The 57,183-nt window shown below is 70.4% G+C and carries 54 protein-coding genes (2 of these 54 cut by a window edge); 37 read left to right on the top strand and 17 right to left on the bottom strand.

Annotated elements, in window-relative coordinates; translation table 11 throughout:
* The 3 genes from ABD798_RS28645 to ABD798_RS28635 form a co-directional block, all read left to right on the top strand.
* Nucleotides 1–1,625 carry the 3' portion of an ArnT family glycosyltransferase gene (locus tag ABD798_RS28645; RefSeq protein WP_344881425.1) on the top strand. It extends 145 nt beyond the left edge of the window, so the window shows 1,625 of its 1,770 coding nt (coding positions 146–1,770); its start codon lies beyond the left edge, outside the window; the stop codon is at nt 1,623–1,625.
* The gene (locus ABD798_RS28640; protein WP_344881421.1) at nt 1,622–2,851 is read left to right on the top strand and encodes a glycosyltransferase 87 family protein; all 1,230 of its coding nucleotides are present in this window, start codon (nt 1,622–1,624) and stop codon (nt 2,849–2,851) included. The genes ABD798_RS28645 and ABD798_RS28640 overlap by 4 nt, the downstream gene beginning before the upstream one ends.
* Before the next feature lie 111 nt (nt 2,852–2,962).
* Complete coding sequence (locus ABD798_RS28635) at nt 2,963–3,850, top strand: lysophospholipid acyltransferase family protein (RefSeq protein WP_344881418.1); 888 nt, start codon at nt 2,963–2,965, stop codon at nt 3,848–3,850.
* 272 nt (nt 3,851–4,122) lie between these two features.
* Here the strand turns inward: ABD798_RS28635 and ABD798_RS28630 are convergent, their stop codons facing one another.
* Together ABD798_RS28630 and ABD798_RS28625 are read right to left on the bottom strand one after the other, a co-directional pair.
* A complete protein-coding gene (locus ABD798_RS28630; protein ID WP_344881415.1) occupies nt 4,123–4,407 on the bottom strand; it encodes a MoaD/ThiS family protein in 285 nt (94 codons plus the stop codon).
* A gap of 10 nt (nt 4,408–4,417) precedes the next feature.
* Nucleotides 4,418–5,500, bottom strand: coding sequence for a WD40/YVTN/BNR-like repeat-containing protein (locus ABD798_RS28625; RefSeq protein ID WP_344881411.1), 1,083 nt, complete (start codon nt 5,498–5,500; stop codon nt 4,418–4,420).
* Between the two features lie 85 nt (nt 5,501–5,585).
* Between ABD798_RS28625 and ABD798_RS28620 the strand changes: the two genes are divergently transcribed.
* A complete protein-coding gene (locus ABD798_RS28620) occupies nt 5,586–6,236 on the top strand; it encodes a DUF2461 domain-containing protein (protein WP_344881409.1) in 651 nt (216 codons plus the stop codon).
* Nucleotides 6,237–6,624: 388 nt separating this feature from the next.
* Here the strand turns inward: ABD798_RS28620 and ABD798_RS28615 are convergent, their stop codons facing one another.
* A complete protein-coding gene (locus ABD798_RS28615; protein WP_344881406.1) occupies nt 6,625–7,005 on the bottom strand; it encodes a VanZ family protein in 381 nt (126 codons plus the stop codon).
* A 61-nt stretch (nt 7,006–7,066) separates the two neighbouring features.
* Here ABD798_RS28615 and pyk point away from each other — a divergent pair, with 61 nt between their 5' ends.
* Complete coding sequence (pyk, locus tag ABD798_RS28610) at nt 7,067–8,500, top strand: pyruvate kinase (protein WP_344881404.1); 1,434 nt, start codon at nt 7,067–7,069, stop codon at nt 8,498–8,500.
* A gap of 18 nt (nt 8,501–8,518) precedes the next feature.
* Complete coding sequence (tesB, locus tag ABD798_RS28605; RefSeq protein ID WP_425549282.1) at nt 8,519–9,454, top strand: acyl-CoA thioesterase II; 936 nt, start codon at nt 8,519–8,521, stop codon at nt 9,452–9,454.
* On the opposite strand, the gene ABD798_RS28600 is transcribed toward tesB, so the two are convergent.
* Entirely contained in the window at nt 9,455–9,682 is a 228-nt protein-coding gene (locus tag ABD798_RS28600; RefSeq protein ID WP_344883609.1) for an alpha/beta hydrolase, read from the bottom strand. It abuts the gene before it with no gap.
* A gap of 177 nt (nt 9,683–9,859) precedes the next feature.
* Here ABD798_RS28600 and ABD798_RS28595 point away from each other — a divergent pair, with 177 nt between their 5' ends.
* The 3 genes from ABD798_RS28595 to dacB all read left to right on the top strand — a co-directional run bounded on the left by ABD798_RS28595 (nt 9,860) and on the right by dacB (nt 14,913).
* Nucleotides 9,860–10,888: a GlxA family transcriptional regulator gene (locus ABD798_RS28595; RefSeq protein ID WP_344881401.1), complete on the top strand. Its 1,029-nt coding sequence runs from the start codon at nt 9,860–9,862 to the stop codon at nt 10,886–10,888.
* A gap of 75 nt (nt 10,889–10,963) precedes the next feature.
* A complete protein-coding gene (locus ABD798_RS28590; protein WP_344881398.1) occupies nt 10,964–13,270 on the top strand; it encodes a chitinase C-terminal domain-containing protein in 2,307 nt (768 codons plus the stop codon).
* Nucleotides 13,271–13,365: 95 nt separating this feature from the next.
* Nucleotides 13,366–14,913, top strand: coding sequence for a D-alanyl-D-alanine carboxypeptidase/D-alanyl-D-alanine endopeptidase (gene dacB / locus ABD798_RS28585; protein WP_344881393.1), 1,548 nt, complete (start codon nt 13,366–13,368; stop codon nt 14,911–14,913).
* A 249-nt stretch (nt 14,914–15,162) separates the two neighbouring features.
* Here the strand turns inward: dacB and ABD798_RS28580 are convergent, their stop codons facing one another.
* Complete coding sequence (locus ABD798_RS28580; protein ID WP_344881390.1) at nt 15,163–15,945, bottom strand: SigB/SigF/SigG family RNA polymerase sigma factor; 783 nt, start codon at nt 15,943–15,945, stop codon at nt 15,163–15,165.
* Nucleotides 15,946–16,015: 70 nt separating this feature from the next.
* Nucleotides 16,016–16,456 carry an ATP-binding protein gene (locus tag ABD798_RS28575; protein WP_344881387.1) on the bottom strand — a complete coding sequence of 147 codons (441 nt, stop codon included), beginning with the start codon at nt 16,454–16,456 and terminating at the stop codon, nt 16,016–16,018.
* Between the two features lie 232 nt (nt 16,457–16,688).
* On the opposite strand from ABD798_RS28575, the gene ABD798_RS28570 reads away from it, so the two are divergent.
* Together ABD798_RS28570 and ABD798_RS28565 are read left to right on the top strand one after the other, a co-directional pair.
* Nucleotides 16,689–18,119 carry an ATP-binding protein gene (locus ABD798_RS28570; RefSeq protein WP_344881384.1) on the top strand — a complete coding sequence of 477 codons (1,431 nt, stop codon included), beginning with the start codon at nt 16,689–16,691 and terminating at the stop codon, nt 18,117–18,119.
* Nucleotides 18,116–19,327, top strand: coding sequence for a glycosyltransferase (locus ABD798_RS28565; RefSeq protein ID WP_344881381.1), 1,212 nt, complete (start codon nt 18,116–18,118; stop codon nt 19,325–19,327). The genes ABD798_RS28570 and ABD798_RS28565 overlap by 4 nt, the downstream gene beginning before the upstream one ends.
* Nucleotides 19,328–19,491: 164 nt before the next feature.
* On the opposite strand, the gene ABD798_RS28560 is transcribed toward ABD798_RS28565, so the two are convergent.
* A complete protein-coding gene (locus ABD798_RS28560) occupies nt 19,492–19,920 on the bottom strand; it encodes an STAS domain-containing protein (protein WP_344881378.1) in 429 nt (142 codons plus the stop codon).
* 278 nt (nt 19,921–20,198) lie between these two features.
* On the opposite strand from ABD798_RS28560, the gene ABD798_RS28555 reads away from it, so the two are divergent.
* Nucleotides 20,199–21,299: a glycosyltransferase family 9 protein gene (locus tag ABD798_RS28555; RefSeq protein WP_344881375.1), complete on the top strand. Its 1,101-nt coding sequence runs from the start codon at nt 20,199–20,201 to the stop codon at nt 21,297–21,299.
* On the opposite strand, the gene ABD798_RS28550 is transcribed toward ABD798_RS28555, so the two are convergent.
* Nucleotides 21,296–22,393 (bottom strand): YihY/virulence factor BrkB family protein, encoded by a 1,098-nt coding sequence (locus ABD798_RS28550; protein WP_344881372.1) that lies wholly within the window; start codon nt 22,391–22,393, stop codon nt 21,296–21,298. The two genes, ABD798_RS28555 and ABD798_RS28550, sit on opposite strands and share 4 nt — an antisense overlap.
* A gap of 155 nt (nt 22,394–22,548) precedes the next feature.
* On the opposite strand from ABD798_RS28550, the gene ABD798_RS28545 reads away from it, so the two are divergent.
* The 6 genes from ABD798_RS28545 to ABD798_RS28520 all read left to right on the top strand — a co-directional run bounded on the left by ABD798_RS28545 (nt 22,549) and on the right by ABD798_RS28520 (nt 30,237).
* Nucleotides 22,549–24,360 carry a DEAD/DEAH box helicase gene (locus tag ABD798_RS28545; RefSeq protein ID WP_425549281.1) on the top strand — a complete coding sequence of 604 codons (1,812 nt, stop codon included), beginning with the start codon at nt 22,549–22,551 and terminating at the stop codon, nt 24,358–24,360.
* Between the two features lie 86 nt (nt 24,361–24,446).
* The gene (locus tag ABD798_RS28540) at nt 24,447–25,088 is read left to right on the top strand and encodes a hypothetical protein (protein WP_344881366.1); all 642 of its coding nucleotides are present in this window, start codon (nt 24,447–24,449) and stop codon (nt 25,086–25,088) included.
* Nucleotides 25,089–25,351: 263 nt separating this feature from the next.
* Entirely contained in the window at nt 25,352–26,485 is a 1,134-nt protein-coding gene (locus ABD798_RS28535; protein ID WP_344881363.1) for a sugar ABC transporter substrate-binding protein, read from the top strand.
* Between the two features lie 106 nt (nt 26,486–26,591).
* Nucleotides 26,592–27,365: an ATP-binding cassette domain-containing protein gene (locus ABD798_RS28530; protein WP_344881360.1), complete on the top strand. Its 774-nt coding sequence runs from the start codon at nt 26,592–26,594 to the stop codon at nt 27,363–27,365.
* A gap of 193 nt (nt 27,366–27,558) precedes the next feature.
* Nucleotides 27,559–29,022: a sugar ABC transporter permease gene (locus tag ABD798_RS28525; RefSeq protein ID WP_344881357.1), complete on the top strand. Its 1,464-nt coding sequence runs from the start codon at nt 27,559–27,561 to the stop codon at nt 29,020–29,022.
* Nucleotides 29,023–29,124: 102 nt separating this feature from the next.
* Complete coding sequence (locus ABD798_RS28520) at nt 29,125–30,237, top strand: ROK family protein (RefSeq protein WP_344883606.1); 1,113 nt, start codon at nt 29,125–29,127, stop codon at nt 30,235–30,237.
* A 162-nt stretch (nt 30,238–30,399) separates the two neighbouring features.
* Here ABD798_RS28520 and ABD798_RS28515 read toward each other — a convergent pair whose 3' ends face one another.
* On the bottom strand, nt 30,400–30,579 hold the full coding sequence (locus ABD798_RS28515; RefSeq protein WP_030430966.1) for a DUF7455 domain-containing protein: 180 nt from the start codon (nt 30,577–30,579) through the stop codon (nt 30,400–30,402).
* 512 nt (nt 30,580–31,091) lie between these two features.
* Here ABD798_RS28515 and ABD798_RS28510 point away from each other — a divergent pair.
* Together ABD798_RS28510 and ABD798_RS28505 are read left to right on the top strand one after the other, a co-directional pair.
* Entirely contained in the window at nt 31,092–31,247 is a 156-nt protein-coding gene (locus ABD798_RS28510; protein WP_344881349.1) for a hypothetical protein, read from the top strand.
* A gap of 152 nt (nt 31,248–31,399) precedes the next feature.
* Nucleotides 31,400–32,008, top strand: a complete 609-nt coding sequence (locus tag ABD798_RS28505) for a hypothetical protein (protein WP_344881347.1) — start codon at nt 31,400–31,402, stop codon at nt 32,006–32,008.
* A gap of 78 nt (nt 32,009–32,086) precedes the next feature.
* Here the strand turns inward: ABD798_RS28505 and ABD798_RS28500 are convergent, their stop codons facing one another.
* Nucleotides 32,087–33,451, bottom strand: a complete 1,365-nt coding sequence (locus ABD798_RS28500) for an RNA polymerase sigma factor (RefSeq protein WP_425549306.1) — start codon at nt 33,449–33,451, stop codon at nt 32,087–32,089.
* Between the two features lie 262 nt (nt 33,452–33,713).
* Entirely contained in the window at nt 33,714–34,475 is a 762-nt protein-coding gene (gene ppgK, locus ABD798_RS28495) for a polyphosphate--glucose phosphotransferase (RefSeq protein WP_344881343.1), read from the bottom strand.
* Nucleotides 34,476–34,571: 96 nt separating this feature from the next.
* Here ppgK and ABD798_RS28490 point away from each other — a divergent pair, with 96 nt between their 5' ends.
* Nucleotides 34,572–35,393: an inositol monophosphatase family protein gene (locus ABD798_RS28490; protein ID WP_344881341.1), complete on the top strand. Its 822-nt coding sequence runs from the start codon at nt 34,572–34,574 to the stop codon at nt 35,391–35,393.
* Between the two features lie 99 nt (nt 35,394–35,492).
* Here ABD798_RS28490 and cei read toward each other — a convergent pair whose 3' ends face one another.
* A complete protein-coding gene (cei, locus tag ABD798_RS28485) occupies nt 35,493–36,173 on the bottom strand; it encodes an envelope integrity protein Cei (protein WP_344881339.1) in 681 nt (226 codons plus the stop codon).
* A 438-nt stretch (nt 36,174–36,611) separates the two neighbouring features.
* Here cei and ABD798_RS28480 point away from each other — a divergent pair, with 438 nt between their 5' ends.
* Nucleotides 36,612–36,920: a DUF4193 domain-containing protein gene (locus ABD798_RS28480; RefSeq protein WP_086827374.1), complete on the top strand. Its 309-nt coding sequence runs from the start codon at nt 36,612–36,614 to the stop codon at nt 36,918–36,920.
* A gap of 7 nt (nt 36,921–36,927) precedes the next feature.
* Here the strand turns inward: ABD798_RS28480 and ABD798_RS28475 are convergent, their stop codons facing one another.
* Nucleotides 36,928–37,407 (bottom strand): DUF3093 domain-containing protein, encoded by a 480-nt coding sequence (locus tag ABD798_RS28475; protein ID WP_344883603.1) that lies wholly within the window; start codon nt 37,405–37,407, stop codon nt 36,928–36,930.
* Nucleotides 37,408–37,479: 72 nt separating this feature from the next.
* Between ABD798_RS28475 and dut the strand changes: the two genes are divergently transcribed.
* Entirely contained in the window at nt 37,480–37,959 is a 480-nt protein-coding gene (gene dut, locus ABD798_RS28470) for a dUTP diphosphatase (RefSeq protein WP_344881337.1), read from the top strand.
* Nucleotides 37,960–37,966: 7 nt separating this feature from the next.
* Nucleotides 37,967–38,596 carry a DUF3710 domain-containing protein gene (locus ABD798_RS28465; RefSeq protein ID WP_344881334.1) on the top strand — a complete coding sequence of 210 codons (630 nt, stop codon included), beginning with the start codon at nt 37,967–37,969 and terminating at the stop codon, nt 38,594–38,596.
* A 9-nt stretch (nt 38,597–38,605) separates the two neighbouring features.
* Here the strand turns inward: ABD798_RS28465 and ABD798_RS28460 are convergent, their stop codons facing one another.
* Entirely contained in the window at nt 38,606–39,319 is a 714-nt protein-coding gene (locus ABD798_RS28460; RefSeq protein ID WP_344881331.1) for a serine aminopeptidase domain-containing protein, read from the bottom strand.
* Between the two features lie 103 nt (nt 39,320–39,422).
* Between ABD798_RS28460 and ABD798_RS28455 the strand changes: the two genes are divergently transcribed.
* Both ABD798_RS28455 and ABD798_RS28450 read left to right on the top strand, forming a co-directional pair.
* Nucleotides 39,423–39,803 carry an OB-fold nucleic acid binding domain-containing protein gene (locus ABD798_RS28455; RefSeq protein WP_086827408.1) on the top strand — a complete coding sequence of 127 codons (381 nt, stop codon included), beginning with the start codon at nt 39,423–39,425 and terminating at the stop codon, nt 39,801–39,803.
* Nucleotides 39,796–40,497: a DUF3159 domain-containing protein gene (locus tag ABD798_RS28450; RefSeq protein WP_425549280.1), complete on the top strand. Its 702-nt coding sequence runs from the start codon at nt 39,796–39,798 to the stop codon at nt 40,495–40,497. The genes ABD798_RS28455 and ABD798_RS28450 overlap by 8 nt, the downstream gene beginning before the upstream one ends.
* A 206-nt stretch (nt 40,498–40,703) precedes the next feature.
* Here the strand turns inward: ABD798_RS28450 and ABD798_RS28445 are convergent, their stop codons facing one another.
* Complete coding sequence (locus ABD798_RS28445) at nt 40,704–41,360, bottom strand: potassium channel family protein (RefSeq protein ID WP_344881328.1); 657 nt, start codon at nt 41,358–41,360, stop codon at nt 40,704–40,706.
* Nucleotides 41,360–42,025, bottom strand: a complete 666-nt coding sequence (locus ABD798_RS28440) for a potassium channel family protein (protein WP_344881325.1) — start codon at nt 42,023–42,025, stop codon at nt 41,360–41,362. The genes ABD798_RS28445 and ABD798_RS28440 overlap by 1 nt, the downstream gene beginning before the upstream one ends.
* Before the next feature lie 143 nt (nt 42,026–42,168).
* On the opposite strand from ABD798_RS28440, the gene ABD798_RS28435 reads away from it, so the two are divergent.
* Together ABD798_RS28435 and ABD798_RS28430 are read left to right on the top strand one after the other, a co-directional pair.
* A complete protein-coding gene (locus ABD798_RS28435) occupies nt 42,169–44,199 on the top strand; it encodes an APC family permease (protein ID WP_344881322.1) in 2,031 nt (676 codons plus the stop codon).
* A complete protein-coding gene (locus ABD798_RS28430) occupies nt 44,183–45,385 on the top strand; it encodes a class I SAM-dependent RNA methyltransferase (protein ID WP_344881319.1) in 1,203 nt (400 codons plus the stop codon). Before ABD798_RS28435 ends, ABD798_RS28430 begins: the two co-directional genes overlap by 17 nt.
* A gap of 313 nt (nt 45,386–45,698) precedes the next feature.
* Here ABD798_RS28430 and ABD798_RS28425 read toward each other — a convergent pair whose 3' ends face one another.
* Nucleotides 45,699–46,862, bottom strand: coding sequence for an ROK family transcriptional regulator (locus tag ABD798_RS28425; RefSeq protein WP_344881316.1), 1,164 nt, complete (start codon nt 46,860–46,862; stop codon nt 45,699–45,701).
* 71 nt (nt 46,863–46,933) lie between these two features.
* Between ABD798_RS28425 and ABD798_RS28420 the strand changes: the two genes are divergently transcribed.
* The 9 genes from ABD798_RS28420 to ABD798_RS28380 form a co-directional block, all read left to right on the top strand.
* Nucleotides 46,934–48,253, top strand: coding sequence for an ABC transporter substrate-binding protein (locus tag ABD798_RS28420; protein ID WP_344881313.1), 1,320 nt, complete (start codon nt 46,934–46,936; stop codon nt 48,251–48,253).
* 1 nt (nt 48,254) lies between these two features.
* Entirely contained in the window at nt 48,255–49,127 is an 873-nt protein-coding gene (locus ABD798_RS28415) for a carbohydrate ABC transporter permease (protein WP_344881310.1), read from the top strand.
* On the top strand, nt 49,124–49,966 hold the full coding sequence (locus ABD798_RS28410) for a carbohydrate ABC transporter permease (RefSeq protein WP_344881307.1): 843 nt from the start codon (nt 49,124–49,126) through the stop codon (nt 49,964–49,966). Before ABD798_RS28415 ends, ABD798_RS28410 begins: the two co-directional genes overlap by 4 nt.
* Nucleotides 49,967–50,012: 46 nt before the next feature.
* The gene (locus tag ABD798_RS28405; RefSeq protein WP_344881304.1) at nt 50,013–51,095 is read left to right on the top strand and encodes an ABC transporter ATP-binding protein; all 1,083 of its coding nucleotides are present in this window, start codon (nt 50,013–50,015) and stop codon (nt 51,093–51,095) included.
* On the top strand, nt 51,092–52,489 hold the full coding sequence (ggh, locus tag ABD798_RS28400; protein ID WP_344881301.1) for a glucosylglycerate hydrolase: 1,398 nt from the start codon (nt 51,092–51,094) through the stop codon (nt 52,487–52,489). The genes ABD798_RS28405 and ggh overlap by 4 nt, the downstream gene beginning before the upstream one ends.
* Before the next feature lie 254 nt (nt 52,490–52,743).
* Complete coding sequence (gene dxs, locus ABD798_RS28395; protein WP_344881299.1) at nt 52,744–54,663, top strand: 1-deoxy-D-xylulose-5-phosphate synthase; 1,920 nt, start codon at nt 52,744–52,746, stop codon at nt 54,661–54,663.
* Nucleotides 54,664–54,736: 73 nt separating this feature from the next.
* Nucleotides 54,737–55,420, top strand: coding sequence for a response regulator transcription factor (locus ABD798_RS28390; protein WP_344881296.1), 684 nt, complete (start codon nt 54,737–54,739; stop codon nt 55,418–55,420).
* A gap of 69 nt (nt 55,421–55,489) precedes the next feature.
* Nucleotides 55,490–56,632 (top strand): sensor histidine kinase, encoded by a 1,143-nt coding sequence (locus ABD798_RS28385; RefSeq protein ID WP_344881293.1) that lies wholly within the window; start codon nt 55,490–55,492, stop codon nt 56,630–56,632.
* A 275-nt stretch (nt 56,633–56,907) separates the two neighbouring features.
* A protein-coding gene (locus ABD798_RS28380) for a helix-turn-helix transcriptional regulator (protein ID WP_344881291.1) crosses the window boundary here: on the top strand, nt 56,908–57,183 show its start. The gene runs 327 nt beyond the window's last position; the window shows 276 of its 603 coding nt (coding positions 1–276); it begins with the start codon at nt 56,908–56,910; its stop codon lies off the right edge, out of view.

Here is a 57,183-nt window from a genome sequence, read left to right as displayed (position 1 = left end):
GCGCCTTCGATCCCGCCGGGACGATCTCGGTGGACAAGGTGCCCGGCGCGTTGTGGTTGCAAGCATTGTCCGTGCGGGTGTTCGGCTTCCACGCGTGGGCGGTTCTGCTGCCTTCAGCCCTTGCTGTCGCGGCAACTGTTCCGGTGTTGTTCTCCGCGGTTCGGCTGTGGATCGGCGTTCGTGCGGGGCTCATCGCCGCTGCGGTGTTCGCGTTGACTCCGGTCACCGTGGTGCTGGCGCGCGTGAACATCCCCGACACGTTCTTGGTGCTGTGCATGGTTTGTGCGGCTCTCGCCACGTCCAAGGCGATCAAGGACGGTCGCTGGCCACAGCTGTTGGTAGCGGCGGTGTGGATCGGCGTCGGCTTCCAGATGAAGATGACACAGGTGTTTCTTGTGTTGCCAGCGCTGGGAATCGCTTACCTGGTCGCGGCGCCGGGCGGGTTTCTTGCCCGCCTTGGACGGGTCTCTGCGGCTGGGGTTGTCGCGCTCGCGGTCAGCTCTGTGTGGCTCGTCTTCGTTGCGGTGACCCCTGTTGGTTCTCGGCCTTACATCGATGGCAGCACGCACAACTCCGTGTGGGAAATGGCTTTGCTGTACAACGGCTTCGGCCGATTCTCCTCGGGTGCTGCCACGACTGCTCAGGTGACCAGCTTCCTCGCGGATTTCGGCGGGGCTCCAGGGCTGTTCCGGTTGTTCAACGCCGAGGTCGGAGTGCAGATCAGCTGGCTGCTCCCGCTTGCTCTGGTTGCTGTCGTGGTGGGCTTCGTCAAGCGCCCGCGAGACTCCGGGTTGATTCTGTGGAGCACGTGGCTTCTGGTGCACGTGGCGCTTTTCTCTGCTGCTCCGGGCATTCATCCGTACTACACCGCTGCGTTGGCTCCGGCCATCGCCGCGTTGACGGCCTACGCGATCCACCTCGATTCGCGTTTGGCCTGGTTGGGAATTGTGTGGCCGGTCGTGTTGTGCGTGCGAGAAGGCCTGGGGTGGCTTGCGATCGTGCTCGTCGTGGGCGCGGTGGTGGCTCTCGTTGCTCGGTTCCGCATGGTGGCGGTGGCGGCGCTCGTGGTGGGCCCCGGCGCGGTGGCGGTGATGGCTTCGGGGAAGAGCTTCGACGGCTTGTCCTCGCTCAATCCTGTTGCAGGGCAGGGGAGTCCGCTGTCGCACACGGGCATGGCGGCCATGCACGGACTGCCACCGGACACGCCTTTCCCGCCTGGCATGGGGGACATGAACATGATCACTCCGAACGCCGGAGTGCTGCGCTACGTGACGCAGAACCATGCGCGCGAGCGGTACCTGTTCGCCGTGCCCACCGCGAACACGGCGGCGCCCTACCTGCGCGCGGGCTACAGCGTGCTGCCCATGGGCGGGTTCACCGGCGCGGCGGCCGCTCCGTCCATTGTGGAGCTTCAGGAGCTGGTGCGGTCCGGCCAGGTGCGACACGTGCTCATCGGCGGATTCCACGGCGGCATGGGCGGTTCCGTGTCGATCGAGCGCCAGGAGTGGGTGGCTCAGAACTGCGCGCCCGTGCCCGCCGCCGAGTACCAGGGCGCTTCCGGGCCGTCAGGGCCGCCGGGGCACCCGGAGCTGTTGTTCGACTGCCGTCCAGGAGGTGCACGGTGAGCAAGTCGCTAGAGTGGTTGTCCCGCAACGCTGTCCGGATCGCCGTGCTGTCCGGCGTCGCGTTCGTGGCGATCTCCGCGCTGCACTGGGCGCTGACCGGCTTCGTGATCATGACCGACTTCATCGACCTCACGGTCTACGAGGCCGGAGCGCGGGCGCTGGTCGACGGTTCACCCCTGTACGAGGGCAAGATCGACGGCGGGATGTACTCCTACACCTACCCGCCGTTCTCCACGCTGCTGTTCGCGCCGATGGTGCTCGGGCCGCTGTGGCTGTGGAAACTGTTGGTGTTCCCGGTGAACACCGCGTTGGTGGCGTGCGCGGTGTGGCTGTCGCTGCGGATCATGGGGCACGCCGGGGATCGCGACACGCGCCGCATCACGCTCGCGCTGACCGCGCTGCTGTTCTGGGTGGAGCCCGTCGCGTGGACCATGTACCTCGGCCAGGTCAACCTCGTGCTGCTGGTAGTGCTGTTGTTCGGGCTGCACAAGCGCACTGAGGTGTGGCTCGGCCTGGCGGTCGGCTTCGCCGCTGGCGTCAAGATCACGCCCGCGATCTTCGTCATCTACTTCTTGTTGACACGGCGCTACAAGGCCGCTCTGGTCGCGGTCGCGACGTTCCTGGGCACGGTCGCGATCAGCCTCGCCGTGACGCCGGGGGACACGCTGCGGTACTGGAGTGGCACGTTCCTGCGTACGGAGCGCGTCGGCGAGGTCGTCATCCAGATGAACCAGTCGCTCAACGGCCTGCTCGCGCGACTGTTCACAGTGGACAAACCGCCCACCGTGCTGTGGCTCGGCGTGGCACTGCTCGCCGCGCTGGCCGGGCTCTCCGTCGCCGTCCTCGCGCACCGGCGTGGGGAGACGCTGCTCGGCTTCACCCTCGTCGGCATGACCGGGGCGGCCGTGTCGCCGATCTCGTGGAGCCATCACTGGGTGTGGTTCGTCCCGCTCGTGGTCGTCGCCGCGCACGGCTGGCGTCGGCGCCGCGCGGACATCGTCGCGCTGGCCGCCTTCACCGCGGTGACCTTCGCGTGGCCCATGCACCTCGTCACCGGGCACCGCATGGACATCCCCGCGCTCGGCGTGATCGGTGTCCCGGAGTGGGGCGGGCTCGGCAACATCTACACCAACGTGTACGTGTTCCTCTTCGGCGCAACCCTGCTCTGGGTGTGGCGTCGCCTCCGCGTCCCCGGCGGCACGCTCTCGCAGGTCGCTGAGCCGTAGCCGGTTTTCGTTGGCAGCAAACGACTACCGGACCCCCTCGTGGCCGTCCCGGAGCGCTCGTGCAAGATCCACACCTGCATTGCCGTCGACCTCGATTGTGGATGCGGACCAGTGAAGACCACACCCGGATTCCCCGCCACCTGCCCGACCGACTGCTTGCCGGAGGCGGGTGAGACACCGACCGTTCCCTTGGCGCTGAAGGCTTTCCGCCTCGTCGCGGTGTTCGCCGTGCTCCTGTTCGCGGTGCCGTTGGCCGTGCTGCTGCCCTTCTTCGGCCCACGCCGCCGCGTGCGGGAGCTGCGTCGCCTGTCGTGGTGGACGTTGCGCGCCCTCGGCGTCCGCGTCGTGCACACGGGTCCGCGCGGGGGAGCCGCCCTGCTCGTCGCCAATCACCTCTCGTGGCTGGACGGCGCCGCTTTGCTTGTGCAGCAACCAATTCACCTGGTCGCCGATGCGCGAGCCGCCAGTGGTTTCCTCGGTCGGCTGCTCGTCGGCGGTGGCACGATCTTCCTGGACCGCTTCCGGCCGAGCACGCTGGGCGACACCCTCGACGAGGTCACCCACGCCCTGCGCTCGGGCTACCCGGTCGGCGCGTTCCCCGAGGGTGTGCGCCGGTGCAGCTCACCCGGCGGAGCCTTCGCCCCCGCCGTCTTCGAGGCCGCCATCCGCGCCGGTGTCCCCGTGCGCCCCACCCTCGTCGAGCACCGCCTGCGCGGCGGCCGAGCCACCTCGGCCGCCGCTTTCCTGGCTGGTCAGTCGCTGTTCGACAACGTGCGCTCCATCGCCTCGATCCGCGGGCTCGAAGTGCACGTGCGCGCACTCCCCGTGCTCGAACCCTCCCGCTACCGCTCGCGCGCCGCGCTGTGCCGCACCGCCAAGGCCGCCATCGACCGCTCCGCCGAGCCCAACCCCTCGGCCTGCTCCGCCGCCAACCCCAAGCCCTTCGTCCCCGAGAAGCGCCTCATCACCCCGCGCGAGCTCGCCCCGCTCTCCTCCTGACCACCTCCTCGGCGGGGGTTCCCCAGTCTTCAAGACCCCCCAACCCCCGCTCGCGAGGTCTTCAACCACCCCAAACCCTCGCCCGGCCGCGCCCCACCTGAGCGAGGTGCCGCCGACGTTGGGAGGCGTCGGGGAATCGGGCCTCACGGACGCGGTTGGGCGGCGCAGGAGTTCGGCGGTGGCGTGCTGCGGCGGTTCCCACGGGGTTTGTGGCGGTTGGAGACCTCGTGGGTGGGGGTTTGCTGGTCTTGAAGACTGCGGAACCTGGGCGGTCAGCCGCCTGCCACCGAGGGGATGATCTGAACCTCGGCGTTGTCGGAGAGCTGCGTGTCCGCGCCGGAGAGGCGACGGCACTCCTCGCCGTCCACGAAGAAGTTCACGTACCGCCGAAGTCGGCGCTGCTCGTCCCGCAACCGCCGCTCCAGCAACGGGTAGCGGCCCGCGACCACGTCCAGCACGTCGCCGAGCGTGGCGGGCGAGGTCATTTCCAGCTCGAACTTCGCGGCTCCACCAGCGGCCGAGCGCAGCACTCCCGGCACCAACACGGTCACGCGCACCGTCGGCCCCCTACACCGACGCGGCGCGGACGCAGAGCACGTCGGGCAGGTGCTGCGCGATCAGCGACCACGAATCGCCCTCGTCGGCACTGCCGTAGACCTCGCCCGTGCGGGAGCCGAAGTACACGCCCGCCGGATCGGCGTCGTCCACGCACATCGCGTCGCGCAGGACGGCCGCCCAGAACCCGTCCTCGGGCAGGCCGTTGCTGAGCGCGGTCCACGAGTCGCCGCCGTCCTCGCTGCGGTACACCCGGCACCTGCCGTCCGGCGGGAAGCGCAGCCCGTCGGCGGTCAGCGGGAACGTGTAGATCACCTCCGGCCGGTGCGGATGCACGACCATGGGAAAGCCGAAGTCGCTCGGCAGGCCCTCGGCGATCGACTGCCACGTCCGCGCGCCGTCGTCGCTGCGGTAGACGCCGTGGTGGTTCTGCGCGAAGAAGCGCTCCGGCTGCGACGGGTGCTGGGCGATCTTGTGAACGCACTGGCCGAACTCGGGGTCGGGATCGGGCAGGAAATAGGCGCTGATCCCGCTGTTGCTCGCCGACCAGCTCCGCCCGCCGTCGGTGGTCAGGTAGACGCCGCCGGTGGACATGGCCACCGTGACGCGGTCGGGGTCCTCCGGGTGCGGCAGCACGGAGTGGATCGCCTGCCCGCCGAAGCCCGGGGTCCAGTCGGCGCGGTGCGGGTGCTCCCACAGCGCCCTGACCAGCTCGTAGGTGCGCCCGCCGTCGGCGGAGCGGAACAGCGCGGAGGGCTCAACGCCCGCGTAGACCACCTCCGGCCGCGAGCGCGGTCCCGGTGCGATCTGCCAGACCTGGCCGAGCGAGGCGCCGGTGTCCTCGGGGAACGCGACGGGCGCGTGGTCGGGCTCCTGCCAGCTCGCGCCGAGGTCGTCGCTGGTCGTCACGCTCGGGCCGAAGTGCTCGCTGTGCAGCCCGGCCAGCAGCCGTGGCGCGTCGCCGCGCGTGTCGACGGCCACCGAGTACACGGCGGTCATCGGGTGGTGCGGCCCGGAGAGCGCCCAGCTGGCCCTGCCGTCCGTGCTCCTGGCCAGCCACAGGCCCTTGCGGGTGCCGATCGCCAGCAGAACCATCGCGAACCTCCGAAATCGATGTGACCCAGCTCACCTCGGGAGGCTACGCCGGGGGTCTGACAGTCACCCGGTAACGTCGCTGACCATGGGTTTCAGCGGTTTCGGGGAACACGCGATCGACTTCTTCGACGACCTGGAGGCGGACAACTCCAAGGCGTTCTGGACGGACAACAAGCAGACCTACGAGCAGGACGTGCGCGCCCCGATGGAGGCGCTGCTGGCCGAGCTGGAGCCGGAGTTCGGTCCCGGCAAGGTCTTCCGCCCGTACCGCGACGTCCGCTTCAGCAACGACAAGACGCCCTACAAGACCCACTGCGGCGGCGTGGTCGAGCAGGGGCGCGGCGGCGGGGCCTTTTACGTGCAGATCAGCCCCGCGGGCCTGCTCGTCGGCGGCGGGTCCTTCGCCATGGCCTCCGACCAGCTCGCGCGCTACCGCACCGCCGTCGACGAGGACCGCAGGGGCGAGGCGTTCCGGCAGCTGCTGCGCAAGCTCGAACGGGCCGGCTGGGAGGTTCGGGGCGAGCGCCTCAAGACCCGCCCGCGCGGCTACGACCCCGACCACCCGCGCATCGAACTGCTCAAGCACCGCTCGATCTACGTCGCCCGCGAGTGGGAGCCCGACGACGCCCTGCACGAACGCGCCTGCTTCGACCGCGTCCGCAAGGCGTGGCGCCAGCTCGTCGACCTCAACCAGTGGGCCGCCGACCACATCGGCGTCAGCACCACCCGCTTCTGACCCGCACTCCGAAAGCCCTGAACGACCCGTTTGGTGCGCTCAACTCCCTGAACGACCCGTTTGGTGCGTTGAGCGCGCTGAACGGGTCGTTTGGTGCGTTGGGGGACCCGAACGGGCCGTTCAGGGCTTCCCGGGCCGCAGCCAATGACGCGTTCATGTGGTTGGGCGGACTGAATGAGTCATTGAGGTACTTGAGGGTGCTGAATGAGTCATTCAGGGAGTTCAGCGGACCGAACGGGGCATTGGCGAGCGTGGAGGTGGGGGCGAGCGCGGGACTGGAGCGAGCGCCGTGGTGGGGCGAGCGCGGTGGTGGGGCGAGCGGGTGGGCCGCGTAGCCCAAGGCGCGGAGGCCCAAGGATCGAAGACCACCCGGACGGGTGGAATCGATTCAGGAGTCCTCGTCGGCCGCTCGGCGCAGGTACCGGGCGCGTTGTCGCCTGCCCCGGGCCGAGGTGGCCCACGCGTGCAGCAGCGTCCCGGCGGCCAGGCCGACCCAGTCGGTGATGATGTCGACGACCTCGAAGGAGCGGTCGATGGGCAGCGTCGCCTGGAGGATCTCCGAGGCCACCGCGTACAGGAGAAGGCCGACTGCCAGCGGGAACAGCCGCAGGCGCGCGTAGAGGCCGGTGACGGCGAGCAGGCCGAACAGGCCCACGTGCACGACCTTGTCCACGCCGAAGGGCGCGCTCGGGACGCCCGATCTCGGCATGAACAGGATGACTACGCTCAGCAACGCCGCGGTGACGAAGGGCAGAACACGAAGGCTCACGTCAAAGATCCTGGCCCGGTTTGCGGTATCGGTACAGCGATCGGGTCTAGGCTCCTCGGACGTGAGCCGACGTGCGAAGATCGTTTGTACCCTCGGTCCGGCGACCGCGACCCCGGAAAAGCTCCGTGACCTGGTCGAAGCCGGCATGGACGTGGCCCGGCTGAACTTCAGCCACGGCAGCCACGCCGACCACAAGCAGGTCTACGACATGGTCCGCCAGGCGGCGGACGCCTCGGGCCGCGCGGTGGGCATCCTGGCCGACCTCCAAGGCCCCAAGATCCGCCTCGGCCGGTTCGCCAACGGACCGGTGGTGTGGGAGGCCGGTGACCGCGTGCGGATCACCGTCGAGGACGTTCCCGGCACCCACGACCGGGTCTCCACCACCTACAAGGGGCTGGCCAACGACGCCAAGCCGGGCGACCGGATGCTGGTCGACGACGGCAACGTCGGGCTGACCGTGGTGGCCGTCGAGGGCTCCGACGTGGTCTGCGACGTGACCGAGGGCGGCAAGGTCAGCGACAACAAGGGCCTGTCGCTGCCGGGGATGGACGTCTCCGTCCCCGCCCTGTCCGACAAGGACATCGAGGACCTCGAGTTCGCGCTGAGCCTGCGCGTGGACATCATCGCCCTGTCCTTCGTCCGTTCCCCCGCCGACATCGACCTGGTGCACCAGGTGATGGACCGGGTGGGCAACGGCAGGCTGCCGGTGGTCGCCAAGCTGGAGAAGCCGGAGGCGGTCGACAACCTGGAGGCCATCGTCCTGGCCTTCGACGGGATCATGGTCGCCCGCGGTGACCTGGGCGTGGAGCTGCCGCTGGAGTACGTGCCGGTGGTGCAGAAGCGGGCCATCCAGATCGCCCGCGAGAACGCCAAGCCGGTGATCGTGGCGACCCAGATGCTCGAATCCATGATCAACAACTCCCGGCCGACCCGCGCCGAGGCCTCCGACGTGGCCAACGCGGTGCTCGACGGCACCGACGCGGTGATGCTCTCCGGTGAGACCAGCGTCGGGCGCTACCCGATCGACGTGGTCAAGACGATGAGCCGGATCGTCGAGGTCGCCGAAACCGAGATCACCCCCGACGCCGTGCCGCCGCTGTCGCACGTGCCGAGGACCAAGCGCGGCGTGATCTCCTACGCCGCCCGCGACATCGGCGAGCGGCTCAACGCCAAGGCCCTGGTCGCCTTCACCCAGTCCGGCGACACGGTGCGCAGGCTGGCCCGGCTGCACACCTCGCTGCCGCTGCTGGCCTTCACCCCGGAGGCCGAGGTCCGCAGCCAGCTCGCGATGAGCTGGGGCGTGGAGACCTTCCTGGTGCCCGAGGTCGGCTCGACCGACCAGATGATCCAGCAGGTCGACCACTCGATGCTGGCCATGACCGGCCGCTACCAGCCGGGCGACCTTGTGGTCATCGTCGCAGGCTCCCCGCCCGGGACCGTGGGCTCGACTAACCTCATCCGCGTACACCGTCTGGGTGAAGAAGACCACGCCTGATCAGCTGAGGAGCTCCCCGTGACCGAAGTCGCCAGAGCCGCGGCGGCGGACCCCGCGGGGACCTCCTCCGCCGTTCCGGTCCCGCTGTCCGCCGACGGCGTCCCGCACGGCCAGCCCGTGCTGGACCGCCTCGTCGCGCTGCTGGACCTGGAGCGGATCGAGGAGAACATCTTCAGGGGTGTGAGCCCCGAAGCCTCGCCCGTGCGCGTCTTCGGCGGCCAGGTCGCCGGTCAGGCCCTGGTCGCCGCGGGCCGCACCGTGCCGGAGGAGCGCGGGGTGCACTCGCTGCACTCCTACTTCATCCGGGGCGGCGACCCGAGCATCCCGATCGTCTACGAGGTGGACCGCATCCGGGACGGCCGCTCGTTCACCACGCGGCGCGTGGTCGCCGTCCAGCGCGGCAAGGCGATCTTCGCGCTGTCCGCGTCGTTCCAGACCGCGGAGGACGGGCTGGACCACGCCGACGACATCCCCGAGGTGCCGGACCCCGAGTCGCTGCCGACCTACGGCGAGTTCGTCCAGCCGTACAAGGACAAGCTCGGCCCGTTCGCCAAGCTGCCCCGGCCGATCGAGATCCGGCACGTGACCACGCCGCCGTGGCTGACCGGGGAGCCCGGCCCCGCCCGCAGCCAGGTGTGGATGAAGGCGGACGGCCGGGTCCCCGACGAGAACCTGCTGCACGTGTGCCTGCTGGCGTACATGTCGGACATGACGCTGCTGGACTCGGTGCTGGCGCGGCACGGCGTGTACTGGGGCGATGTCATCGGCGCGAGCCTGGATCACGCGATGTGGTTCCACCGCCCGTTCCGCGCCGACGAGTGGGTCCTCTACGACTCGGAGTCGCCCAGCGCCTCCGGCGGGCGCGGCCTGGCCAACGGCCGGTTCTTCGACCGCGAGGGCAGGCTCATCGCGACCGTCGTCCAGGAGGGCCTGCTGCGCCCCGTGCGCCGCTGATCAGCAAGACCCCGTCGGCATGGTGAGGGTGAGCAGGTAGTCCCTGGCTGCCTGCGAGCCGCACTTGTTGTTGCCTGGGAGCTGCCGGTGCACGCTCTCCGCCCACGCGCGCGGCGTTGCGACGCCGTGCGCCCCGGACACCAGCAGCGTCGGCGGATTTCCCTTGGCGCGCCAAGGATGCGGAGTCCGGCGCACGGGCTGCGTCCAGCCGACGCACCCCGAAGCGATGGCCCAGAACTCCGAGTAGCCGCCCAGTCCCGGGTTCAGCGCTCGCGATCGAGTGCCGGACGTGATCGAGTACCGCCCGCGCGATCGGGCGCGAGGGGCTTCCCAGGGTCATCTCAGGGGAAAGATCGGGGTTGTCCCTCTGCGGTGGCGCGGGCCGATGCGGCCAAGCTGGAAAGCGTGCTTGGGAAGATCGTCGTTCTGGTCGAGGACGGAGTGCCGCTGCTCGACGCGGCCGGAGTCACCGAGGTGTTCACGGTCGCGGCGCGCTACGGCGGGCCGTACCAGCTGCGGCTGGCCTCGCCGGGCGGGCGGGACGTGTGCACGACGGCGGGGGTGCGGCTGCGCGTCGACCTCGCCGTCGAGGAGGTGGACGAGGACATCGACACGCTTGTCGTGACCGGCTCCGTGGCCCGGGGCTCCGGCCGCGAGCCGTTCGTGCGCACGGAGCAGGCCGCGCAGGTCCGCCGCATCGCTCGCCGCTCGCGCCGCGTCGTGTCGGTGTGCACGGGCGCGCTGCTGCTGGCCGCCTCCGGGTTGCTCGACGGCAAGCGCGCCACGACGCACTGGAGCTGGTGCGAGCGCCTCTCTGAACTGCACCCCAAGGTCATCGTGCAGCCCGACTCGATCTTCGAGTGGGACGGGAGGGTGGCGACCTCGGCGGGGGTCACGGCGGGCATCGACCTGGCGCTCGCCTTGGTGGAGCGCGACATGGGGCCCGAAGCCGCGCGCCGCGTCGCCAGGTCCCTCGTGGTGTTCCTGCAACGCCCGGGCGGTCAGTCGCAGTTCAGCGCGGGCGCTCAGCTCCCGGTCGCCTGCGACACCCCGCTGCGCAACGTCCTCGACGCCGTCGCGCTCATGCCCGGCGAGGACCACTCCGTGCCCGCCATGGCCGCGCGGGCGGTGCTCAGCGTCCGGCACTTCACCAGGTTGTTCAGCCGCGAGATCGGGATCAGCCCCGCGCAGTACGTCGAGCAGACCCGGGTCGAGGCGGCGCGCGTGCTGCTGGAGAACGGCGACGACGGAGTGGAGGACATCGCGCGGCTGTGCGGTTTCGGCACCGCCGAGACGATGCGCCGGGCCTTCATCCGCGTGCTCGGCGTGCCGCCCGTCGCCTACCGGGGGCGGTTCCGGACCACGGGTGTTCGAGCTGATCCGTTGGCAGGCAACCGTTCCGCCTCCCGGTCACAAATGGTCCAGACCTATTGACGGAGCTGGCAGGGGCCGCTTACGGTCCTCGCCAGCTCCACTCCGCCGCCACGGAGACACCAACGGAGGTGATTCGTGGCACGGAAAACTGCGGTGGGCGCAGCCGTGGTCGCGCTGTTGTCCGGTCTTTTGGTGGCGGTGGTGAACTCACCCGCTGCCTCGGCCGCGAACGAGGACTGTCGTCCCGACGGCCTGTACCGCACGGGCGGCGTGGACACGCCCTACTGCCTGAACTACGACACCGACGGCCGCGAGAAGATCGGCGCGAACCGGCGCGTGATCGGCTACTTCACGGGATGGCGGCACGGCAAGAACAATCAGCCCGCGTACTTGGTCAACAACATCCCGTGGAACAACGTCACGCACATCAACTACGCGTTCGCGCACGTCGACCCGCAGAACCGCATTTCTGTTGGCGCGCAGAACGCCAACAACCCGGCGACGGGCATGGAGTGGCCTGGTGTCGCGGGCGCGGAGATGGACCCGGCGCTGCCGTACAAGGGGCACTTCAACCTGCTGACGAAGTACAAGCAGCAGAACCCCTCCGTGAAGACGCTGATCTCGGTCGGTGGCTGGGCGGAGTCGGGCGGCTACATCAACGAGGCCGGTGACCGCATCAACAGCGGCGGCTTCTACTCGCTGACCACCAACGCCGACAACAGCGTGAACACCTCTGGTATCAACGCTTTCGCCGACTCCACCGTGCAGTTCCTGCGCACCTACGGCTTCAACGGCGTCGACATCGACTACGAGTACCCGACCTCCAACGCCGACGCGGGCAACCCGCTGGACTTCCAGCTCGCCAACGCGCGCCGAGCCGGGCTGAACCGCAGCTACCAGGTGCTCATGAAGACCTTGCGGGAGAAGCTGGACGCCGCTGCGGCGAGCGACGGCAAGTACTACATGCTGACCGTCGCGGCGCCCGCGTCCGGGTGGCTGCTGCGCGGCATGGAGGTCTCGCAGGCCACGCAGCACCTGGACTACGTCAACATCATGTCCTACGACCTGCACGGCGCGTGGAACAAGTTCGTCGGCCCCAACGCCTCGCTCTTCGACGACGGCAAGGACGCCGAGCTGGCGGCGGGCGGTGTCTACGGAGCGGCGCAGTACGGCGGGATCGGCTACCTCAACACCGACTGGGCCTACCACTACTTCCGTGGCGGAGTCCAAAGTGGACGGATCAACATCGGTGTTCCGTTCTACAGCAGGGGACACCGCAACGTCGTCGGTGGAACCAACGGCCTGTGGGGGACCGCTGTCGGCTCCAACTGCCCGCAGGGGCTGACCGCGTGCGGTGACGGCGCCAAGGGCATCGACAACATCTGGCACGACAAGGAGAACGGCCGCGAACTCGGCGCCGGCTCCAACCCGTTGTGGCACACGAAGAACCTGGAGCGCGGCATTGCGGGCAGCTACATCGGGCAGTACGGGCTCGACCCCGCGACCGACCCCGAGGACCGGCTGACCGGGACCTACGCCCCGCACTACGACAGCACCCTGACCGCGCCGTGGCTGTGGAACAACGACAAGAAGGTCTTCCTGTCCACAGAGGACGAACGCTCGATCGGCGCGAAGGCGGACTACGTTGCGAGCAAGGGCATCGGCGGCATCATGATCTGGGAGCTGGCCGGTGACTACGCCTGGAACGCGGCGAAGGGCGAGAACTTCATCGGCACCACGCTGACCAACACCATCAAGCAGAAGTTCGCGGCGGCGGGACCGTACGGCAACAAGAAGTCCCCGCAGGCCTCCCCGGCGGAGCGGCTCGACGTGAAGGTCGACTTCGTCGAGTTCCCGTTGGGCGACAACAACTATCCGATCAGCCCGAAGATGCGGATCACCAACTCCTCCACGCAGACCATCCCCGGCGGTGCGGAGGTGCAGTTCGACTACCCGACGACCGCTCCGCCGACCATGGCGCAGCAGTCCGGCTGGACGTTGTCGGTCATCCGCAGCGACCACACCGGGCCGAACAACATCGGCGGGCTCAAGGGCGACTTCCACCGCGTGTCCATGAAGCTGCCGAGCTGGCAGAACCTCGCCCCCGGCGCGACCGCCGACGTGGCGCTGAGCTACCAGCTGCCGATCTCCGGGCCGTCGAACTACACGATCACCTTCGGCGGCAAGACCTACGGCATCACGCAGGACTACGCGCGTGGTGGGGGCACCACTCCGCCGCCGACGACGACTTCTGCCACGACTACGACGACCACCAAGCCCCCGGTGTGCGCTGACGCGCCGTGGGACCGCGCGAAGCCGTACGGCGGCGGCAACACCGTCTCGCACGCGGGACAGCGGTGGCGCGCGAAGTGGTGGACGCAGGGTGAGGAGCCGGGCACCACGGGTCAGTGGGGCGTCTGGGAGACCCTCGGCGCTTGCTGATTCGTTATCTGGCACGGGCGGTCTTCACTGCATTCGGATGCACTGAAGACCGCCCGTGCCGGGTACCGTCGCCTCCTCACATCACGGGAGGCGTAATGCGTTGGCGATTCACATCCAGCGTCGTCGCGGTGCTTCTGGTCGGCCTGGTCAGCGGATCGGCCCAGGGTGAGCCGACCGGGCAGGACGCGCTGCGGCTCGACCTCGACAAGATCCTCGCGGCGCCCGCGCTGAACGGGGCGCACTTCGGGCTGGTCGTGCGCAAGGCGGTCGGCGGCGAGGTGCTCTACACCCGTGGTGCCACCGGCAGGCTCAACCCCGCCTCCAACGGCAAGCTCCTGTCCTCCGCCGCCGCGCTGGAGTCACTCGGCGCCGGCCACCGCTTCACCACCGAGGTGCTGAGCGGGGCGCGGACCCTCGGCGGCGTGGTCCTCGGCGACCTCCACCTGCGCGGCACCGGCGACCCCACCCTGCGCGAAGCCGACCTCAACGCCCTCGCCGACCAGCTCGCGCGCTCCGGGATCAGGACCGTGACCGGCCGCGTGGTCGCCGACGACACCTGGTTCGACGGCGTGCCGCTCGGCAGCGGGTGGGCGTGGGACGACGAGCCCTACTACTACAGCGCGCCGATCTCCGCGCTGACGCTCGCGCCGAACTCCGACTTCGACGCCGGAACCGTTCTCGTGCAAGCACAACCGGGCGCCGTCGGCAAGCCCGCGCAGATCCGGCTCAGCCCCGCGACGAGCGTCGTCACCATCGACAACCGCACCGTCACCGCCGCGCCCGGAACCGCGAACTCCCTCTCCGTCGAGCGCGAGCACGGCGGCTCCAAGATCGTCGTCAGCGGCACCGTCGCGGCTCCCGCCGAGGACTACTCCACCGTCGGCGACCCCACCGCCTACGCCGCCGACGTGTTCGCGAAAGCTTTGGCCGCCAAGGGGATCAACGTCATCCGCAAGGACCTCGGCCGGGGTGCCACCCCCGCCGGCGCGAAGGTGCTCGCGACGCACAGCTCCATGACCCTGGCCGAACTGCTCGTGCCGTTCATGAAGCTCTCCAACAACATGCACGCCGAGGCCCTCGTGAAGGCCATGGGGCGCAAGGAGAAGGGCAAGGGCACCTGGGCGGCAGGCGTCGAGGTGATGGCGCAGAAGCTCGCCCCGCTCGGTGTTCCCGCCGGTGCCTACCGCATGGTCGACGGCTCCGGACTGTCCAGAATGGACCTCCTCACCACCGAGCAGCTCAGCAACCTCCTGGTGTCCGCGCAGGCCAAACCGTGGTTCCCCGCGTGGTACGAGTCCCTGCCCATCGCGGGCAAGCCCGACCGCATGGTCGGCGGAACGCTGCGCAACCGCATGAAGGGCACGCCCGCCGAGGGCAACGTGCACGCCAAGACCGGATCACTGACGTCCGTGACCGGCCTCTCCGGCTACGTCACCGCCGCCAACGGAGAGAAGCTCGTCTTCGCGTCCGTGATGAACAACTACCTCACCGCCAAGCCCTCCGCCGTGGAGGACGCCATCGCCGTCCGCCTGGCCAACTACCAAGGCGCGGCGGACCGCTCCCTCCCCATCCCCACCCCGCGCTCCGCAGGCACCCCGACCCCGCACACCGACCTCGAGTGCACGTGGACCCGCACCTGCTAAGGCCGTAGTTGAAGCCCTGAACGACCCCTTCAGTGCGCTCAACGCACCAAACGGGTCGTTCAGGGTTCCCAACGCACCAAACGACCCGTTGAGGGCCCTCAACGCACCAAACGGTCCGTTCGCGAAGCCTTCGAACGCGCTGAATGACTCATTGAGGTACCTCAACGTCCTGAATGAGTCATTCAGGGCGCTCAACGCACCAAACGGGCCATGGGGACGGGACGCGCCAAGCCGGGTGGACGAGGTGGGTTACTCCTCGTCGAGGGCGTCGCGGAGCTTGGCGAGGGTGCGGGACAGCAGGCGGGACACGTGCATCTGCGAGATGCCGACGCGGTCGGCGATCTGGGTCTGCGTCATGTTGCCGAAGAAGCGCAGCACCACGATGGTCCGCTCGCGCTCGGGGAGGCGTTCGAGCAGCGGCTGCAAGGACTCGCGCCGCTCCACGTCGGCCATGCCCTCGTCCTCCTCGCCGAGCGCGTCGCCGAGGGAGACCCCGTCGTTCTCGCCCAGCAGCATGTCGTCCAGCGACGCGCTGCGGTAGGCGTTGGTGGCCTCCAAGCCCTCGAAGACCTCCTCGCGGGAGACGCCGAGGTGCGTGGCGATCTCGCTCGGGGTCGGCGCGCGGCCCATGCGCTGCGACAGCTCACCGACGGCGGCGCTGATCGACAGGTGCATCTCCTTGAGCCGCCTGGGGACCCGGACGGCCCAGCTGGTGTCGCGGAAGTGCCTGCGGACCTCGCCCATGATCGTCGGCACGGCGAAGGACAGGAAGTCCACGCCGCGCTCCGGGTCGAACCGGTCGACGGCGTTGATCAGCCCGAGCGTGGCGACCTGGGTCAGGTCCTCCTGGTTCTCGCCGCGGTTGGCGAAGCGCCGGGCGATGTGCTTGGCGACCGGGAGATGGCCGGTGACCAAGCGGTCCCTGACCTCTGTGCGCGCCGGGTCGTCGGGGTCCAGCGCGGCGAGCTCGGCGAACACGGGTGCGTACTGCTCGTACCCGCCCTTGGTCGTCTTCTCCGCCTGTGGACTCACGACATCACCTCGCAAGCCCGGTGAGGCCCGAGCCCGGACGCCGTGTTCCTCGGTTCGCTCACAAGCTCGCTCACGCCTGGAACACCGCCCCTCCGGCCTTGGACAGCTCGATGCGCACGAGGTGCTTGCCGTCGTCGGTGGGGGTGGTGGAAGCGGTCACGTCATCGGCGAGGGTGCTGAGCACCCGCCAGCCGAAGGTGTCCCGCTTGGGCTCGTGCGGCTCGGCCGAGAGCACGCTGACGTCGACGACCACGCGCCCGGCGGTGGGGCTGAACCGGCAGCTCAGCGCCGCGCCGGGGAGTGCGACGTCGATCAGGGTGGAGCATGCCTCATCCACTGCCAGCTTCAGGTCGGCGATGGAGTCGAGGTCGAAGTCCTCGCGCATCGCCAGGTCCGCGGCCACGGCGCGGACGACGGACAGGTGAGCCGCGTTGGCGTTCACCCGCACCTCGATGGGCGCGGGTGCGAGGGTCTGCTCGGCCATCGCGGGCTCGGAAGGGGACACGGTCACTCTGCACCTCGTGGTCGGTCGTGGGTGGCGGGGCACGGCGTGGGCTCCTAGATCCTGCCCGACATCCGAGACGCCCACCGTCTCCGCCCTGATACCCGTTCACCGCGAGTTCGACACGTGGTTTTGCGGCCCTGTTCCTCGGGAAGCCAGCCACCGCACACCGCAGGTACAGACCATGGAGTGGACCGATGGACGTGGAGCCACCGACCGCCCCTGTCAGCGAGTCGGCGTCGTGACAGTCACGGAGTTCGCGCGGCAGCCCCTGGACCGGCCTGATCCCGCTGGCATGCGACTCGCGACGGTACTGCTGCCCGGAGGCGTGGCACCCGGGCGGGACTGGCACGACGTGCTCCCGCTCGACGACCGGGTCGCACTGGTCATCGGACAGGTGCCGAGACAGCCGACGAAGGACATCGCCGAAGCCGTCGTCGAACGCCTGCGCGGAGCGCTGACTACCCAGCTGTTGCAGGGACGGGGACCGGCCGAGGCCGTGCTCGCACTGCACCGCTACGCCGGGTACGCCCCCGAAGCCGCTGGGACGACCCTGTGCTTGGCCGTCTTCGAGCCGGAGACGCGGAGCCTGCGCTGCGCCACCGCCGGACACCCCGGAGTGCTGCTGATCTCCCGGGACGGTTGGGTCCGCCAGCTCATCGGCAGCAGGGGAGGACCGCTGGCCTCCGGCTACCCGGACCTCGGCGGTGAGACGGTGGAAACCGTTGGACAGGAGGAGATCGTCCTGCAGTACTCCATCGAACTCGGACGGTGCCACCCCGACGCTGGACTGGAGCGCGCTGTCGTGTCGCTGGTCGCCGAGCGCGGTCCCGACCCGCGCGCGCTGTGCGAACGGCTCACGGCGTCGTGCCCTCCGGACATCGGCGACGCGGTGGCCTTCGCCTTCACCCCCTCCGCGCGGTCGAACCGGCCGTTCGCGCTGAGCGTTCCCGCGGAGCCCGCGAAGTTGTCGTTGCTGCGCAAGGAACTGACGGCCTGGCTCACCGCGTCCGGAGTGTCGGAGGAGGACACTTTCGCGTTCGTGCTCGCGGTTGGCGAGGCCGCGTCCAACTCCGTCGAGCACGGCTACGACAACGGACGCGACGGCGGGTTGGTCACCGTCACCGCCGAGGCGGGCGGGTCCGGCGCGATCCGGATCACCGTCTCCGACAACGGCCGCTGGCGCTACCCGCCGGTCGCCGATCACAGCCGGGGGCGCGGCCTGCTGATCATGCGCGAGTCCATGGACGAGGTACTGGTGCACCGGGGTGAGCACGGCACCGTGGTCACCCTGTTCAAGCGGCCGAGCCGGGCGCCGAGCAACGGGCGCCAAGACCCGGGCGGCTACGAGCTGAGCGTGGCGAAGGTCGGCGAGGTGGTGCGCGTCGAGGTCTCCGGGGAGCTGCCCGCCGCGAGCGCGCCCGCTCTCCGGCGCGGCCTGCTCACCGCGGCCAGGGGCGGTGTTTTCCCGCTCCAGCTGGACCTCTCCGGTGTGGCGGGTGATGTCGAGGGCCTGGTGCTCGCGCTGTTCTCCGTCGCGGACGCGGCATCGGCGGCGGGCAGGCCGCTCGTGCTCGCCGCGCCACGGACCAGCTCGGTCCGCGACGCCCTCGCCACGGCGGGACTGCACCGGATCGCCACCGTGACCGATGCCCTGGAGCCCGCCAGATGACCTCCCACGACAACCACGAGGACGAGGCGGAGCTGCCGCCGCTCACCGTCGCCCTGGTTTCGCTCGACGACGGACCTGCGGCCCACGACGGGCCGGGCTCGCTACCGGAGTTGCACGCCGCGGGATCGCACGTCGCCGCCCTCGCCGCGCACATGGCCGAGGCCGGGCACACCGTCACCGTCTACGTCCGCGCCGACAAACCCAGGCAGGAGCCGGTCATCAGGGCCGCTTCCCGCTTGACCGTCGTGCGCGTTCCCGCTGGACCGCCGCGCGAGCTGGACCCGAACGACCTCGTCGAGCACCTTGGTGAGTTCGGCGGGCACCTCGCCGCGCACTGGACACGGCGCCCGCCGGACGTCGTGCACGCGCACTACTGGTCGGCCGGAGTCGCCGCCGCACTGGCCGCACGCGAGGCGAAAGTGCCTGTGGTGCAAACGTTCCAAGCCCTCAGCGCGCCCGAGGACACCGGCGTCCCCACGCAGCGCTCGAAGCTGGAGCGGCTGGTCGGCCGCGAGGCCGTGCGCGTCGCCGCGACCAGCTCCGTCGAGGTGGAGGAGCTGATCCGGCGCGGCATCCCGCGCTCGATGATCTCCGTCGTGCCCTCCGGCGTGGATCTGGAGCACTTCACCCCGGACGGCCCCGTCGCCGAGCGCGGCGCTGCCCACCGCCTGGTCTGCGTCGGAGACCTGGTGCCGCACAAGGGTTTCGACACGGCCATCCGGGCGCTGCGCGCGCTGCCGGAGACCGAGCTGGTGCTCGTCGCGATGGGAGAGCCCGGCCCGGAAGCACGGCGGCTGTCCGCGATCGCCCGCGCCGAAGGGGTCGCCGAGCGCGTCCACCTGGTGGGGGAAGCAGGTGACGGTGAGCTGCCCGCGCTGCTGCGCTCCGCCGACGCCCTGGTCTGCTGTCCGACCGAAGAGCCCTTCGGGCTGACCGTGTCCGCCGCGATGGCCTGCGAGACCGCCGTGGTGGCGAGCGAGGTCGGGGTGCTGGCGGACATGGTGATCGACGGCGTGACCGGGCGGCTGGTGCCCCCTGCTGACACCGAGGCGCTGGCGAAGGTGCTCGCGCACGTGATCGCCGACCCGGTGACCACGCAGTCCTACGGGGCGGCGGGTCGCGATCGGGTTCGCGCCAGGTACTCGTGGGAGCGCGTCGCCGAGGACACCGTCCGGCTCTACCGCCAGGCCATCGCCGAGTTCACCTGAGCTGGGTTTACCGCCAGGTCGCGGGGGAATCCCCGGGGAAGTGGACAGGCCGACCGTCCGTGGACGGTCGGCCCGATCTAGGGGCACCGGCCGCCGGGGGGCTGGCGGACGGTGCGTTATGTGGTGTTCCCAGTGTGGCGCGGCTGAAACCCGATAATGCGGGATTAGGCCGCCAGTGCGGCACTGACGGTGGGAAAAGTACTGAAGACGTCACCTAGACCGGTGACCTTGAGCGGGCGCTCGACCGAGCGCGTCGCGCTGACGAGGCAGAAGCCCACCCCGTTGTCCTCGGCCAGGTGCAGGCAGTCCACCAGCACCGCGAGCCCGCTGGAGCCGAGGAAGCTCACCTGGCTCAGGTCCAGCACCAGCCGGTCGGTCTTCGCCGTCAGCTGCTCATCGAGTGCGGTGCGCAGCAGCGGCGTGGTGAACATGTCGATCTCACCGCTGACACCGAGCACCACGGTCCCCTTGGCCGGCCTGCGCACGGACAGCTCGATGAGCTGGTCCGCGCTCGGTGCGCCGGGGTCCGGGAGCTCGGGCAGCAGCGTCGTCTCCGCGCCGTTGCTGACGGGACGGATGCGGTTCTCGGTCACGGTTCCTCCTCCGTCGGGGTTGTCGGGACGGAAGGGTTGCGGCGGTGGGGGCGCCTCGCGTCGCGCGTGTCCCGCCACCGGCCTCGAGGATGGGCGCACGGCCCCTCCGACCGCGGTCGGTCGTCAACCGCTGTGCTTCCCACCGTAGAGACCTCGGCACCAGCACACAACCAGCCTGACTCCGTACGGGCTACCGCACCGGTTTGACCCGGGGTGGAACGGGCATTGAAGGGTGCGTGCGCCTGCCGCGCACCCCCAGCTCGCCCAAGAGGTGAACCGTGTCCGCGACCTTCCAGATGCCCGCGCCACGCCCCGAAGTGGCGCCGGACCACTCGATCGCACCGTCGCAGTCCCACGTGGACTGGACGGAACTGGGCCGGATTCTGGTTGTACGGCCCGGCAATCTCGGTGACGCCCTGATGCTCTCGCCGGCACTGCGCGCGCTGCGGGCCGCCGCGCCGCACGCCAGGATCGACCTGCTGACCTCGCCGAGCGGCGCCGCAGCCAGGGAGCTGCTCGGCTCGCTCGACGGAGTCGTCGTCGGGACGCCGTCCTGGTACGACCGCTCCACCACGAATCCCGTCGATGTCAACCGCTCCGCGTTGCAGGAGCGGGCGTTGATCGGATCGTTGGCCAATCGCGGCTACGACGCCATGATCGTGTTCACCTCCGCGACGCAGTCGCCGTGGGCGGCCGCGCACGCCGGTCTGCTCGCAGGGATCGGTGTGCGCGCCGTGCACTCCACCGAAACCGGCGGAGTCGTTGCCTCCCACTGCGTCCGGCCTCCCGAGGGGCCTGCGCACCAGGTCGACCGCGCGCTGCACCTGCTGCACGGACTGGGAGTTCCCGCGCGCGGCGCCGTGGTCCGCGTCGACATCCCCGAGCGCGCCCGCGCGGCCGCCGATCTCGCGCTCGCGGGTACCGCCGCGCCGTTCGCGTTGGTGACTCCTGGCTGCACTCGCGACGAACTTCGTTACTCGGCAACGGGTTTCGCCACCACCGCCGCGATGCTCGCTGACAGCGGTGTGCCCGTGCTCGTCACCGGCTCGGCCAGGGAACGCGATCTCATCGCCGAGGTCGTCTCGCGCGCCCGGCACCCCGGAGTGCGCGCACTGGAGCCGGTCAGCGTCGCGGTGCTCGCCTCGGTGATCGCCCGCGCGGAGGTGTTGGTGGGCAACGACTCCGGCCCCATGCACCTCGCCGAGGCCGTGGGCACGCCTGTGGCCATCGCCTTCGGCGGAGCCGACCGCGCCGAGGACACCCGTCCCCGCCACACCCGGGCCCACCTGGTCCGCGGCACCGTCTCGTGCCTGGACATCGCCCCCGCTGACCTCGCGACCGCCGCGCTCTCCCTCCTCAGGCGCCTCGCGAAGAACTAGCTGGTGCGGTGGACGGGGTCGGTGTCGTGGGTGTCGGCTGGGGAGGGGGCGGTGGGGAGTTCGCGGGTGTCGAGGTGCTTCGCGTTGATCGCGGCGACCTCGTCCTCCGCCGCGCGCAGCTTCTGCGCTGCCCTGTCCATCTCCAGCCGCCGCCACTTGCGGCGCTCGCGGCCGGTCATCTTCGCGGGCCACAACTGCTGGATGGCGTTGTTCAGGTGCGCGCCGAGCACGATCGCCAGGCCGATGAAGAAGGCGAACAGCAGGAACGCGATCGGGGTGGCCATCGCGCCGTAGGTGAAGCCGGTGCCGCTGATCGAGCTGATGTAGAGCCGCAATCCGGTCGCGGACACCAGGAAGAACACCATCGCCAGGACCGCCCCCGGCAGACCGCGGTGCCACGGCAGCTTTCTGGGCAGCGCGAGCTTGTACAGCGTGGTCAGCGCGAGCACCAGGATCGCGGCCGTGCCCGGGTAGTAGAACCGCCCGACCAGGTCCTCCACCGTGGGCTGCCAGGACACCGGGAACAGCGTCGGCAGCCACTCCGGGCCGAGCGCCAGCAGTGGCAGACCGATGATCAACAGCACCAGGGTGACCAGGTAGACCAGCAGCGCGAGGATGCGTTGCCAGACGATGTTGCGCACCCCGTACTGCTCGTGCGCCACGGTGATCGCGTCGATGAAGGACGCCGTCGCCGACGAGCCCGCCCACAGCGAGATCAGGAAACCCATCGACACGAGCGCGCCCTGGCCCCTGGTGAGCATCTCCTGCACCGTCGGGCCGATGATCCCGTCGACCACCTCGGGCGTGAAGATCTTCCCGGCGAAGCCCAGGATGCGCTCGTGAACCGCGCTGACCACGGCGGTGCCGAACCACTCCGCGACGTAGCCGATGCTGCCGAGCAGGCCGAGCAGCAGCGGCGGCAGCGACAGCGTCTGCCAGAACGCGGCCTCGGCGGCCTCGGAGAAGATGTTGTCCTGCCACGCCTTGGTCATGGTCAGCGACAGCAGCCGCCGCAGGCCGCGCCGCTGCCTCGGGCGCTCGGAGGCGTCGGCCGGCTGGTTTTCGGCGGGCGTGTCCATGTCAGGGGTCAGCATGATGCATCCGCCACACGCCAGCACCACAGGGCCTGGTCACCGGAGTGTCGCGGGTCGCTTTCGGCGGTCGAGGACCTCGTTCGGTCCGCCGCACCCCGGCGGCCGATGTAGGCTTCCTGGCGCCCTCACCGCTTGCGCGCGCAGAGGGCGTTCGCATGTTTTGTGCTTATGTGACAAGGCGTGTGTCAAGACGCGGCGAAAGGAACGGACAGCAGGTGACCGTAACCGACTCGGCCGTCGCGGAACGTCTTTCCACCGCGGAGTTCCGGCCGCTGCGCGCCTGGCAGCGGCGCGCGCTCACGAAGTACCTCACGGCGCGCCCGCAGGACTACCTCGCGGTGGCGACGCCGGGCGCGGGCAAGACGACCTTCGGGCTGCGGGTCGCGGCCGAGCTGCTCGCCGACCGCACGGTCGAGGCGGTCACCATCGTGACCCCGACCGAGCACCTCAAGCACCAGTGGGCCTCGGCGGCGGCGGCCGTGGGCATCGCCATCGACTCCAACTTCCGCAACGGCGCGGGCACCACCTCGCGGGACTACCACGGCGTCGCGGTCACCTACGCGCAGATCGCCGCCCACCCGACGCTGCACCGCGTGCGCACGGAGAACCGCAAGACGCTGGTCATCCTCGACGAGGTGCACCACGCGGGCGACGCGAAGTCCTGGGGCGACGCGGTGCGCGAGGCGTGCACCCCCGCCGTGCGCAGGCTGGCGCTGACCGGGACCCCGTTCCGCAGCGACGACACCCCGATCCCGTTCATCAGCTACGAGCCGGACGCCGCCGGGTTCGAGCGCAGCCGCGCCGACCACTCCTACGGCTACTCCGACGCGCTGCGCGACGGCGTGGTCCGGCCGGTGATCTTCATGGCGTACTCCGGCGAGGCGAGCTGGCGCAACAACGCCGGTGAGGAGTTCAGCGCCCGCCTCGGCGAGCCGCTGGACGCCGAGCAGACCGCGCGGGCCTGGCGCACCGCGCTCGACCCCAACGGCGAGTGGATGCCCGCCGTGCTCAAGGCCGCGCACATCCGGCTCACCCAGCTGCGCAACGGCGGGGTCCCGGACGCGGGCGGCCTGGTCATCGCCACCGACCACGAGAACGCCAAGGCCTACGCCCGCATCCTGGAGATGATCACCGGCAAGCCGCCGACAGTCGTGCTCTCCGACGATCCCAAGGCCTCCGGGCGGATCAAGGAGTTCGCCGACAGCGACTCCGAGTGGATGGTCGCGGTCCGGATGGTCTCCGAGGGCGTCGACGTGCCGCGCCTGGCCGTCGGCGTCTACGCCACCAGCGCCTCCACCCCGCTGTTCTTCGCCCAGGCCATCGGCCGCTTCGTGCGCGCCCGCCGCCCCGGCGAGACGGCCAACGTCTTCCTGCCCAGCGTGCCCGTGCTGCTGGAGCTGGCCAGCCAGCTGGAGGCCGAGCGCGACCACGTGCTCGGCAAGCCGCACCGGGAGAAGGAGGGCTGGGAGGACGAGCTGCTCGCCCAGGCCAACCAGCAGCAGGACGAGCCCGGCGAGGAGGAGAAGGCCTTCACCTCCCTCGGCGCCTCAGCCGAGCTGGACCAGGTGATCTACGACGGCTCCTCCTTCGGCACCGCCGCCATGGCGGGCACCGACGAGGAGCAGGAGTACCTGGGACTGCCAGGGCTGCTCGCCCCCGACCAGGTGCGCGACCTGCTCCGGCAGCGCCAGCAGCAGCAGCTGGCCAACGCCGCGCTCAAGCGCAAGGCCAAGGCCGCCCAGCAGGAGGCCGCCCCGCCCGCCCCGCGCCCGTCGCTGTCGGTGCAGGAGCGGATCACCGCGCTGCGCAAGGAGCTCAACACCCTGGTCGCGCTGCACCACCACCGCACCCGCAAACCGCACGGCATGATCCACTCCGAGCTGCGCAAGAAGTGCGGTGGCCCGCCCACCCCGATGGCTTCGATGGAGCACCTGGAAGAGCGCATCGCGACCCTGCGCTCCTGGTAGACCTTTCGGGCTAGGCAGTACGTCCAAATGGAGAGCTTCTGATCTGGCCTTGAGCGCAGCGTTGATCAGCGCCACCGTCGATGGGCATGAACATCACTCGCCTGGGTGTCGTGCTCGCCGTAGCGCTCACCGCGGCCGCCCCGGCCGCCTTCGCCGCCCCCGCTTCCGCTGACCTGGACTTCTCCGCCGCCCCGCCGTACACCGGCTGGGAGCTGCGGCACGAGAACCCGACCGAGCCCGTCGTCAAGGACGGCGTGATCAGCTTCGACGAGCGCACGCAGCTCACCATCGCCGCCGGTTCGCCCTGGCTGGCCGTCACCAACGAGCGCGGCTGGGCCGTGCACACCAAGCTCCGCGTCGACCCGGCGACGCCCGACGCGCCCGCGTGCGACAGGGACCTGATGGGCCACAGCGGTCAGGTGGGCCTGGTCGCCACCGACAACGCCGCGCCGACCATCCTCGGTTTCAACAAGGACCTGGTCTGCCTCAAGACCGTTGATCGCGTGATCAACCTGCCGATGAACACCACTGACCGCGCGCACGCCTACCGGGTCGAGGGCAAGGGCACTCAGCTCCGGCTGCTCGTCGACGGCCGCGAGGTGAGCGCCGTCAAGGACTGGACCTGTCAGCTGCACGGGCAGCGGTGCGAGCCGTCCCCGATGCTCATGTTCGCCACCGGCAACGGCGCGCGGGCGCACGTTGATCATCTTGGCCTTACCGCCGAGTAGTTCTTCGGGGCCCGCCGAAGCACAACGCCGCAGGTGAGCGCTCTCACAGGCTCTCACCTGCGGTTCTTTGAAGATCAAAATTCTTCGCTTTCCGCCGTTTTTCGTGACGTTCCGGTTACCTGCCCGTAGCGAAAGCGTGTTGCGCAGGTCACTCTGAATCGATTCACAATCCTTCCGGTCTGACACGAACGGGGGATACGTTGTCGCCCACAACATTTCCGCCGCCGCGACTTCGAGCGGTGCGCAACGGAAGGGATGGGCGGATGCGCAGCAACACCCTTGCCCTGCTCGCCGCGGGTTCGGGCCTTGCCCTCCTGCTGTCGGCGTGCGGCAACAACAGTGCGAACCCGGGCACCGGCAACCAGCCCACCGGCGGCGGCGCCGCTCCCGGCGGGACCGGCGTCAAGGTCGGCGTGATCCTGCCCGACACCAAGTCCTCCGCCCGCTGGGAGAGCTTCGACCGGCCGCTGCTGGACAAGGCGCTGAAGGCGGCGGGCATCGAGCCGATCATCCAGAACGCCGAGGGCGACACCGGCAAGTTCAGCACCATCGCCGACTCGATGATCAGCCAGGGCGTGAAGGTCCTGATGATCACCAACCTCAGCGATGAGAGCGGCGCCGCGATCGAGCGCAAGGCCAAGAACGCGGCCATCCCGGTGATCGACTACGACCGGCTGAGCCTGGGCGGCAGCGCCGACTACTACGTCTCCTTCAACAACACCAAGGTCGGCCAGCTCCAGGGCCAGGGCCTGGTGGAGTGCCTCAAGGGCAAGGCCAACCCGCAGATCATCCAGATCAACGGCGGCCCCGAGGACAACAACGCCACGCTGTTCAAGAACGGCGCGCTGAGCGTGCTCAAGCCCAAGTACGACGCTGGCGAGTTCAAGCTCTCCGGCGACCAGGCGATCGCCAAGTGGGACAACCAGCTCGGCAACACCACCTTCCAGCAGCTGCTGACCGCCAACGGCGGCAAGGTGGACGGCGTGCTCGCCGCCAACGACGGCCTCGCGGGCGCGGTGATCACCGCGCTGAAGAAGGCCGGCCTGGCCGGTCAGGTCCCGGTCACCGGCCAGGACGCCACCGAGGACGGCCTCGCCGCCATCCTGCGCGGTGAGCAGTGCATGACCGTGCTCAAGCCGATCGACCAGGAGGCCAACGCGGCCGCGCAGCTGGCGATCGCGCTGGCCAAGGGCGACAAGGAGGCCGCGAACAAGCTGGCCACCGCCACCGAGCGCGACCCCAAGGGCAACCGCGACGTGAAGTCCGTCCTGCTCACGCCCGAGCTGATCAACAAGGACAACGTGAAGAAGGCGACCGACTCCGGCTTCGTGAAGGTCGCCGACGTGTGCAAGGGCGACCTCGCCGAGAAGTGCAAGCAGGCCGGGATCACCAAGTAAGCAGCCGTGGTGGGGCGGAAGCCCTCGTTCGCCCGCCCCACCACCGGCACTTCCCGCCACCGGCACTTCCCACCACCGCTGCCTTCTCAGAACCCTTGGAGGACCCGTGAGTCAGCCCATCCTGGAGCTGCGCGGGGTGAACAAGAGCTTCGGCCCGGTGCACGTGCTGCACGACGTGGACCTCACCGTCCGCCCCGGCGAGGTCACCGCACTCGTCGGTGACAACGGCGCGGGCAAGTCCACACTGGTCAAGTGCATCGCGGGCATCCACCCGATCGACTCCGGCGAGCTGCGCTTCGACGGGGAGCCGGTCAGCGTCGGCAGCCCCCGCGACGCCGCCGCGCTGGGCATCGAGGTCGTCTACCAGGACCTCGCGCTGTGCGACAACCTCGACATCGTCGACAACATGTTCCTCGGCCGGGAGCGGTTGAACGGCATCACCCTGGACGACGCGGGAATGGAGGAGGCGGCCCGCAAGGTGCTCGCCGACCTGTCCGTGCGCACGGTGAAGTCGGTGCGCACCTCGGTCGCCTCGCTCTCCGGAGGCCAGCGCCAGACCGTGGCCATCGCCAAGGCCGTGCTCTGGGACAGCCGCGTGGTGCTGCTCGACGAGCCCACCGCCGCGCTCGGCGTCGCGCAGACACGGCAGGTGCTCGACCTCGTCCGCCGCCTCGCCGACAACGGCCTCGGCGTGGTGCTGATCAGCCACAACATGAACGACGTGTTCGAGGTCGCCGACACCGTGGCCGCGCTCTACCTGGGCCGGATGGCCGCCGAGGTCCCCACCTCGCAGACCTCGCGCGCCCAGGTCGTCGAGCTGATCACCGCGGGCCGCTCCGGCGACCTCGGCATCGCGGCCCCCGAAACCGCCACCGTCTAGCCCCCGCCGCACTCCGCCCCCCTTGAGCCCTGAACGACCCGTTCAGTGCGTTGAGCGCACCAAACGACCCGTTCAGTGCGCTCAACGCACCAAACGCGGCGTTCACGAGCACCGGTTCCCCGGGGGTTCGTGGGACTGGAAGACCGACGAACCGCCGCCGTCACCGCCGACCTCGCCCAGCAAGGACTTCGTGATGACCGAGACCCCCGCCGAGCCCAAGAGCGCCACGCCGGGTTCGACCGGTACTGGAACGACAGGCACTGGAACGACAGCAGTCGCCGACTTCGGCATCGACACCGCCCAGCGCGGGGTCCGCCAGGCGATCGGCGACTACTTCGCCAGGCTCTCCGGCGGCCAGCTCGGCGCGCTGCCCGCGCTGGGCGGCCTCGTCGTGCTGTTCACCGTGTTCACCGTGCTCTCGCCGCAGTTCCTGACGCTGGGCAACATCGCGAACCTGCTGACCCAGGGCGCTGGCATCACGGTGATCGGCATGGGCCTGGTCTACGTCCTGCTGCTCGGCGAGATCGACCTGTCGGCGGGCACCGCCTCCGGTGTCACGGCGGCGGTGTGGGCGCTGCACCTCAAGGTCGACGGCAACCTGCTCGGCGGCATGGGCTCGTGGGTCTTCTACCTGACCCTGGTCGCGATGGCGCTCAGCGCGGGCATGGCGGTGCTGACCAAGCTCTACGTCGCCGCGATCCCGCCGGTGCTGGCCCTGCTGATCATGCTCATCGGCCTGCCCGCGAACCCGTGGCTGGAGATGTTGCTGGCGCTGTGCATCGGCACCGCGATCGGCTGCCTCACCGGCTTCCTCGTCGCCAAGGTCGGCATCCCCTCCTTCGTCGTGACCCTCGCGCTCTTCCTGGCCTGGCAGGGCGTCGTGCTGCTCTACATCGGCGAGGGCGGCACGCTCGCGGTCAACGACGAGGTCCTGTTCAACGTCGCCAACGGCAACCTCTCCCCGCTGGGCAGCTGGGTGCTCTTCCTGCTCGCGGCGGGCGGCTACGCGGCTGTGGTGCTGAGCAGGCACTTCGGCAGGCTCAAGCGCGGTCTCGTCGTCCAGCCCACGGTGCTCGTCGGGGCCAAGGTCGGCGTGATCGTCGTGCTGGCCGCCGTCGCCACCTACGCGCTGAACCTCAACCGCAGCCCCAACGAGGCCGTGGTGATCCAGGGCATGCCGTACGTGGTGCCGATCGTGCTCGGACTGCTGGTGCTGGGCTCCTTCGTGCTCGACCGCACGCGCTACGGCAGGCACGTGTACGCGGTGGGTGGCAACGCCGAGGCGGCGCGGCGCGCGGGCATCGACGTCACCAAGGTCCGGATGAGCGTGTTCGTGATCTGTTCGACTGTGGCGGCCATCGGCGCGATCATCCTGTCCTCTAAGGTCGGATCGGTGGACCCCCAGGCGGGTGGCGGCAACACGCTGCTGTTCGCGGTCGGCGCTGCGGTCATCGGCGGCACCTCGCTGTTCGGCGGCAAGGGCCGGGTGCGGGACGCGATCGTCGGCGGTGCCGTGATCGCGACGATCGAGAACGGTCTGCGCCTGCTCGGTGAGCCCGCCGCGGTGGTCTCGATCGTCACCGGTCTGGTGCTGCTGCTCGCCGCGAGCGTGGACGCGCTGTCCCGCCGCCGCTCGGCAGCCGCCGGCGTGCGCTGACGCGGGCGGTCCCACCCGGCGAGCGACACGAAGGAGGGCGGGGCCGTCACACCCACAGCGGGAACGAGGCCGGACGAGGTCCGCAGGCACAACCGCGCGGCCCTGCTGCGCAGGCTGCACCTGGACGGTCCGGCCACGCGCGCCGAGCTGGCCGCCGAGCTGGGCCTCAACCGCAGCACCATCAAGGCGCTGGTGGACGAGCTGAGCGCGGTGGGCGTGGTCTCCGAGGAGGTCCCGACCCACCGCCACGGAGCCGGGCGCCCCTCGCTGCTGGTGCTCCCGCAGGCCGAGGCGGTCCCGGTGCTCGCCGTGGACGTCGGTGTCGAGCAGGTCACCGTCGCGCTCGCCGGGGTCGGCGGACGACTGCTGGGCGTGCGCGGCTGGACGCTGCGCCGGGGCCAGGGCAGCCCGGAGGAGGCGGTCGAGGAGATCGCCCGCGCCCGCGTGGACCTGGTCGACGAGCTGGGCTGCGAGCCGACCAGGGCCGGGGTGTCGGTGCCCGGCGTGGTGCGCCGCTCCGACGGGCTCGTGCACGAGGCCCCGAACCTGCACTGGACCGGGGTGCCCTTCGGCGCGCTGCTGGGCGACGCGCTCGGCCTGCCGGTGGACGTGGGCAACGACGCCGATCTGGGCGCGCTCGCCGAGCACACCAGGGGAGTGGCCCGCACCTCGCAGGACGTCGTCTTCCTCTCCGCCGACGTGGGTGTCGGCGGCGGGGTCATCCTCGGCGGGGTCTCGCTGCGCGGCAGCGGCGGCTACGTCGGCGAACTGGGCCACATGGTGGTCAACCCGACCGGTCGGCAGTGCTACTGCGGCTGCCGGGGCTGCCTGGAGACCGAGATCGGCGAGGACGCGCTGTGCCGGGCGCTGAACCTGGCGGCGGGCACGCCCCGGCCGGTGATCGTCGCGGAGCTGCGCTCGCTGGCCGCTGACGGGGAGCTGGCGCTGCACCGGCTGTCCGGGTTCGCGGAGTGGCTCACCCTCGGGCTGACCAACGTGCTGAACCTGCTGGCGCCCGAGCTGGTGGTGCTGGGCGGGCTGCTGGCCGTGCTGCCGCCCGCCGTGGTCTCCTCCGTCACCACCGAGGTGCGGCGCAGGAGCCTGGTCGGCAGGGCCGCCGGATCGGTGCGGCTGGCGACCTCCGCGCTGGCCGGGGACGCCGCCCTCGTGGGCGCCGCCGAACTCGCCTTCGAGCGCGTGTTCGCCGTCAGCTGAACGCTGTCGCCCCGGGCGTGTCCCGGCCCGTTCGACCGCCCCGACGGCGACTGTTCGCCCTGAGCTGAACCGTCCTGGAAAAGCCGACGGGCGGGAATCCGGAGTCCGGATCCCCGCCCGATGTAGTGGGCTGTCAGGTGTGCAGTTCCTCGGTCAGCCGAGTCAGCCTTGGACGATCTGCGCGGCGAGCTCACGCAGCTTCGTCTCGTGCTCGCGGGCGTGGTGCCCGCAGAACAGCAGTTCACCGCCGGAGGCGAGAACAGCGCGGACTTGGGCAGCAGCCCCGCAGCGGTCGCAGCGGTCGGCAGCGGTCAGCTCGGGGCGGGTGAGTGTTCCAGGCATTGCGATCTCCCCTCGTCCCGGTACCGGAGGGATTCCGGTACCCGTTGATCCAGCTGCGACCACCGAGATCCTCGCGGGATCGCGGTGCTCGCTAGCTCCACTCTTACAGACGTTCGGCACGTCTCCGGTGTTCCCGTACCGCCGGCGACGCCTGTCACGCCTGATTTACCCAGATGTCGCAGAGCCCAACACGGCCCGTGGCCGAACCGCGTCTTTTCATTGATCCACTTGACGCCGGAAGCCCACCACGGGTCCCGGTGGCGCTCACGGTCAGCGCAGGCGCGTGGCCGAATCGTGATCGACACGACGCACCCCCTCCCGCTCCCGTGCTCACCACCCCATCTTTGCCACGCCGCAGCCCCGCTGTCCACAGTGGTTTCCCTGGTTGTAGCCCGGACAGGACCAGGGGGGAACCCCGATTTCACACGAGCCCCTCGCTGGCACGGTCGAGGTGAGGAAGGGAGTCGCCCGTGGCCTGCCGGGACTGTCGCACGTGCACCGACGCAGCTCTGGTGCGTCTGGTGAAGTGGTGTTTCGCGGTGTTCTGCTACGTCGTCACGCTCGGGGTGCTGTACGTGCTCAAGCACGGACTGCGCAGGCACTGTCCACAGTGTGGGCACGTCCTCGCCAACCACCGCCGCCGCGCCGACGGATCGTTCAAGGACTAGCCCGTCGGAGGACAGCGAACCGGGCTGGACCAGTTCTGTCCGAAGTGGACGGAGGTTCGGGAGCGATCGGGTCACCCTGCGGTCACTCCGGCGCGCGGTTTCGCGTGGGGTGGCGCACCATCGGTGCATCGACCCGAGCTAGGGAGGCCGCCGTGCGCAAGCCCCTGGCGATCGGGTTCGCCGCCCTCGCGCTCGTCCTGCTCAGCTCCTCCGTGCGCGGGGGCGAGCCGCCGCACCTGGAGGTCGGACCGGGTGCCCCCGCGGTCTTCCACGGCGACGGGACGGCCGAGGTCGGCATCGCCAAGGAGCCCGGGGTCGGCGTCGTGCAGCTGGACTGTCCACAGTGCACCGGCAACGTGGTGCTGCGCTCGGACGGCCAGGAAGGCTTGCTGCTCAACGAGATCGGCCCCTACCAGGGCAAGCGGTGGTTCGACCTGCGAGCCGGTGAGCGGACCACGGCGCTGACCGTGACCGCGACCGGCCGGTGGACGCTGACCGTCGGCGGGACGGACCTCGCCGGGGTGCGCGCCGACCGCGCGGCGGGAGCCGGGGACGACGTGGTGTTCCTGACCCGCCCGGCGCGCGCGGCCGAGGTGACGCACTCCGGTGACGGCAACTTCGTGGTGCACGCCGTGGAACTGGCCACCGGGCGGGTGGACCTGGCGGTGAACCGGATCGGGGAGTTCGCGGGCACGGTGGACCTGCGCGGGCCCGTGCTGCTCCAGATCCGCTCGACCGGGCGGTGGAGCGTCCGGGCCTGAACCCGAACCCCAACGCGCGCAACGAGAAGGCCCGCCCCGGGACTCCGGGACGGGCCTTCGTCGAAGAACCGGCGAAACCTAGTCGAGGTAGTCGCGCAGCACCTGCGACCGGGACGGGTGGCGCAGCTTCGACATGGTCTTGGACTCGATCTGCCGGATGCGCTCGCGCGTCACGCCGTAGACCTGGCCGATCTCGTCGAGGGTGCGCGGCTGGCCGTCGGTGAGGCCGAAACGCAGCCGCACCACGCCCGCCTCGCGCTCGGACAGCGTCGCCAGCACGGACTGCAGCTGGTCCTGCAGCAGCGTGAAGGACACCGCGTCGACCGCGACGACCGCTTCGGAGTCCTCGATGAAGTCACCGAGCTGCGAGTCACCCTCGTCGCCGATGGTCTGGTCCAGCGAGATCGGCTCGCGCGCGTACTGCTGGATCTCCAGGACCTTCTCGGGCGTGATGTCCATTTCCTTGGCCAGCTCCTCCGGCGTGGGCTCGCGGCCCAGGTCCTGGAGCAGCTCGCGCTGGATGCGGCCGAGCTTGTTGATGACCTCGACCATGTGCACCGGGATGCGGATGGTGCGGGCCTGGTCGGCCATGGCGCGGGTGATCGCCTGGCGGATCCACCACGTCGCGTAGGTGGAGAACTTGTAACCCTTGGTGTAGTCGAACTTCTCCACCGCGCGGATCAGACCGAGGTTGCCCTCCTGGATCAGGTCCAGGAACGCCATGCCGCGACCGGTGTAGCGCTTGGCCAGCGAGACCACCAGGCGGAGGTTGGCCTCCAGCAGGTGGTTCTTGGCCCGCTCGCCGTCGCGCACGATCCAGCGCAGGTCCCTGCGCAGCTGCGGGGCCAGCTTCTCGTTCTCGTCCTCGGCCTTGCGCAGCCGCTCGGCCGCGTACAGCCCGGCCTCGATGCGCTTGGCGAGCTCCACCTCCTCCTCGGCGTTGAGGAGGGCGACCTTGCCGATCTGCTTGAGGTAGGCGCGGACCGAGTCGGCGGAGGCGGTCAGCTCGGCGTCCTTGCGGGCCTGCCGCAGCGCCTCCGACTCCTCCTCGTCCCAGACGAAGTCCTCGCTGCCCTTGGCGGGCGGCGCTTCCTCGGCGGGCTCGTCGGCGGCCAGGTCCTCGGTGAGGTCGACCTCGACGTCGGTCAGGTCGGCGTCGTCCGGGCTGCCTTCCATGTCCGGCTCGTCGCCGTCGCCCTTGGTCGCGGCCTTCTTGCCGCCCTTGGCCGCTGCGGCCTTCTTGGGGCCGGCCGCGGTCTTGGTGCCCTTGGCTGCGGTCTTCTTGGCGGTGCCCTTGCCCGAGGCGGCCGTCGACGGCTTCGTCGCGGTCTTACCAGCCGCGGTCGCCGTGGCGGCCCCCTCCTCGCCCTCGGCAGTCACGGTGGCCTTCCTGGTCGAGTTGGCGCCACCAGCGGCGGCGGAGCTGGAGCGTCGGGTTGCGATTTCTGCGGCTGCCACGTACGCCCTTTCGCGGAGATGGCTCAACGGCAGACCAAGGGCGCGAAGCTCGGTCGCCGGCGTTCTGGGGGTCGTGCCTGACGGGTCTCGCCCGTGGGCACTGTTCCATTGTAACGACGAAGCCGGACCGGGGTTGCGTCCCGATCCACCCTTGACCGCCGAAGATCGCATCGGCGCAGGCAGAACAGGCTGTCACCGGCCGCAATTCGTCGGTGACACAACCCGGTCACGGCGTGGGGCACCCCCGTCAGGGGCGCAGCCCGGCGGCGGCTGCCGCGGCGGCGCCGACGATGCCCGCGTCGTTCTTCAGGGTGGCGGGCACGATCGGGGTGCGGACCTCCAGCAGCGGCAGCCACTTGTGCGCCTTCTTGCTCACCCCGCCGCCCGCGATGATCAGGTCCGGCCAGACGAGGCCCTCCAGCACCTGGAGGTAGCGGTTGACCCGCGCGGCCCACTGCTCCCAGGAGAGGTCCTTGTCCTCCTTGACCGAGGCGGCCGCGCGCTTCTCCGCGTCGTGCCCGTCGACCTCCAGGTGGCCGAACTCGGTGTTGGGGACCAGCTTGCCGTCCAGGAACACCGCGCTGCCGATACCGGTGCCGAAGGTCAGCAGCACCACGACGCCGTCCTTGCCCGCACCCGCGCCGAAGCGCATCTCGGCGAGGCCGGCCGCGTCGGCGTCGTTGAGGACGACGACGTCCTCCGTCGGCCTGCCGAGGCGATCGGCGAACAGGGCCGCGGCGTCCGTGCCGATCCAGGACTTGTCCACGTTGGCGGCGGAGAGCGCGACCCCGCGCTTCATCACGCAGGGCAGCGTGACGCCGACCGGGCCGTCCCAGGAGAACTTCTCGACGATCTCGGCGACCACGTCCGCGACCGCGTCCGGGGTGGACGGCTGGGGGGTCGGGACCCGCAGGCGTTCGCCGTCGAGCACGCCGGCTTCGAAATCCACGACACAGCCCTTGATGCCGGAGCCGCCGATGTCGACCCCGAACCCGCGCGTGGCGCTCATCCCGTGGTCCCTTCCTGTTCGATTCAGATGGGTGGTGGCCAGACCATAGAGGATGCCCTGGTCGAACCGGGCACTGCTTCGGTCTCCTGTGGTCGGATGGAGGTCGTGAACCCCGACTTCGAACTCCTCAGGACCACCGCCGTCGCCATCGGCACCGAGGCCGCCGAACTGGTCCAGCGCCTGCGCGGCGGCCAAGACCGCTTCCTCGGCGAGGTGGACACCAAGAGCACCGAGACCGACGTGGTCACCGCCGCCGACAAGGCCTCCGAACAGCTCATCCGCGACCGGCTGGCCGCGCTGCGCCCCGGGGAGGCGATCCTCGGCGAGGAGGGCGGGTCCGATCCCGGCTCCGGGCGGCTGCTCTGGGTGGTCGACCCCATCGACGGCACCGTGAACTACCTCTACGGCTTGCCCTGGTACGCCGTGTCCATCGCGGTGCAGCTCGACGGGGTGTCGGTGGCCGCCGCGGTCGTCGAACCGGCGAGCGGCCGCGTGTGGAGCGCGGCGAGGGGCGGGGGAGCGACCCTCGACGGAGCGCCGCTGCGCGCCTCGGCGACCAGCCGGCTGGAGCTGTCCCTCGTCGGCACCGGCTACGCCTACGCGGCCGAGCGCAGGGCCCGCCAGGCCGACGTGTCGGCCGCGCTCGCCAGGCACACCAGGGACCTGCGCCGCACCGGTTCGGCCGCGTTGGACCTGTGCGCGGTCGCGGCGGGCTGGCTGGACGCCTACTACGAGCACGGCCTCGGCCACTGGGACTGGGCGGGCGGCTCGCTGATCGCGGAGGAGGCGGGTGCCCTGGTCCGCTTCCCCGACGGCACCGAGGACGGTCTCGGCGGTGACATCACCCTCGCCGCGGCCCCCGGCATCGCCCAGGACCTCGCCGACGCCCTGCGCGGGGCGGGTGCGGTGAGGATCTGACGCGGTAAGGATCTGACCTTTCCGCTGAGCCGGGCAGTCAACGGCGACGACAAAGGCCCCCGCGGTGGGCGGGGGCCTTTTCGGACGTGCTCTCGTGCGCTAGCAGTAGGCCGTGCGCGCGGCCTTCACCAGGTTCGAGTCCAGTGACGGCGGGGCGGGCGCGGCCTGCTGGCCACCGCTCTCCGGCTGCTGGTCGGACCAGATCTTGAGCTGCTCGAAGATCTGCTTCGCCTCGCTGCTCGGGTCGACGCTGGTGAACTTCTTGCCCAGCGCCACGTCGATGCCGCCGTCCTGCCGCTCGTCCCTGACGAACTGGGCGCACGGCAGCAGGAAGCTCATCGTGCGCGCGGCCGAGGCCCCGTTGGGCCCGAACCGGATCTGCCCCCTGCAGTCCAGGTCCTGGTTGACGTACACGGGGTCGTCGGAGGGCTCGGCGCCCTTGTTGAAGCCCAGCTCAGCGAGCCGCTCGGCGACCTGGCTGGCCATCCCGCGCTTGCCGCTGCCGTTGAGCACGGTGACCTTCATGTCGTTGGGGGCGATCGGATCGGTGCGGTCCAGCGCGTCCAGCGGCAGCGCCTGGCCGGGCTTGGCCGGGGCCGAGGTCGCGCCGGGCTTCGCCGGGCCGGGGGCCGGGCAGCGCACCGCCGCCTCGACGTCGGCGCTGGTGTTGAAGACCTTCGCCCACACCGACACCGCGAGAACGCCCAGGATCGTCAACAGGATCAACGCGGGAACGGGCTTGCGCTTGCGATAGCCCGCCGGACCGATGATCTGCCTCACACTCGCGGCAGCCAAGACCTCTCGTCCTCCCCCACGTAGGTCCCCACGGATGTTCTCTCCGGTGTGGACACTGCTCTCACCATCCAGCCTAGGCCGTTTCACCGACACTGGTCACATCGGTTCCCGTGCGTGTCGCGGTGAACCCGTTCCACCGCCAAGACGTTCCGCGGACCGGTTTTCGACGGCGGAGTGCGCAACGCCACACCGTTGTGACAACCGGGTGAGCCGTCGCGCGTTCTCCGCGTCGGTGAGCTACCCTCTGCGCGCTCCGGGGGCATCGTTGGCACACCGCGCGCGGACCGCAATCGCGCGGGTGTTCCTCCTACACCGGATTCACGAGACCGCCGTCACGTAAACGGCGGGCACAAATTGGTGCGCTGGGACGTTGTCCAGCGGCACGAACACACAGTCTCAGTTGACCGCAGGGGTGAATGACTAATGGCGACCGACTACGACGCTCCGCGCCGTGGTGAGACTGACGACCTCGCCGAGGACTCGTTGGAGGAGTTGAAGGCGCGGCGCAACGAGACTCAATCCGGGGTGGTCGATGTCGACACCGACGCGCCGGACGAGAACTTCGAGCTGCCCGGTGCCGACCTCTCCGGACTCTCCGGCGAGGAGCTCACCATGAAGGTGGTGCCCAAGCAGGCTGACGAGTTCACCTGCGCGAGCTGCTTCCTCGTGCACCACCGCAGCAGGCTGTCCGAGGAACGCGGCGGCCAGCTGATCTGCCGGGACTGCGCTTAAAGGCGCATCAGCCAGTCCCACGGCCGCCGTGCTCGCGCAGCACGGCGGCGAGGCGCTCCGCGTCGCGAGCGCTGAACAGCCAGTACGGGGTCGGATCGTTCTCGTCGGTCAGTTCCAGCAGCACGACGGGACCGATCCATCCGCGGTGCACGACGAAGGCGGCAGGGTCGAGGTCGCGCCCGAGCGCGGGCCGCTTCTCCGTCGCCGTCAACGTCGTGACCTCACCGACGAACTCCAGCGGCAGGTGGGCATCGCCCACCCACAGCTCGCCGTCGCGCACGCTCACCCGCACCCTGCCGAGCCAGAGCAGCACCCACACCACCAGCGGCACGGTGATCAGGTACGGCAGCCACGAGCGGACGCCGGGGTGGCCCATGTGGATCTCCGCGGCCAGGATCACCGCGGCGGCCAGCGGCAGCGGCCAGCCCCACCACGGCACCGAAAGGCGCTCGGCGAACAGGGGCTCGCCCGTCTTCTTCGCGGCGATGTCCTCGCTGCCGCTCGCGCTGCCGGTCTCGGTCCCACGGGTGCTCACGGCCCCAGGGTAGTCTCGCCGGTCGTGTCCAGCCTTGAGGTGCTCCTGACCCGGACCGATCCCGGCGTCCCGTTGCCGAGCTACGCGCGACCGGACGACGCCGGAGTCGATCTCGTCACCACCGAAGACCTCGTACTCGCCCCCGGAGAACGCGGTGTCGTCGGCACCGGTATCGCGGTGGCCCTGCCCAGCGGCTACGCCGGGTTCGTGCACCCGCGCTCCGGCCTCGCCGCCCGTGCCGGGCTCAGCGTGGTGAACACGCCGGGGACCATCGACGCCGGTTACCGCGGCGAGATCCGGGTGTGCTTGATCAACCACGACGTGCGCGAGCCGATCGTGCTGCGCAGGGGCGACCGCATCGCCCAGCTCGTGGTTCAACGTGTCGAACACGCGGTGTTCCGCGAAGTGGGGTCCCTGCCAGACTCCGAGCGCGGTGCGGGCGGATACGGCTCCACCGGAGGCCACGCGGTGCTTCAATCGGCGAACACGGCAACGGAGAGCTGAGGAGATCATGTTCGGTAGGCGCCGCCGCGAGCGGAAGCAGGCGGAAGAGCAGGCCCGGGTCGAAGCTCAGGTCGTCGAGACCGAGGCGGACGAGGACGGGCCGCTCGGTCCGTTCGACGAGGCCGACGCGCCCCAGGACGAGATCTCGCGACTGGACCTCGGTTCGGTGCGGGTCCCGGTCCCCGACGGCTCGCAGTTGCAGGTCGAGGTCGGGCAGGACGACGGTGAGCTGCGCGCGGTGCACGTGGTGACCCCGGTCGGCAGGGTGACCGTGAGCGCCTACGCGGCGCCGCGCACCGGTGACATGTGGCGGGAGATCGCCAAGGAGCTGGCCGACCAGCTGCGCGGCGAGGGCCACCGGGTCATCAAGGAGCGCGGTGTCTGGGGCGACGAGGTCTCCGCGGAGATCGCCAACGACGACGTCGCGCTGCGCTTCATCGGCGTGAACGGCCCTCGGTGGATGCTGCGCGGCGTGACCGCGGGTCCGCGCGAGGCCGCCGAGGACGCCGCCGACATGCTGCGCGAGATCCTGCGGCTGACCGTCGTCGTGCGCGGCCAGTCGCCGATGCCGGTGCGCACGCCGCTCCCCGTCGAGCTGCCCGACGCCATCGCCCAGCACCTCCAGTCCCAGCAGTAGTTCGCTTCCCTAGCGGCGGTCGCTCGCCCTCGCCCGGAGAAGGGCGAGCACCGCCGCTCGGCCCAGCGACTCCCGGTCGGCGCCCAGCGTGCTGAAGGGGATCGCGTGCAGGGCCGAACTCGGCAGGGCTCGGTGCCACGCTTCGGCAACGGGCAACGGGTGCAGCGGATCGTCGGAGCACGCCGCGATGCCTGCGGGCACGGTGATCGTTGAGAGGTCCGCGAGCGTCGGAGCCGCTGTCTCGGCTGCGGCGTCGAGAGCTTCGGGCAGCGCGTCACCGTGGCGGCTCCAGGAACGGCGCAGTTCGGCGGCGAGCCACGGCTGCACGCCCGCGCACGCTCGATCCAGTGCTTCCGGCAGGCCCACTTCGCGCACGGACGCCGCGCCGAAGCGTGCCGCGACGGCCGCGGGTTGGTCTTCCGAAAGGCCGGTCCACGCGGGCATCGCGAGGAGCAGGCCGGTGCACCTGTTCGGGTTCTCCGCCGCCCACGCCGCCGCCAGGTGGGCGCCCAGCGAGACGCCTCCCGCGAGCACCGGGCCCGCCTCAGCCGCCTCGGCCAGTGCCGCAACGAGGTCCTCGGGAAGCCCCGGACCTGGTGCGACGAGGGTGATGCCGAGCGCGCGCAGCGGACACTCGAAGACCGCGCGGACGAACTCGTCGTCCGAGCCCGCTCCCGGCAGCAGCACCGCCCGAGGACCCGATGCGGACCGCGTGAGCGCCATGACAGATGATCCTGCCTTCGTCGGGGTTGGACGGCACCGGCGGATGGCTACTCTGGATCTGACGACCCGTCACCACGGGTCCCTACGCACGGGAGCAACCAGCATGGGTGGCAACGGTGGTGGCTATCTCCGCCGCCTCATCCGCCGTCTGACCAGCGACGTCGCTGAGTTGGACGCCGATGACCTCTCGCGGAAAGCGGAGGCGCAGGGCGCCCGGCGTGCGTGTGACTGCCGTTCCGGTGAAGAGGTCACCGTGGTAGGCAGGTTACGCAGCGTCGAGCTGTGTCCGAAGGACGCGGTGGCGACGCTGGAGGCCGAGCTCTACGACGGCACCGACGGCGTGCTGCTGGTGTGGCTCGGGCGCAGGCGTATCCCGGGCATCGAGCCCGGGCGGACGATAAAGGCACGAGGCCGGCTCGCGGTGCGGGACGGGCGCAAGGTCCTTTACAACCCTTACTACGAACTGCAGACAACTCATGACTGAAGAACCCAAGGCCACCGAGCCCACCACCGATCCGGTCGAGAAGGTCGAGCAGGAGGCGGTCGCCAAGCGCTCCGATCCGACCCTGCTGGACCAGATGGGCGGTCTGGTCGGCCTGATCTCCTCGACGATCCCGGTCGTCGCCTTCGTCACCATCAATTCCCTCGCCGGGTTGCAGCCCGCGATCTGGGGCGCGCTCGGCGTCGCCGCGCTGATCGCCGTGTGGCGGCTGGTGCGCAAGGAGGCGTTGCAGCCCGCCGTCTCCGGCTTCCTCGGCGTCGGCATCTGCGTGTTCATCGCCAACCAGACGGGCGAGGCCAAGGGCTTCTTCCTGTTCGGCATCTGGGCGAGCCTGGTCTACGCCGGGGTGTTCCTGGTGTCGGTGCTGGTGCGCTGGCCACTGGTCGGCGTGATCTGGTCGACGCTCAACGACACCGGCTTCGCCTGGCGCGAGGACAAGGCGGCGCGGCTGGCCTACGACGTCGCCACGCTGGCCTGGATCCTGGTCTTCGGCGCCCGCTTCGTGGTGCAGAACTACCTCTACGACGCGAACCAGACCGGCTGGCTGACCGTGGCCAGGCTGTCCATGGGCTGGCCGCTGACGATCCTCGTCGGCCTGGTCACCGTCTGGGCCGTGCGCCGCGTCGGCAGGCTGGAGAAGAACACCCCCGCCAGCACCACCCCCGCCACCGCCTAGGGCCTGCCCTGCGCGTGGCCGAGCTGAGGATTCCGGCCGCCGACGCCGGGGTTGGGGCGTCTTCAAGACCCCCCAACCCCGGCGTCGATCATCGTTAACCGCCGCAAACCCAACGCCGCGCGAGCGCTTGCCGTCGTTGACGACCGCTGGGTCAGGGGTTCGCTGGTCTTGAAGACCGGCGAACCCGATGGCTCGCGGGCGCCGGGTCAGAAGCCGAGGGCGGAGCGGATGTCGGCCTCGACGTCGTCGGTGGCCACGAAGAGCAGCTCGTCGCCCGCCTCGAGGGGATCATCGCCCTGGGGGACGATCACCCGGCCACCGCGCAGCACGGTGACCAGCGCGGCGTTGCGGGGCAGGTCGAGGCTCTCGATCGTGCGCCCGGCCAGCGGGGTCTGTTCGGGCAGCGTGACCTCGACGAGGTTCGCCTGACCCTGCCGCAGCGTCATCAGCCGCACCAGGTCGCCGACCGTGACGGCCTCCTCGACCATGGCGGCGAGCATCCTCGGCGTGGACACCGCCACGTCGACGCCCCACGCCTCGGTGAACAGCCACTCGTTGCGCGGGTCGTTGACCCTGGCGACCACGCGCCGCACGGCGAACTCCGTCTTCGCCAGCAGCGACACCACCAGGTTGACCTTGTCGTCCCCGGTCGCGGCGATCACCACGTCGCACAGCTCGATCCCGGCCTCCTCCAGGGAAGCCAGCTCGCAGGCGTCGGCGTGCACCCACTCCGCCTGCTCGACGCTCTGCGGCTCGAAGTGCTCCCGGTCGCGCTCGATCAGCATGACCTGGTGGTTGCTCTCCAGGAGCTCGTGGGCGATGGACCGGCCCACCGCGCCCGCTCCAGCGATGGCGACGCGCATCAGTGCCCCTCCTCCGGCGACTCGGCGGCGGCCTTGGCGACCTCGGTCACCGTTCCGGACAGCGCCGCCACGTAGATCGCGTCATCGGCCTGCACCACGGAGTCCGGCCGGGGCAGCAGGCCGGTGCCGAAGCGCATGATGAACGCCACGCGCGAGCCGGTCACCTCCTCCAGCTCGCTGACCGGGCGGCCGACCCAGTCCTCGTGCACGGGCAGCTGGAGCACCGCGACGGTGCCGGAGGGCTCCCGCCACACCGAAGCCGTGCCCTCGGGCAGCAGCACCCGCATGAACCGGTCGGTGGTCCACGGGACCGTGGCCACCGTGGGGATGCCCAGCCGCTCGTAGACCGCGGCCCGCTTGGGGTCGTAGATCCGGGCGGTGACGTGCTCGACGCCGAAGGTCTCCTTGGCCACCCTCGCGGAGATGATGTTGGAGTTGTCCCCGTTGGACACCGCGGCGAACGCGCCCGCCCGCTCGATGCCCGCCTCGACCAGCACCTGCCGGTGGTAGCCGATGCCGGTCACCTGCTGGCCGTGGAAGTCGCTGCCGAGGCGGCGGAACGCCTGCGCGTTCTTGTCGATGACGGCGACGGAGTGGTCGAGCCGCTCCAGGCCCTTGGCCAGCGACGAGCCGACCCGCCCGCAGCCCATGATCACCACGTGCACGATGTGCCCTCCTGCCGACGCGGCTGTCGCACCGTAGCTTCCTCCGTCGTGTCACTCGTCCTTTCCGGGCGAATCACCCGGACGGGAGTCAACCTACCCACGGCTGCTCCGTCTTGGTGACCGGACCGAATACCCTTCGTCGCGTGTCCAAGTTCGCTACCGCGGCGAAGCGCCTCCTGCTGGGGCGCCCGTTCCGCAGCGACCGGCTCGCGCACACGCTTCTTCCGAAGCGGATCGCGTTGCCGGTCTTCGCCTCCGACGCCTTGTCCTCCGTGGCATACGCGCCCGAGGAGATCTTCATCGTCCTCTCGGTGGCCGGCCTGTCCGGCTACGTCTTCGCACCGTGGATCGGCGTCGCCGTCGCTGTGGTGATGCTCACCGTGGTGTTCAGCTACCGCCAGAACGTGCACGCCTACCCCTCCGGCGGCGGTGACTACGAGGTGGCGATGGTCAACCTCGGCCGCTACGGGGGGCTCACGGTCGGCAGCGCGCTGCTGGTCGACTACATCCTCACCGTCGCGGTCTCGATCTCCTCGGCGATGGCGAACCTGGGCTCCCTGATCCCCTACGTCGCCCAGCACAAGGTGGCCTTCGCGGTGGGCGCGATCGTCCTGCTGACCGCGGTCAACCTGCGCGGGGTCCGCGAGTCGGGCAGCGCGTTCGCGATCCCGACCTACGCGTTCATGCTCGGGATGATCTTCATGATCCTCTTCGGCATGCTGCGCGGCTTCGTCTTCGGCGAGGAGATGGTCGCCGAGAGCGCCAACCTGGAGCTGCGCGCGGAGAACGACCACCTGATGGGCCTGGCCTTCGGGATGCTCATCCTGCGCTCGTTCACCCAGGGCTGCGCGGCGCTGACCGGGGTCGAGGCGATCAGCAACGGCGTCCCGGCCTTCCGCAAGCCGAAGTCCCGCAACGCGGCGACCACCCTGCTGATGATGGGCGGCATCGCCGTCACCATGCTGATGGGCCTGGTGGTGCTGGCCCAGCTGACCGGCGTGAAGATGGCCGAGCACCCGGCGGAGCAGCTCGTCGGCGCGCCGGAGGGCTACCAGCAGAAGACGATGGTGGTGCAGATCGCCAACGCCGTCTTCAACGAGTTCCCGATCGGCGCGTACTTCATCGCGGGCGTCACGGCCCTGATCCTGGTGCTCGCGGCGAACACGGCGTTCAACGGCTTCCCGGTGCTCGGCTCGATCCTGGCCCAGGACCGCTACCTGCCGCGCCAGCTGCACACCAGGGGCGACCGCCTGGCCTTCTCCAACGGCATCGTCTTCCTTGCCGGGTTCGCGGTCCTGCTGGTGATCCTCTACGAGGCCGAGGTCAGCAGGCTGATCCCGCTCTACACCGTCGGCGTGTTCGTGTCGTTCACCATGAGCCAGGCGGGCATGGTGCGGCACTGGAACCGGCTGCTGTCCTCGGAGACCGACGAGGCCGCGCGCAAGAAGCTCGTGCGCTCCCGGCTGATCAGCGCGTTCGGCATGACGATCACCGGCATCGTGCTCGTGGTCGTGCTGATCACCAAGTTCACCCTGGGCGCGTGGATCGCGATCGTCGCGATGGCCGCGGTGTTCGCGCTGATGACCGGTATCCGCAGGCACTACGACCACGTGGCCGAGGAGTTGGCCGCCGCGGAGATCGCGGTCGGCAAGGCGATGCTGCCCTCCCGCAACCACGCGGTGGTGCTGATCTCCAAGCTGCACCTGCCGACCATGCGCGCGCTGGCCTACGCCCGCGCGACGCGGCCGGACGTGCTGGAGGCGGTCACCGTCAACGTCGACGACCTCGACACCAGAAAGCTCGTCACCCAGTGGGAGAAGGAGCACATCAAGGTGCCGTTGAAGGTGATCGAATCGCCCTACCGCGAGATCACCAAGCCGGTGCTGGACTACGTGAAGCGCATCCGCAGCGACAACCCCCGCGACGTCGTCACCGTCTTCATCCCGGAGTACGTGGTCGGACGGTGGTGGGAGCAGGTCCTGCACAACCAGAGCGCCTTGCGGCTCAAGGGAAGGCTGCTGTTCCAGCCCGGGGTGATGGTGACCAGCGTGCCGTGGCAGCTGGTGTCCTCGCAGCGGGTCAGGGACCGTGCGGTCGTCGCTCCCGGCGCCGTGCGCCGCGGGCTCGGCGAACAACGATCAACGAGGAATCCTCAGCGTGACAACAAGAACTGACTGGACCGGCCGTCGGATCGAGATCGAGGTCGGTGCGGTCGCCCACGGTGGCCACTGCGTCGCCCGGCACGACAACCGCGTGCTCTTCGTGCGCCACGCGCTGCCGGGTGAGGTGGTCGTCGCCGAGGTCACCGAGGACAAGGGCGGCTCCTTCTGCCGCGCCGACGCGGTGGAGGTGGTTCGCCCCTCCGATGACCGCGTCGAACCTCCGTGCCCCGTAGCGGTTCCGGGCGGTTGTGGCGGCTGCGACTTCCAGCACGCCACGCCCTCCGCGCAGCGTTCGCTGAAGGCTGCGGTGGTGCGGGAGCAGCTGAAGCGCTTGGCCGGCTTGGACTGGGACGTCGAGGTCGAAGCGCTGTCCGATGATCCGCTGGGCTGGCGCACGCGCGTGCGGCTCGCCGTGGACCGTGACGGCCGGGCGGGTCTGCGTGGTCAGCGCAGTCACCGCGTGATCCCGATCGACGACTGCCCGATCGCGTCGCCCGGTGTTCTTCCGGATGTGTTGGAGCAGCGGTGGAAGCCGGGCTCCGAGGTGCAGGTCACCCGTGACGGCGACGGCGACCTCCACGTCACGGAGTGGGTGCGCAACCAGCGCCCGCGCTTCGCCGTCGGCAGCGGGACCGCGACCGAGCACGCCGGCGGTCGCGACTGGCGCGTCGACGCCAGCGGCTTCTGGCAGGTCCACCCCGCCGCCGCCGACAAGCTCGTCTCCGTCGTCGCCGAGTTCGCCGACGCCGCGCCCGGCGCGACCGCGTGGGACCTCTACGGCGGCGTCGGCCTCTTCGCCGCGGCGCTGGCGGAGCAGGTCGGCCCCTCCGGCTCCGTCACCGTCGTCGAGTCCTCCGCGCGCGCCGTCGACTCCGGCCGCCGCAGCCTCGCCGACCTGCCGCAGGTGCGTTTCGTGCCGGGCTTGGTGGAGAAGGTCCTCGGTTCGTCCGAAATGGACGGTCAGTGGCCCGACGCCGTCGTGCTCGACCCGCCGCGCAAGGGCGCCGGGCGCGCCGTCGTCGACGCCGTCTGCGACCGCTCGCCGCGCCGCATCGTGCACATCGCCTGCGATCCCGCCGCCCTGGCCCGCGACGTCGCCGACTTCGCCGCCAACGGCTACCGCTTGGCCGCCCTCCGCGCCTTCGACGCCTTCCCCATGACCCACCACGTCGAATGCGTGGCCCTCTTCACCGACTGACCCTCCACCTCGCCCCACGCCAATGCCGCGTTCGGTCCGTTGAGGTAGCTGAATGACTCATTGAGGGCGCTCAAGTACCTCAATGAGTCATTGGGTGCGTTCACGTGGCTGTACGGGTCGTTGGGGTGGTGGTGAGCCCTGAACGACCCGTTTGGTGCGTTGAGCGCGCTGAACGGGTCGTTTGGTGCACTGGGAGCCCTGAACGGGTCGTTTGGTGCGCTCAAGGCCCTGAATGGGTCGTTTGGTGCGTTGGGGGTGCTGAACGGGTCGTTCAGGGCTTGGAAGCTGTGGGGTGCCTGGAGAAAGGCGGACGTCAGAGGAGGGCGTCCACGGCGGTGGGGGCGAAGACGGCGTCGGCGGTGAGGCCCGCCAAGCCGACGAGGGCGGCGGAATCGCCCAGGCGGGCGGGGGAGATCTCGCGGAGGCCGAGCAGGGCCACGGGGTGGGCGGCGTCGAGCACGGCGGCGCGGGCGGCGTCGACGAACTGGGGCAGGGCGCCGATGGGGCCGCCGAGGCGGACGTGCTGCGGGTTGATGATGCTGACGACGGTGGCGAGGACACCGCCGAGGAGGTGACCGGCCTCGGTGACGAGGGCGACGGCCTCGGGGCGGCCCTGCTCGACCTGACGGACGACGTCGAGGAGCGTGCGCGCGCCGCTGGAGCGCAGCTGGCGGACGAGGGCACGGCCGCTGGCGGCGGCGGCGAGGCAGCCGGTACGCCCGCAGCTGCACCGCTCCTGGTGCGCGGCGAGCTTGACGTGCCCGATCTCGCCGGCACTGCCGGTGACGCCGCGATAGGGGCGGCGGCCGAGCACGACGCCGCTGCCGATGCCGGTGGCGACCTTCACGCCGAGCAGCGTGGTCGAAGGCGCCCCGTCCGCCAGGTGTTCGCCGAAGGCCAGGGCGTTGGCGTCGTTCTCGACGAGCACGGGCACGTCGAGCTGCGAAGCGAGCGTGTCGTGGACCCACGTGCCGGACCACCCGGGCATGGTCGGCGGCGCGGTGTTCGCGCCGGAGGTGGGATCGACCTGGCCCGGAACGCCGACGGCCATCGCGCAGAAGTCGTTGGCGCGCCCGGTTTCGGCGAGCAGCTCGCGGCCGAGCGAGAGGACGTGCCGGAGCACCGCGCCGGGGTCCTGGCGGGTGGGCATGCGCTCGCGCCGGGTGGCGAGCACGGTCGCGGTGAGGTCGGCGACGGCGACGGTCACGTGGCTGACGCCGATGTCGGCGACCACGGCGCACCGGCCGGTCTCGTCGGCGGCGAGCAGCTCGGCGCGCCTGCCCCCGCTGGAGGCCTGGTGGCCGACGGTGCGCAGGAGCTTCAGCCTGCCGAGCGCGTCCAGCCGTTCCACCATGGTGGCGCGCGACAACCCGACCCTGGCCTGGAGCTCCTGCCGGGTCATCGGGCCGCCCCTGCGCAGCACCTCCAGGACCTGCCCGGGGGAGGCCGGTCCGGCCGGGAGGGCGTTGACGTCCACCTGCACACCACCTATCTTGAGCCACCCGCACTTATGTCTAGCACCTAGACGGAAGTCACGAGGAGGTGACTGTGGCCGATCGAGGCACGCTGTCCCGCAGGGGGCTGCTGCGCGGAGCGCTCGCCACGGGGGCCGCGTCGCTGCTCGCAGGCTGCACCGGGTTCGCCACCTCAGGCACCTCGGGGCTGACGTTCCTGTCGACGCAGTTCACCCCGCTGGACGAGGCGGAGCGCTTCCGGGCGTTGCTGCGCAAGGCCTTCGACGGCGACGTCGGCTACGTGACCAGCGATCCGGGGCCCTTCACCACGCAGGTTCGCAGCCAGGTCGACGCGGGCGCGGTCCGGGCGAGCGTGATCGGCGGGCTGCACGGCGACCTCGCGCCGCTCGCGCCCAACCACCTCGAAGACCTGACCGACATCGTCTCCGACTTCAGCTCGCTGGGCTGGCCGCCGGAGTACCTGGAGCTGGCGCGGGCGGGCACGAACCGCACCTGGTACGTGCCGTGGGCGCAGGCCAGCTACGTGCTCGCGGCGCACGTGGATGCCTTGCAGCACTTGCCTTCCGGAGCCAACGCCGATGACCTCAGCTACGACCAGCTGCTGGACTGGGCGATCGCGGCCAGGCGCGCCAACAACAACCGCCCGGTGCTGGGGCTGCCCGGCGGGCCGAAGGGCCTGCTGCACCGCTTCTTCCAGGGCTACCTGCTGCCGTCCTTCACCGGCGGGCAGATCACCACGTTCCGCTCGCCGGAGGCGGTCACCGCCTGGGAGTACATGCGCGAGCTGTGGCGCAACTGCGTGCCCGCCAGCACCAACTACGCCCAGATGCAGGAGCCCATGGAGGCGGGCGAGGTCACCGTCGGCTGGGACCACGTGTCCCGCTTGGTCAACGCGCCCAGGCGTGAGCCGGACAAGTGGCGGATGATGCCCGCGCCGCGCGGCCCGAAGGGGCGCGGCTACATGGCCGTGCTGACCGGGCTGGCCATCCCCAAGGGCGCACCGGACCAGGACCGGGCACGCAGGCTGATCGCCGCGCTCAGCCGGGCCGAGACGCAGGTGGACCTGTTGCGCGCCAACGCCTTCTTTCCGACCGTCCGCACTCCGATCCCGGACGACCTGCCACCCGCGATCAGGCTGGAGGCCGGCGCGGTCGCGAAGCAGCGCGAGTCCAAGGGTGCGATCCTGTCGCTGCCGCCGGTCGGCCTCGGCAGCCGCGAGGGCGAGCTGAGCAAGGTCTTCCGCGACTGCTTCGAGACGATCGTGCTCAAGGGCGGCGACGCACGGTCCACAGTGGACGCTCAGGCGCGGGTGGTCAACCAACTGCTTGCCGACGCCAAGGTCCCTTGCTGGGCGCCGGATCCGCGTGGCACCGGCATCTGCGAGGTGAGGTGAGATGACCACCGCAGTTCACAAGAAGCGGCTCGGCATGTCGCCGTGGTTGCTGCTCGCGCCTTCGACCGTGCTGCTGGTGCTGCTCTTCGGCTGGCCCCTCGTGCAGGGCGTCCTCGCGGCGTTCCAGGACGAGGGCGGAGCCTTCACGCTGGCGAACTGGCAGCGGCTCTTCGGCGACCCGTACTTCGGCGAGGCGTTGCTGAACACCTTGCTGCTCATCGTGATCGTCGTGCCGATCCAGCTCGTGCTGTCCGTCGGCATGACGCTGCTCATCCAGTCCAAGCCGAAGCTCGCCGGGCTGCACTTCTACATCTGGGCCATCCCGCTGGCGATCTCCGACCTCGCGGCGGGCCTGGTGTGGCTGACCGTGTTCGCCGATCGCGGTTACCTGAACTCGCTGCTGATCGGCCTCGGCCTGTCGGAGAACGGGATCGCCTGGCTGAACTACGACAACCCCACCACGATGCTGCTGGCGGTGGTGGTCGCCGAGATCTGGCGAGCGACCTCGATGGTCTTCGTGATCGTCGTCGCGGGCGTGCAGATGATGCCGCCGGACTACGACGAAGCCGCCCAGGTCTTCGGCGCCTCGGCGTGGCAGCGCCTGTGGCACGTCACGTTGCCGCTGCTCAAGCCGAGCCTCCAGGTCGCGCTCATCCTGCGCACAATCCTTGCGCTACAAGCGTTCGCGGTCGCACAGGCGCTGACCGGGCGCAACTTCCCGCTGCTGGTGGGGGAGACCTACCAGTGGTACGTCAACCTCCAGAACCCGGCGGTGGCGAGCGCGGTCGCGCTGGTGATCCTCGCGCTCTCGCTCGGAACCGCGATCCTCTACATGCGCGCGCTGCGCCAGCCCTCCTCGGGAGGCACCCGATGACGCGTCCCGCTGTCGACCTCGCTCCGCTGCGCAGGCGCAAGCGGCAGCGCGTGCTCGTGCAGCTCGCCTGCATCGCGATCTCCGCGTTCATGCTGCTGCCTATCGTGCTGATCGCACTGGCCGCGCTGTCCTCGCGCACGGCGCTCACCGAGTTCCCGAAACCGTTGGTGCCCAGCGAGTTCTCCACCGAGAGCATCAGCGGCTTCGTCGGCGGAGCCGGAGTCGTCCCCGCGTTCGGCAACTCCGTGCTGGCCGGGCTGTACACGGTGGCGCTCGCGCTGCTCCTCGGTGCTCCGGCGGGCTACGCGCTCTCCCGCATCGCTTTCCGGGGCCGCGACGCCTACCAGGTGCTCATCCTGCTGGTCCGCGCGCTGCCGATCGTCGTGCTCTCCGTGCCGCTGGCCACGATGTTCCTGCGCGTGGGCATCGACGACACGGTCTTCGCGGTCACGCTCGTGCACACCGCGCTCGCGCTGCCCACGACGATCTTGATCACCGCGAGCATCTTCGTCGGCGTTCCCCAGGACGTCGAGGAGGCCGCGCTGATCTTCGGCTGCACTCCGGGCCAGGCGATGCGCCGCGTCGTGCTGCCCATGGCGCTTCCGGGGCTCGCCGCGTCCTCGGTGTTCACTTTCGTGTTGTCCTGGAACGAAGTCCTCGGTGCGACAGTGCTGACGCTGGGGCACCGGACGCTGCCCGCGCAGGTGCTGACCTCGCTGGCCGATTCGCCCAACGCCTACCGCTTCGCGGGCGGTTTCGTGCTGGTCCTGCCCGCGCTGCTGTTCATCTTCGTGGTCCGCCGCTACCTGCTGAACATGTGGGGAACGACCCTTCGCTGACCCGATCTGTGCTGAGCCGCCCGACCCACCGAGACGAGAGCACACGATGGCCGAGATCGAACTGCACAACCTGGTCAAGACCTATCCCGGCGGCACCACCAGGGCCACCGACGACGTGAGCCTGCACGTCGCCGACGGCGAGTTCATGGTGCTGCTCGGCCCGTCCGGCTGCGGCAAGACCACGTTGCTGCGCATGGTCGCGGGCCTGGAGCTGCCCGACGGCGGGCAGGTCGTCATCGGCGGCAAGGACGTCACCTACCTGGAGCCGCGCAAGCGCAACCTGTCCATGGTGTTCCAGTCCTACGCGGTGTTCCCGCACCGCAAGGTCGGCGACAACATCGGCTTCGGCCTGCGGATGCGCGGGGTCGACGCCGACGAGATCAAGCGGAAGGTCGCGTGGGCGGCCGACCTGCTCCAGCTCACCCCGTACCTGGACCGCTACCCCGCCAAGCTCTCCGGCGGCCAGCGGCAGCGCGTCGCGGTCGCACGGGCCATCGTGATGGACGCCGAGGTCCTGCTGATGGACGAGCCACTGTCCAATTTGGACGCTCTGCTGCGGCTGTCCTTCCGCGCGGAGCTGAAGAAGCTCGTCGCGGAGCTGGGCACCACGACGCTCTACGTGACCCACGACCAGGTGGAAGCGCTGTCGCTGGGCGATCGCGTCGCGGTGATGCGCCAGGGGCGGATCGCCCAGTGCGACGCGCCGACCACGGTCTACGACCTTCCGGCCGAGGAGTTCGTCGGCGGTTTCATCGGCAGCCCGCCGATGAACTTCCTCACCGGGACCGTCGCCGCGGGCGGCGACGGCGCCCTCCTGCTCGACCTCGGCGCGCACGGTGTTCCCGTTCCGGCCGCCCTGAGCGGCTACGAAGGCCGCCAGCTCCGCCTGGGCGTGCGCCCGGAAGCCTTCGCGGTCGGCTCCACCGGCCCGCTCGCGGCCGAGCTGGAGGTCTTCGAGCCGCTGGGTTCCTCGGTGCTGCTGACCCTGTCGCTGGCCGGGCACCAGCTCAAGGTGCAAGCGCCGCCGACCTTCCGCGCCGAAGCGGGCGCGAGCCTGCGACTGAGCCTGCCCGCGGACCAGTGCCGTTGGTACGACCCGGAAACACACCTGCTGCTGGAGACCTCGTGACCGTTGTTTCACCCACCTCCGCCCACACCACTGCCCACTCCGCAGCGCGGGCCGACCGCCAGGAACTACCACCGCGCCTTCTCGCCGCACGGGCCGCATATGTGTTGCACGGCAACGACACCGGCTCGTTGGTGACCGCGGCACCCCGGCTGTACCCGCACATGTGGAGCTGGGACGCGGCGTTCATCTCGGTCGGCCTCGCCCACCTGGACATCGGGCGCGCGGTCGCCGAGCTGGACACCCTGCTGGCCGCCCAGTGGCGCGGCGGGATGCTGCCGCACATCGTCTTCACCGAGGGCGGCGCCGACGACTACTTCCCCGGACCGCAGCGCTGGGGCGCCCACGAGCTGAGCCCGGACGCGCCGCAGGGCGTGCGCACCTCCGGGATCTGCCAGCCGCCCGCGCACGCGATCGCGGTCGGACGACTGCTGGAGATCGCCAGGCGGGGCGGCGCGCTCGACCGGGCCACCGCCGAGGACTTCGTGCGCCGGTCCTGGCCGAAGCTGCACGCCTGGCACCGCTGGCTGGCCGAGCACCGCGACCCCGGCGGTGACGGCCTGCTCGCGGTGGTGCACGGCTGGGAGTCCGGGATGGACAACTCGCCGCGCTGGGACTCCGCCTACGCGGGCGTCCACCCGGGCGCGGACCTGCCGCCGTACGTGCGGCGCGACCTGCGGTTGGTCGCCGACGCCGGGATGCGGCCCTCCGACGAGGAGTACGACCGCTACCTGTGGCTGGTCGAGGAGATGCGCCGGGTCGGCTACGACCCCGACCGCGTCGTCGCCACGTCGAGCTTCCTCGTGGGCGATGTGTTCCTGACCGCGATCTTCGCGATGGCCTGCGACGTGCTCGCCGAGCTCGGCCAGGAGTTCGGCCAGCCCGCCGCGCGGATCGCCGAGCTGGAGGGCTGGGCCGCGCGCGCCCGCTCCGCCGTCGCCGCGACGGTGGACCCGGCGACCGGGCTGGCCAGGGACCGCGACTTCCGCGCGGGCACGTGGAGCGGCACCCGCACCATGGCCGGGTTCGCCCCGCTGCTGTGCGGCGGGCTGGACCGCACCGCCGAGCGCGCGCTTCTGTCCACTTTGGACGGTCCGGAGTGGTGCGGGAACCCCGGAATGGCCGCCGGGCTGGTGCCCTCCACCTCGCCCGCCGACGAGGCCTTCCGCCCCCGGCAGTACTGGCGCGGGCCGCAGTGGCCGGTGATGGGCTGGCTCTTCGGCTGGTCCTTCGCGCGGCGGGGCTGGGCCGAGCGCGCCGAGCGGCACCGCGCCGAGGGGCTGCGGCTGTGCTCGGACGGGGCCTTCGCCGAGTACTACCATCCGCTGACCGGCGAGCCGCTGGGTAGCCTCGACCAGTCCTGGACGGCCGCCGTCGTGCTCGACTGGCTCTGCTGAAACGCTAGATCGTGTGAACGAGCGGTGGATGTGTCACGGAGAGCACAGGGCTACCTTCTCTCGCCGGTGGGAATTCGCTGTGTCGCCCATCACGTGAGCAGGGCCGATGTCGACCTCTCCGGAGAGATCGACTGGCTGTTCGCCCTGTTCAGTCGGTGTGCACGCAAGGCCGCCCGATCGGCCGAAGGCATTCGGGCATATCTCCGTAGACTTGCCGACGGCCAGGCAGACCAACTCCCACGAGGAGGGAAACGGTGACGCTGCTCGACTCCGTGCGGGGCCCCGCCGACCTGAAGCGCTTGACCCACGAGGAGATGGTGACCCTCGCGGGGGAGATCAGGGCCTTCCTGGTCGACAAGGTCTCCCGCACCGGTGGCCACCTCGGCCCGAACCTGGGAGCCGTGGAGCTGACGCTGGCCGCGCACCGGGTCTTCGACTCCCCGCACGACCCGATCCTGTTCGACACCGGGCACCAGTCCTACGTGCACAAGATCGTCACCGGGCGGCAGGACTTCGGCGCGCTGCGGCAGAAGGGCGGGCTCTCCGGCTACCCCTCGCGGGCCGAGAGCGAGCACGACTTCATCGAGAACAGCCACGCCTCCACCGTGCTGTCCTACGCGGACGGCCTGGCCAAGGCCTTCCAGCTGCGCGACACCCGCAGGCACGTGGTCGCCCTGGTCGGCGACGGCGCGCTCACCGGCGGCATGTGCTGGGAGGCGCTGAACAACATCGCCGGGGACAAGACCCGGCCGGTGGTGATCATCGTCAACGACAACGGCCGCTCGTACTCGCCGACCATCGGCGGCTTCGCCGACCACATGGCGACCCTGCGGCTGCGCCCCGGCTACGAGAAGCTGCTGGAGGACGGCAAGCGCACGCTGCAGAACATGCCCGTCGTCGGCAAGCCGGTGTACGCGGCGCTGCACGCGGCCAAGCGCGGCATCAAGGACGCGCTCAGCCCCCAGGTGATGTTCGAGGACCTCGGCCTGAAGTACTTCGGCCCGGTCAACGGGCACGACATCGTCGCCGTCGAGGCGGCGCTGGAGCGGGCGAAGGCCTTCGGTGGCCCGGTGATCGTGCACGCGGTGACCCGCAAGGGCATGGGCTACGCGCACGCCGAGAACCACGAGGCCGAGCAGATGCACGCCATCGACGTCATCGACCCGGAGACCGGCCAGCCCACCAAGGTCGCCAAGCCCGGCTGGACCTCGGTGTTCTCCGACGAGATCGTGCGGATCGGCGCGGAGCGCGAGGACGTGGTGGCGATCACCGCCGCCATGCTCGGCCCGACCGGTCTGGAGAAGTTCGCGCAGGCCTTCCCCACGCGCTGCTACGACGTGGGCATCGCCGAGCAGCACGCGATGACCTCGGCCGCGGGCCTGGCCATGGGCGGCATGCACCCGGTTTTCGCCGTGTACTCGACCTTCCTCAACCGCGCCTTCGACCAGCTGCTGATGGACGTGGCGCTGCACAAGCAGGGCGTCACCGTCGTGCTCGACCGCGCGGGCGTGACCGGCTCCGACGGCGCCAGCCACAACGGCATGTGGGACCTGTCGATCCTCGGCGTGATCCCCGGCATCCGGATCGCCGTCCCGCGCGATGCGATCAGCCTGCGCGAACAGCTGCGCGAGGCCGTCGAGGTCAAGGACGCGCCCACCGTGCTGCGCTACCCCAAGGGCGCGGTGATCCAGGAGGTCCCCGCGATCGAGCGCCACGGCGCCGTCGACATCCTGCACCGGCCCTCCGCCGACGAGGGGCGGGACGTGCTCCTGGTCGCGGTCGGGGCCTTCGGCCAGCTGGCCGTCGACGTGGCGCGCAGGCTCTCCGACCAGGGCATCGGCGTGACCGTGGTGGACCCGCGCTGGGTGATGCCGGTGCCGAGCGAGCTGGTCGAGCTGGCCGGGGAGCACCGCATGGTGGTCACGGTCGAGGACGGCGGCAGGCACGGTGGCGTCGGCTGGGCGCTGGCGGCGGCCATGCGCGACGCCGGGCTGGTCATGCCCATGCGGGACCTGGCCATCCCCAACCGGTTCCTGGACCACGCCTCGCGGGACCAGGTCCTCGCCGAGCTGGGCCTCACCGCGCAGGACGTCGCCCGCCAGGTCACCGAGTGGGCCTCGGAGTACGACCCGGCGCACACCGAGGTGCCGGAGCAGAAGCTGAAGAAGGCATGAGAAGTCCGCTCGGAGGTTCGAATTCGAAGCTCCGAGCGGGCTCCCGCCCTTCCACCTGTGGCACCGTGGACCTGTGCGAATCCTGGTAGTTGAGGACGAACAGCCGCTTGCCGACGCGATCGCGCGCGGACTGCGCCGCGAGGGCATGGCGGTCGACGTCGCCTACGACGGTGAGTCCGGGCACGAGAAGGTCAGCGTCACCCGCTACGACGTCGTGGTGCTCGACCGCGACCTGCCCGGCATGTCCGGCGACGAGCTGTGCCGCGAGATCGTGGGCTCCGGGGCGTTGAGCCGCGTGCTGATGCTGACCGCCAGCGGCGCGGTCGAGGACCGGGTGTCCGGGCTGTCCCTGGGCGCGGACGACTACCTCGCCAAGCCCTTCGCCTTCCCGGAGCTGGTCGCGCGCGTCCGGGCGCTCGGCCGCCGCGCCACGCCCGCGACGCCGCCCGTGCTCTCCGCCGGTGACCTCGTGCTCGACCCGGCCAAGCGCCGGATCACCCGCTCCGGCAGGCCCGTCGAGCTGACCCGCAAGGAGTTCGGCGTGCTGGAGGTGCTGCTCTCCGCGGGCGGCAAGGTGGTGAGCAGCGAGGAGCTGCTGGAACGCGTCTGGGACGAGAACGCCGACCCGTTCACCACGACGGTCCGGGTGACCGTGATGACCCTGCGCAAGAAGCTCGGCGAGCCTGGCATCATCGACACCGTTGTCGGCTCCGGCTACCGGGTGCCGGACGCGGCCCAGAGCGCGGGAGCCGTTTAGGGCGTTGCTTGACGACGGTCTCACCGCGTCCCGTGCAAGCTGCGGTCACCGTCGTGGTTGAGAGAGGTCATGCGTCGTCGAGGTCCCGGCCTGCGAGTGCGGCTCACGCTGCTCGCGACTGTGCTCGTCGCCGGGGTCAGCGCGCTGCTGCTGTGGCTCGGCTGGATGCTCGTCGGCAACGTCGTCGGCAACGCGCCGAGCCTCCCGCAGGGCTCCACGGTCACCGTTCAGGGCACCGAGCTGTCTCCCGACCAGTTCTCCGCGCTGCTCAGCGAGCGTGCTCGCGAGGAAGTCCTCGACGTCGGCCTGATCGCGTTCCTGTGCGTGGTCGCGGCGACGGCGCTGCTGGTGTGGACGCTCAGCGACCGCGTGCTCCGGCCGTTGCAGGAGGTCACGCACGCGGCGCGGCGGCTGTCCGCCGAGTCCCTCGGCGAGCGCATCGAGCTGACCGGCCCGCGCGATGAGGTCGCCGACCTCGCCGACACCTTCGACGAGATGCTGGACCGGCTCCAAGCGTCCTTCGAGGCTCAGCGGCGCTTCGTCGCCAACGCTTCGCACGAGCTGCGGACGCCTTTGGCCGTTGTGCGCACCGAGCTGGACGTCACGCTGTCCGACCCCGATGCCGACACCGACGAGCTGCGCCGCATGGCCGGTGTCGTCCGCCAGGCCACTCTGCGCGCGGAGCAGCTGGTCGAGGGCCTTCTGCTGCTCGCCAAGACCGATGGCGGCGGGCTCGCCGTGCGCGAGGCCGTCGACCTGACCGTGCTCGTCACCAGCGCGTGGCACGCCGTCCGCGCGGAGGCTGCGCAGCGCGGCCTCGACGTCACCATGGACACCAGCCCGGAGCTGGTCGTCGGCGACCCCGCGCTGTTGGAGCGCGTCGCGGGCAACCTGCTGGAGAACGCGGTGCGGCACAACGTCGACGACGGCTGGATCAAGGTCTCCGTCGGCGAGCACGAGGGCCGCATCCGCCTCGCCGTCGCCTCCTCCGGCCCCGAACTCCCCGCCGCCCAGGTCCCCGAGCTCTTCGAGCCCTTCCGGCGCGGCGGCCGGGCCAGAACCGCCAAGCACGGCGCCGGCCTCGGCCTCTCCATCGTCCGCGCCGTCGTCAACGCCCACGGCGGCGACGTCCAGGCCGACCCCGTCCCCGGCGGCGGCCTCTCCGTCCGCGTCGACCTCCCCACCGCCCCCGTCCCCGCCGTAAAGCCCTGAACGACCCGTTCAGCACCCCCAACGCACCAAACGACCCGTTGGGGTCCTTGAGCGCACCAAACGACCCGTTCAGCGCGCTCAACGCACCAAACGGGTCGTTCAGTGCTTCCCATCACCCCCAACGACTCGTTCAGCCACACGAACCCACCTCAATGACTCATTCAGTTACCTCAACGGACCGAATGAGTCATTGAGGTACTTGAGCGCCCTGAATGAGTCATTGAGGGACAACCGTTTCTGGACAAAGTGTCCGATCTGGACGTAGTGTCCGATGTGTGGATGAGCGGGTGGAGAGGTACGGGCCTGCGTGTGCGGCGGTTGCCGCGTTGCTGAGCCCGCACGCCGAGGTGGTGCTGCACGACCCGGCCGAGGACGTGGTGCTCGCCGTCTGGAACCCGTTCTCCGGGCGCGCACCGAACGATCCGTCGTTGCTCGGCGAACTGGATGAACTGGAGCCGGGCGCGGACGGAGTGCTGGGGCCGTATCCGAAGGTGCTGGCCGACGGGCGGACGCTCACGTCGGTGACCGCGATCTTGCGCGAGCCGGACGCG

Source organism: Allokutzneria multivorans (assembly GCF_039537405.1).
GTDB lineage: Bacteria > Actinomycetota > Actinomycetes > Mycobacteriales > Pseudonocardiaceae > Allokutzneria > Allokutzneria multivorans.
Note: the sequence above shows the minus strand (reverse complement) of the source record. Positions and strands in the feature narration are given on the sequence as shown.

What these genes read in the sequence shown, in the direction of transcription:
- ABD798_RS28445 (WP_344881328.1), bottom strand. Translation starts at nt 41,360, where the DNA reads ATGCGCGTCGCCATCGCTGGAGCGGGCGCGGTGGGCCGGTCCATCGCC.
- ABD798_RS28625 (WP_344881411.1), bottom strand. Translation starts at nt 5,500, where the DNA reads ATGGTTCTGCTGGCGATCGGCACCCGCAAGGGCCTGTGGCTGGCCAGG.
- dacB (WP_344881393.1), top strand. Translation starts at nt 13,366, where the DNA reads ATGCGTTGGCGATTCACATCCAGCGTCGTCGCGGTGCTTCTGGTCGGC.
- ABD798_RS28480 (WP_086827374.1), top strand. Translation starts at nt 36,612, where the DNA reads ATGGCGACCGACTACGACGCTCCGCGCCGTGGTGAGACTGACGACCTC.
- ABD798_RS28525 (WP_344881357.1), top strand. Translation starts at nt 27,559, where the DNA reads ATGACCGAGACCCCCGCCGAGCCCAAGAGCGCCACGCCGGGTTCGACC.
- ABD798_RS28535 (WP_344881363.1), top strand. Translation starts at nt 25,352, where the DNA reads ATGCGCAGCAACACCCTTGCCCTGCTCGCCGCGGGTTCGGGCCTTGCC.
- ABD798_RS28550 (WP_344881372.1), bottom strand. Translation starts at nt 22,393, where the DNA reads ATGCTGACCCCTGACATGGACACGCCCGCCGAAAACCAGCCGGCCGAC.
- ABD798_RS28515 (WP_030430966.1), bottom strand. Translation starts at nt 30,579, where the DNA reads ATGCCTGGAACACTCACCCGCCCCGAGCTGACCGCTGCCGACCGCTGC.
- ABD798_RS28565 (WP_344881381.1), top strand. Translation starts at nt 18,116, where the DNA reads ATGACCTCCCACGACAACCACGAGGACGAGGCGGAGCTGCCGCCGCTC.
- ABD798_RS28540 (WP_344881366.1), top strand. Translation starts at nt 24,447, where the DNA reads ATGAACATCACTCGCCTGGGTGTCGTGCTCGCCGTAGCGCTCACCGCG.
- ABD798_RS28450 (WP_425549280.1), top strand. Translation starts at nt 39,796, where the DNA reads ATGACTGAAGAACCCAAGGCCACCGAGCCCACCACCGATCCGGTCGAG.
- ABD798_RS28545 (WP_425549281.1), top strand. Translation starts at nt 22,549, where the DNA reads ATGTTTTGTGCTTATGTGACAAGGCGTGTGTCAAGACGCGGCGAAAGG.
- ABD798_RS28490 (WP_344881341.1), top strand. Translation starts at nt 34,572, where the DNA reads ATGGAGGTCGTGAACCCCGACTTCGAACTCCTCAGGACCACCGCCGTC.
- ABD798_RS28460 (WP_344881331.1), bottom strand. Translation starts at nt 39,319, where the DNA reads ATGGCGCTCACGCGGTCCGCATCGGGTCCTCGGGCGGTGCTGCTGCCG.
- ABD798_RS28410 (WP_344881307.1), top strand. Translation starts at nt 49,124, where the DNA reads ATGACGCGTCCCGCTGTCGACCTCGCTCCGCTGCGCAGGCGCAAGCGG.
- ABD798_RS28455 (WP_086827408.1), top strand. Translation starts at nt 39,423, where the DNA reads ATGGGTGGCAACGGTGGTGGCTATCTCCGCCGCCTCATCCGCCGTCTG.
- ABD798_RS28620 (WP_344881409.1), top strand. Translation starts at nt 5,586, where the DNA reads ATGGGTTTCAGCGGTTTCGGGGAACACGCGATCGACTTCTTCGACGAC.
- ABD798_RS28415 (WP_344881310.1), top strand. Translation starts at nt 48,255, where the DNA reads ATGACCACCGCAGTTCACAAGAAGCGGCTCGGCATGTCGCCGTGGTTG.
- ABD798_RS28405 (WP_344881304.1), top strand. Translation starts at nt 50,013, where the DNA reads ATGGCCGAGATCGAACTGCACAACCTGGTCAAGACCTATCCCGGCGGC.
- ppgK (WP_344881343.1), bottom strand. Translation starts at nt 34,475, where the DNA reads ATGAGCGCCACGCGCGGGTTCGGGGTCGACATCGGCGGCTCCGGCATC.
- ABD798_RS28385 (WP_344881293.1), top strand. Translation starts at nt 55,490, where the DNA reads ATGCGTCGTCGAGGTCCCGGCCTGCGAGTGCGGCTCACGCTGCTCGCG.
- ABD798_RS28465 (WP_344881334.1), top strand. Translation starts at nt 37,967, where the DNA reads ATGTTCGGTAGGCGCCGCCGCGAGCGGAAGCAGGCGGAAGAGCAGGCC.